General features: G+C 68.7%; 53 protein-coding genes and 7 pseudogenes (1 of these 60 only partly in view). 29 read left to right on the forward strand and 31 right to left on the reverse strand.

The window, feature by feature from the left end; all coding sequences use genetic code 11:
- Positions 1–177: 177 nt before the first annotated feature.
- Positions 178–823, forward strand: a pseudogene (locus ACZ45T_RS32380) (transposase); the annotation flags it as partial.
- A gap of 298 nt (positions 824–1,121) precedes the next feature.
- Here ACZ45T_RS32380 and ACZ45T_RS32385 read toward each other — a convergent pair.
- A complete protein-coding gene (locus ACZ45T_RS32385; RefSeq protein WP_468447649.1) occupies positions 1,122–1,979 on the reverse strand; it encodes a class I SAM-dependent methyltransferase in 858 nt (285 codons plus the stop codon).
- Between the two features lie 892 nt (positions 1,980–2,871).
- Between ACZ45T_RS32385 and ACZ45T_RS32390 the strand changes: the two genes are divergently transcribed.
- The 5 genes from ACZ45T_RS32390 to ACZ45T_RS32410 all read left to right on the forward strand — a co-directional run bounded on the left by ACZ45T_RS32390 (position 2,872) and on the right by ACZ45T_RS32410 (position 7,489).
- Positions 2,872–3,786, forward strand: a complete 915-nt coding sequence (locus ACZ45T_RS32390; protein ID WP_468447651.1) for an aromatic prenyltransferase — start codon at positions 2,872–2,874, stop codon at positions 3,784–3,786.
- Complete coding sequence (locus ACZ45T_RS32395; RefSeq protein ID WP_468447653.1) at positions 3,783–4,598, forward strand: class II aldolase/adducin family protein; 816 nt, start codon at positions 3,783–3,785, stop codon at positions 4,596–4,598. Before ACZ45T_RS32390 ends, ACZ45T_RS32395 begins: the two co-directional genes overlap by 4 nt.
- A 107-nt stretch (positions 4,599–4,705) precedes the next feature.
- The gene (locus ACZ45T_RS32400) at positions 4,706–5,899 is read left to right on the forward strand and encodes a cytochrome P450 (protein ID WP_468447655.1); all 1,194 of its coding nucleotides are present in this window, start codon (positions 4,706–4,708) and stop codon (positions 5,897–5,899) included.
- Between the two features lie 586 nt (positions 5,900–6,485).
- The gene (locus ACZ45T_RS32405; RefSeq protein ID WP_468447657.1) at positions 6,486–7,058 is read left to right on the forward strand and encodes an EF-hand domain-containing protein; all 573 of its coding nucleotides are present in this window, start codon (positions 6,486–6,488) and stop codon (positions 7,056–7,058) included.
- Positions 7,059–7,339: 281 nt separating this feature from the next.
- Positions 7,340–7,489 carry a hypothetical protein gene (locus ACZ45T_RS32410; RefSeq protein WP_468447659.1) on the forward strand — a complete coding sequence of 50 codons (150 nt, stop codon included), beginning with the start codon at positions 7,340–7,342 and terminating at the stop codon, positions 7,487–7,489.
- A 22-nt stretch (positions 7,490–7,511) separates the two neighbouring features.
- Here ACZ45T_RS32410 and ACZ45T_RS32415 read toward each other — a convergent pair whose 3' ends face one another.
- Positions 7,512–7,844: a hypothetical protein gene (locus ACZ45T_RS32415; RefSeq protein WP_468447661.1), complete on the reverse strand. Its 333-nt coding sequence runs from the start codon at positions 7,842–7,844 to the stop codon at positions 7,512–7,514.
- Between the two features lie 1,425 nt (positions 7,845–9,269).
- On the opposite strand from ACZ45T_RS32415, the gene ACZ45T_RS32420 reads away from it, so the two are divergent.
- Together ACZ45T_RS32420 and ACZ45T_RS32425 are read left to right on the forward strand one after the other, a co-directional pair.
- Positions 9,270–9,725, forward strand: coding sequence for a hypothetical protein (locus tag ACZ45T_RS32420; RefSeq protein WP_468447663.1), 456 nt, complete (start codon positions 9,270–9,272; stop codon positions 9,723–9,725).
- A gap of 432 nt (positions 9,726–10,157) precedes the next feature.
- Complete coding sequence (locus tag ACZ45T_RS32425; RefSeq protein ID WP_468447665.1) at positions 10,158–10,502, forward strand: hypothetical protein; 345 nt, start codon at positions 10,158–10,160, stop codon at positions 10,500–10,502.
- 100 nt (positions 10,503–10,602) lie between these two features.
- On the opposite strand, the gene ACZ45T_RS32430 is transcribed toward ACZ45T_RS32425, so the two are convergent.
- From ACZ45T_RS32430 to ACZ45T_RS32450, 5 genes are all read right to left on the reverse strand, one after another.
- Positions 10,603–10,848, reverse strand: a complete 246-nt coding sequence (locus tag ACZ45T_RS32430) for a nitroreductase family protein (RefSeq protein WP_468447667.1) — start codon at positions 10,846–10,848, stop codon at positions 10,603–10,605.
- Between the two features lie 15 nt (positions 10,849–10,863).
- Positions 10,864–11,226: a hypothetical protein gene (locus tag ACZ45T_RS32435; protein ID WP_468447669.1), complete on the reverse strand. Its 363-nt coding sequence runs from the start codon at positions 11,224–11,226 to the stop codon at positions 10,864–10,866.
- A gap of 317 nt (positions 11,227–11,543) precedes the next feature.
- On the reverse strand, positions 11,544–11,921 hold the full coding sequence (locus tag ACZ45T_RS32440) for a peptidase inhibitor family I36 protein (protein WP_468447671.1): 378 nt from the start codon (positions 11,919–11,921) through the stop codon (positions 11,544–11,546).
- The gene (locus ACZ45T_RS32445; protein ID WP_468447673.1) at positions 11,918–12,676 is read right to left on the reverse strand and encodes a hypothetical protein; all 759 of its coding nucleotides are present in this window, start codon (positions 12,674–12,676) and stop codon (positions 11,918–11,920) included. The genes ACZ45T_RS32440 and ACZ45T_RS32445 overlap by 4 nt, the downstream gene beginning before the upstream one ends.
- A 271-nt stretch (positions 12,677–12,947) precedes the next feature.
- Complete coding sequence (locus tag ACZ45T_RS32450; RefSeq protein WP_468447675.1) at positions 12,948–14,480, reverse strand: outer membrane protein assembly factor BamB family protein; 1,533 nt, start codon at positions 14,478–14,480, stop codon at positions 12,948–12,950.
- A gap of 141 nt (positions 14,481–14,621) precedes the next feature.
- Between ACZ45T_RS32450 and ACZ45T_RS32455 the strand changes: the two are divergent.
- Both ACZ45T_RS32455 and ACZ45T_RS32460 read left to right on the forward strand, forming a co-directional pair.
- Positions 14,622–15,184 (forward strand): annotated as a pseudogene (locus tag ACZ45T_RS32455) (transposase family protein); the annotation flags it as partial.
- A gap of 128 nt (positions 15,185–15,312) precedes the next feature.
- Positions 15,313–16,136 (forward strand): annotated as a pseudogene (locus ACZ45T_RS32460) (SDR family oxidoreductase).
- Between the two features lie 197 nt (positions 16,137–16,333).
- On the opposite strand, the gene ACZ45T_RS32465 reads toward ACZ45T_RS32460, so the two are convergent.
- Both ACZ45T_RS32465 and ACZ45T_RS32470 read right to left on the reverse strand, forming a co-directional pair.
- The gene (locus ACZ45T_RS32465; protein ID WP_468447677.1) at positions 16,334–16,978 is read right to left on the reverse strand and encodes a dihydrofolate reductase family protein; all 645 of its coding nucleotides are present in this window, start codon (positions 16,976–16,978) and stop codon (positions 16,334–16,336) included.
- A gap of 857 nt (positions 16,979–17,835) precedes the next feature.
- Positions 17,836–18,120, reverse strand: a complete 285-nt coding sequence (locus ACZ45T_RS32470) for an antibiotic biosynthesis monooxygenase (protein WP_468447679.1) — start codon at positions 18,118–18,120, stop codon at positions 17,836–17,838.
- Between the two features lie 756 nt (positions 18,121–18,876).
- Here ACZ45T_RS32470 and ACZ45T_RS32475 point away from each other — a divergent pair.
- From ACZ45T_RS32475 to ACZ45T_RS32490, 4 genes are all read left to right on the forward strand, one after another.
- The gene (locus ACZ45T_RS32475; protein WP_468447681.1) at positions 18,877–20,256 is read left to right on the forward strand and encodes a cytochrome P450; all 1,380 of its coding nucleotides are present in this window, start codon (positions 18,877–18,879) and stop codon (positions 20,254–20,256) included.
- Positions 20,257–20,426: 170 nt separating this feature from the next.
- Complete coding sequence (locus tag ACZ45T_RS32480; protein ID WP_468447683.1) at positions 20,427–21,470, forward strand: polyprenyl synthetase family protein; 1,044 nt, start codon at positions 20,427–20,429, stop codon at positions 21,468–21,470.
- Between the two features lie 25 nt (positions 21,471–21,495).
- Positions 21,496–22,566 (forward strand): terpene synthase family protein, encoded by a 1,071-nt coding sequence (locus tag ACZ45T_RS32485; protein WP_468447685.1) that lies wholly within the window; start codon positions 21,496–21,498, stop codon positions 22,564–22,566.
- Positions 22,567–22,856: 290 nt separating this feature from the next.
- A complete protein-coding gene (locus tag ACZ45T_RS32490; RefSeq protein ID WP_468447687.1) occupies positions 22,857–23,303 on the forward strand; it encodes an SRPBCC family protein in 447 nt (148 codons plus the stop codon).
- A gap of 115 nt (positions 23,304–23,418) precedes the next feature.
- On the opposite strand, the gene ACZ45T_RS32495 is transcribed toward ACZ45T_RS32490, so the two are convergent.
- The 3 genes from ACZ45T_RS32495 to ACZ45T_RS32505 all read right to left on the reverse strand — a co-directional run bounded on the left by ACZ45T_RS32495 (position 23,419) and on the right by ACZ45T_RS32505 (position 25,501).
- Complete coding sequence (locus tag ACZ45T_RS32495; protein ID WP_468447689.1) at positions 23,419–23,820, reverse strand: cofilin family protein; 402 nt, start codon at positions 23,818–23,820, stop codon at positions 23,419–23,421.
- A gap of 195 nt (positions 23,821–24,015) precedes the next feature.
- On the reverse strand, positions 24,016–24,291 hold the full coding sequence (locus ACZ45T_RS32500; protein ID WP_468447691.1) for an isoamylase early set domain-containing protein: 276 nt from the start codon (positions 24,289–24,291) through the stop codon (positions 24,016–24,018).
- A gap of 547 nt (positions 24,292–24,838) precedes the next feature.
- A complete protein-coding gene (locus tag ACZ45T_RS32505; protein ID WP_468447765.1) occupies positions 24,839–25,501 on the reverse strand; it encodes an HSP18 transcriptional regulator in 663 nt (220 codons plus the stop codon).
- Between the two features lie 129 nt (positions 25,502–25,630).
- Between ACZ45T_RS32505 and ACZ45T_RS32510 the strand changes: the two genes are divergently transcribed.
- The 6 genes and pseudogenes from ACZ45T_RS32510 to ACZ45T_RS32535 all read left to right on the forward strand — a co-directional run bounded on the left by ACZ45T_RS32510 (position 25,631) and on the right by ACZ45T_RS32535 (position 28,843).
- The gene (locus tag ACZ45T_RS32510; RefSeq protein ID WP_468447694.1) at positions 25,631–26,065 is read left to right on the forward strand and encodes an Hsp20/alpha crystallin family protein; all 435 of its coding nucleotides are present in this window, start codon (positions 25,631–25,633) and stop codon (positions 26,063–26,065) included.
- Between the two features lie 29 nt (positions 26,066–26,094).
- A pseudogene (locus tag ACZ45T_RS32515) lies at positions 26,095–26,363 on the forward strand (DUF2267 domain-containing protein); the annotation flags it as partial.
- 58 nt (positions 26,364–26,421) lie between these two features.
- A pseudogene (locus ACZ45T_RS32520) lies at positions 26,422–26,828 on the forward strand (DUF2267 domain-containing protein).
- A 468-nt stretch (positions 26,829–27,296) separates the two neighbouring features.
- Positions 27,297–27,923 (forward strand): cytochrome P450, encoded by a 627-nt coding sequence (locus ACZ45T_RS32525; protein ID WP_468447696.1) that lies wholly within the window; start codon positions 27,297–27,299, stop codon positions 27,921–27,923.
- A gap of 319 nt (positions 27,924–28,242) precedes the next feature.
- A pseudogene (locus ACZ45T_RS32530) lies at positions 28,243–28,452 on the forward strand (terpene synthase family protein); the annotation flags it as partial.
- A gap of 28 nt (positions 28,453–28,480) precedes the next feature.
- Positions 28,481–28,843 (forward strand): terpene synthase family protein, encoded by a 363-nt coding sequence (locus ACZ45T_RS32535; RefSeq protein ID WP_468447766.1) that lies wholly within the window; start codon positions 28,481–28,483, stop codon positions 28,841–28,843.
- A 539-nt stretch (positions 28,844–29,382) separates the two neighbouring features.
- Here ACZ45T_RS32535 and ACZ45T_RS32540 read toward each other — a convergent pair.
- The 3 genes from ACZ45T_RS32540 to ACZ45T_RS32550 are packed head-to-tail and all read right to left on the reverse strand — an operon-like array spanning position 29,383 to position 34,227.
- Positions 29,383–30,648, reverse strand: coding sequence for an MFS transporter (locus tag ACZ45T_RS32540; RefSeq protein ID WP_468447698.1), 1,266 nt, complete (start codon positions 30,646–30,648; stop codon positions 29,383–29,385).
- A gap of 43 nt (positions 30,649–30,691) precedes the next feature.
- Positions 30,692–32,692 (reverse strand): PEP/pyruvate-binding domain-containing protein, encoded by a 2,001-nt coding sequence (locus ACZ45T_RS32545; protein ID WP_468447700.1) that lies wholly within the window; start codon positions 32,690–32,692, stop codon positions 30,692–30,694.
- Entirely contained in the window at positions 32,689–34,227 is a 1,539-nt protein-coding gene (locus ACZ45T_RS32550; RefSeq protein WP_468447702.1) for an ATP-grasp domain-containing protein, read from the reverse strand. The genes ACZ45T_RS32545 and ACZ45T_RS32550 overlap by 4 nt, the downstream gene beginning before the upstream one ends.
- A gap of 696 nt (positions 34,228–34,923) precedes the next feature.
- On the opposite strand from ACZ45T_RS32550, the gene ACZ45T_RS32555 reads away from it, so the two are divergent.
- The gene (locus ACZ45T_RS32555; RefSeq protein WP_468447704.1) at positions 34,924–35,103 is read left to right on the forward strand and encodes a hypothetical protein; all 180 of its coding nucleotides are present in this window, start codon (positions 34,924–34,926) and stop codon (positions 35,101–35,103) included.
- A 281-nt stretch (positions 35,104–35,384) separates the two neighbouring features.
- Here ACZ45T_RS32555 and ACZ45T_RS32560 read toward each other — a convergent pair whose 3' ends face one another.
- From ACZ45T_RS32560 to ACZ45T_RS32570, 3 genes are all read right to left on the reverse strand, one after another.
- Positions 35,385–36,293, reverse strand: coding sequence for a hypothetical protein (locus ACZ45T_RS32560; protein ID WP_468447706.1), 909 nt, complete (start codon positions 36,291–36,293; stop codon positions 35,385–35,387).
- A gap of 781 nt (positions 36,294–37,074) precedes the next feature.
- On the reverse strand, positions 37,075–37,368 hold the full coding sequence (locus ACZ45T_RS32565; protein ID WP_468447708.1) for a DUF4190 domain-containing protein: 294 nt from the start codon (positions 37,366–37,368) through the stop codon (positions 37,075–37,077).
- A complete protein-coding gene (locus ACZ45T_RS32570) occupies positions 37,368–37,553 on the reverse strand; it encodes a hypothetical protein (protein ID WP_468447710.1) in 186 nt (61 codons plus the stop codon). The genes ACZ45T_RS32565 and ACZ45T_RS32570 overlap by 1 nt, the downstream gene beginning before the upstream one ends.
- 100 nt (positions 37,554–37,653) lie before the next feature.
- Here ACZ45T_RS32570 and ACZ45T_RS32575 point away from each other — a divergent pair, with 100 nt between their 5' ends.
- Positions 37,654–38,277 carry a TetR family transcriptional regulator gene (locus ACZ45T_RS32575; protein WP_468447712.1) on the forward strand — a complete coding sequence of 208 codons (624 nt, stop codon included), beginning with the start codon at positions 37,654–37,656 and terminating at the stop codon, positions 38,275–38,277.
- A gap of 273 nt (positions 38,278–38,550) precedes the next feature.
- Here ACZ45T_RS32575 and ACZ45T_RS32580 read toward each other — a convergent pair whose 3' ends face one another.
- Positions 38,551–39,195 carry a TetR/AcrR family transcriptional regulator gene (locus ACZ45T_RS32580; protein WP_468447714.1) on the reverse strand — a complete coding sequence of 215 codons (645 nt, stop codon included), beginning with the start codon at positions 39,193–39,195 and terminating at the stop codon, positions 38,551–38,553.
- Between the two features lie 124 nt (positions 39,196–39,319).
- On the opposite strand from ACZ45T_RS32580, the gene ACZ45T_RS32585 reads away from it, so the two are divergent.
- Both ACZ45T_RS32585 and ACZ45T_RS32590 read left to right on the forward strand, forming a co-directional pair.
- Complete coding sequence (locus tag ACZ45T_RS32585; RefSeq protein ID WP_468447716.1) at positions 39,320–41,011, forward strand: ABC-F family ATP-binding cassette domain-containing protein; 1,692 nt, start codon at positions 39,320–39,322, stop codon at positions 41,009–41,011.
- A 53-nt stretch (positions 41,012–41,064) separates the two neighbouring features.
- Positions 41,065–41,982, forward strand: a complete 918-nt coding sequence (locus tag ACZ45T_RS32590) for a Vgb family protein (protein ID WP_468447718.1) — start codon at positions 41,065–41,067, stop codon at positions 41,980–41,982.
- Positions 41,983–42,190: 208 nt separating this feature from the next.
- Here the strand turns inward: ACZ45T_RS32590 and ACZ45T_RS32595 are convergent, their stop codons facing one another.
- Both ACZ45T_RS32595 and ACZ45T_RS32600 read right to left on the reverse strand, forming a co-directional pair.
- The gene (locus ACZ45T_RS32595) at positions 42,191–42,784 is read right to left on the reverse strand and encodes a hypothetical protein (protein WP_468447720.1); all 594 of its coding nucleotides are present in this window, start codon (positions 42,782–42,784) and stop codon (positions 42,191–42,193) included.
- Entirely contained in the window at positions 42,781–43,065 is a 285-nt protein-coding gene (locus ACZ45T_RS32600; protein WP_468447721.1) for a hypothetical protein, read from the reverse strand. Before ACZ45T_RS32600 ends, ACZ45T_RS32595 begins: the two co-directional genes overlap by 4 nt.
- 401 nt (positions 43,066–43,466) lie before the next feature.
- On the opposite strand from ACZ45T_RS32600, the gene ACZ45T_RS32605 reads away from it, so the two are divergent.
- The 3 genes from ACZ45T_RS32605 (at position 43,467) to ACZ45T_RS32615 (ending at position 46,312) form a co-directional block, all read left to right on the forward strand.
- Positions 43,467–43,970, forward strand: a complete 504-nt coding sequence (locus ACZ45T_RS32605; protein ID WP_468447722.1) for a GNAT family N-acetyltransferase — start codon at positions 43,467–43,469, stop codon at positions 43,968–43,970.
- A 498-nt stretch (positions 43,971–44,468) separates the two neighbouring features.
- Positions 44,469–45,011: a hypothetical protein gene (locus ACZ45T_RS32610; RefSeq protein WP_468447724.1), complete on the forward strand. Its 543-nt coding sequence runs from the start codon at positions 44,469–44,471 to the stop codon at positions 45,009–45,011.
- A 509-nt stretch (positions 45,012–45,520) separates the two neighbouring features.
- Positions 45,521–46,312, forward strand: a complete 792-nt coding sequence (locus tag ACZ45T_RS32615; RefSeq protein ID WP_468447726.1) for an IS5 family transposase — start codon at positions 45,521–45,523, stop codon at positions 46,310–46,312.
- Here the strand turns inward: ACZ45T_RS32615 and ACZ45T_RS32620 are convergent.
- From ACZ45T_RS32620 to ACZ45T_RS32630, 3 genes and pseudogenes are all read right to left on the reverse strand, one after another.
- Positions 46,269–46,804, reverse strand: a pseudogene (locus tag ACZ45T_RS32620) (hypothetical protein). The gene ACZ45T_RS32615 and the pseudogene ACZ45T_RS32620 sit on opposite strands and share 44 nt — an antisense overlap.
- Positions 46,805–46,938: 134 nt before the next feature.
- Positions 46,939–47,607, reverse strand: coding sequence for a hypothetical protein (locus ACZ45T_RS32625; RefSeq protein WP_468447728.1), 669 nt, complete (start codon positions 47,605–47,607; stop codon positions 46,939–46,941).
- 435 nt (positions 47,608–48,042) lie between these two features.
- Positions 48,043–48,225, reverse strand: a complete 183-nt coding sequence (locus tag ACZ45T_RS32630; protein WP_468447730.1) for an MmyB family transcriptional regulator — start codon at positions 48,223–48,225, stop codon at positions 48,043–48,045.
- A gap of 186 nt (positions 48,226–48,411) precedes the next feature.
- On the opposite strand from ACZ45T_RS32630, the gene ACZ45T_RS32635 reads away from it, so the two are divergent.
- Positions 48,412–48,951 carry a 2'-5' RNA ligase family protein gene (locus ACZ45T_RS32635; protein WP_468447732.1) on the forward strand — a complete coding sequence of 180 codons (540 nt, stop codon included), beginning with the start codon at positions 48,412–48,414 and terminating at the stop codon, positions 48,949–48,951.
- Between the two features lie 63 nt (positions 48,952–49,014).
- Here ACZ45T_RS32635 and istB read toward each other — a convergent pair whose 3' ends face one another.
- The 7 genes from istB to istA all read right to left on the reverse strand — a co-directional run bounded on the left by istB (position 49,015) and on the right by istA (position 55,245).
- Entirely contained in the window at positions 49,015–49,806 is a 792-nt protein-coding gene (gene istB, locus ACZ45T_RS32640; RefSeq protein WP_468447734.1) for an IS21-like element helper ATPase IstB, read from the reverse strand.
- Positions 49,803–50,762: a Mu transposase domain-containing protein gene (locus ACZ45T_RS32645; RefSeq protein ID WP_468447736.1), complete on the reverse strand. Its 960-nt coding sequence runs from the start codon at positions 50,760–50,762 to the stop codon at positions 49,803–49,805. The genes istB and ACZ45T_RS32645 overlap by 4 nt, the downstream gene beginning before the upstream one ends.
- Before the next feature lie 98 nt (positions 50,763–50,860).
- Positions 50,861–51,346 (reverse strand): DUF4265 domain-containing protein, encoded by a 486-nt coding sequence (locus tag ACZ45T_RS32650; RefSeq protein ID WP_468447738.1) that lies wholly within the window; start codon positions 51,344–51,346, stop codon positions 50,861–50,863.
- Positions 51,347–51,431: 85 nt separating this feature from the next.
- Positions 51,432–52,601, reverse strand: coding sequence for a hypothetical protein (locus ACZ45T_RS32655; RefSeq protein ID WP_468447740.1), 1,170 nt, complete (start codon positions 52,599–52,601; stop codon positions 51,432–51,434).
- 374 nt (positions 52,602–52,975) lie between these two features.
- Positions 52,976–53,296, reverse strand: a complete 321-nt coding sequence (locus tag ACZ45T_RS32660) for a helix-turn-helix domain-containing protein (protein ID WP_468447742.1) — start codon at positions 53,294–53,296, stop codon at positions 52,976–52,978.
- Positions 53,293–54,366: a tyrosine-type recombinase/integrase gene (locus ACZ45T_RS32665; RefSeq protein WP_468447744.1), complete on the reverse strand. Its 1,074-nt coding sequence runs from the start codon at positions 54,364–54,366 to the stop codon at positions 53,293–53,295. Before ACZ45T_RS32665 ends, ACZ45T_RS32660 begins: the two co-directional genes overlap by 4 nt.
- Before the next feature lie 117 nt (positions 54,367–54,483).
- On the reverse strand, positions 54,484–55,245 hold the full coding sequence (istA, locus tag ACZ45T_RS32670; RefSeq protein WP_468447746.1) for an IS21 family transposase: 762 nt from the start codon (positions 55,243–55,245) through the stop codon (positions 54,484–54,486).
- A gap of 326 nt (positions 55,246–55,571) precedes the next feature.
- Here istA and ACZ45T_RS32675 point away from each other — a divergent pair, with 326 nt between their 5' ends.
- A protein-coding gene (locus ACZ45T_RS32675; protein ID WP_468447748.1) for a class I SAM-dependent methyltransferase crosses the window boundary here: on the forward strand, positions 55,572–56,043 show its 5' portion. 275 nt of this gene lie beyond the right edge of the window; only the first 472 of its 747 coding nucleotides appear in the window; it begins with the start codon at positions 55,572–55,574; its stop codon lies beyond the right edge, outside the window.

Below are 56,043 nucleotides of genomic sequence, written 5' to 3' on the forward strand. Positions count from 1 at the left end.
GAGTTGCCTGCGCGTCACGACCACAGTCCTACCGGGTTCCGCCCCGCGAAGAGGCCAGAACCCAGGAACTGATCACGACATCACACAGGCCCTAGAGCAGGCGAATCTGGCGGGTGCCACCCTGTGTTTTACCGCCAGCTGCGCCAACCTGGATGGAACGATCTTCCGCGGCGCCCCTTTGGGGTGTCCAAGTCGGCAGCGGACCGCATCATCGACCACCTCGGGCCGATGCTCGCCCTCCAGCCCCGCAAACAAACGGTTCGCCAAGGACGCCGTACTCATCGTGGACGGAACCCTTGTCCCGACCCGGGACCACACCGTGGCCGAGCAGTCCAAGAACTACCGGTACTCAACCAACCACCAGGTCGTCATCGACGCGGACACTCGCCTGGTGGTCGTTGCGGGTCGGCCTCTGCCCGGGAACCGCAACGACTGCAAGGCGTGGGAGGAGTCCGGCGCGAAAGCCGTGGCCGGCAAGAGCATGACGATCGCCGACGGCGGCTATCCCGGCACCGGACTCGTCATACCCCACCGCCAGCGCAAGGGCGAAGACCTGCCCGGTTGGAAGCAGGAGCACAACAAGTCCCACAAACAGGTCCGCGCCCGCGTCGAGCACGTCTTCGCCCGCATGAAGACCTGGAAGATCCTCCGTGATTGCCGCCTCAAGGGCGACGGAGTCCACCAAGCCATGCTCGGCATCGCCCGGATGCACAACCTCGCCTCTCCGGATAGGCGAGCGACCCCGACCGCGGCCCACCATGCCCGAGGCACCTCGGAGATCATTTACGGGACAGCCCTTAGCCGACCACACCTCAGTCCCTGACCTCACCCGACGGCGTCGGCGCTGATTCCTCATGGCCGCGTGGACATCCCGCTTCCGCTCGCGGTCCAGTACCTCACCCGCGAGCGGAAGAACGTCACTGCCTGCCTCGCTCCACGAAGCTGGACAGGCTGATCAGCTTGACGTCGTCCTTCCATACCTCGCCGCCGCCCACCACCAGCGGCTTGCTCATGCGCCAGGTCGACACGGCTTCGAGAACGGCCCGTTCGAGAATCAGCGCCTCCTGGTAGTCCGTCGTGTTGAAGGAGTCGATCCATGCCCCCGCCGACTGATGCTGGGGTCAGATTCCAGCCATCAGTAGGTCCTCGCCGCTTGATGGGCGGAGACCGTCGGTGCGGTCGGCGAAGTAGTGGCGGGCGATTGCGGATCCCCGTAGGTGTCGGGGGTTCTCGAGGCCGGCGGCTCGGGCCAGTGCGAGCATTTCGTGTGGGGTGTAGGAGCTGATGAACGGTGCTCCGATTGCGTGCGCGCGTTCTTTGCTCATGCGGAGGCCGGGGCGGTCTGCGTCGTCGAGGAGTTCGATCGGCAGCAGGAAGGTCATGGCGAGCGTAGAGCCGGGTGCGAGCTCGGCGATCTGCCGCAGGGTGGCCATGGTGGCGTCTTTTGTGAGGTACATGGTGACGCCGGTGGAGACGACGACGGCGGGGCGCCCGGGGTCGAAGCCGGTCGCTCTCAACCGCTCCAGCCAGTCTTCACTCGCCTCGAAGTCCACTGACACCAGGTGCAGCCAGTCGGGGATGCCGTAGCCCAGTTCGATCAGACGACGGCGCTTCCAGGCCTGCGGGCCGGGCCGGTCGACCTCGAAGACGTGTAGGCGGGAAGCGACCTCCGGTCTGCGCTGCGCGAAGGTGTCCAGGCCGGCTCCCAGGATGACGTATTGGGTGACGCCGCAGTCGGCTTGTTCGGTGATCAGGTCCTCGATGAAGCGGGCGCGGGCCACGATGGCCGCCCGCAGAGCCCTGGTGGTGCGAGGATCCATGTCCGGGCGGCGGCGCCAGTCGTCGGAGGGAGCCGCCAAGTGCAGGCCGATCTCGTCTGCGAGCACGTGCGGCGGTGGGTCGTCCTGGACGTGGATAGCCCGCCAGAGGGCGGTCAGCACCGCAGTGCTGTCGGGCATCGCGACCTGCTTGTCCGCCATGAGGCGCCCCTCTCGTCGTGGTCGGTTCTCGGCGGGAGTTTGGAGGATTCGACGGGGCTGTGCCCCATGTCGTTCGGCGGCTCCTGCCCTCAAGGTGTCCCTCGAAGGCGCAACCTACGTCGCTCGCGCCATGTTGCCTCCCATACCCGCCACGGCCGCGGCTTCCCGCTCCTTTGCGTCGTCGCCCCCGCTTCGTCCCGGCTCGATCAGGCCGGGCCCGGTGGGACGCCGGTTCGCCAGTTGCACCTCGTCCCGCAGCCCATCGGGGCCGTGGAGACGGAGACTCGACGGAATCACGTTCGAAAGAAACCCCCGGGCTCGCCCTCCGGGTCGATTTCGCTGCCTGGAACCTGGCTCGAACGCCTCGCCCCATGTCCGAAGCGTAGTCCGGACCCGAAAGGCTGGGGCGCGCCAACGGCACTGGACTGATGTGCGGATAACCGATGGCGAAGCCTCTGTGGTGACAGCCGGGCGCGCGACGATGCGGGAATGCAAATGAAAACCCCGCCCGCTCACTCGGTGGGGTGAATGCGGCCAACCTGGCTGGCACATATGCCATTTCAGGGTGCAGGCTCTACTTCCGTGCGCTCCCCGACGGGCATTGCGCTCGCGTCCGCACCCGGCCCACTCTGTGGTCGCCGCACGAAGATACCGCTTGAGGGCCATCGAAAGAATCGACTGAGGACCGGCCTCTCGACGTGCACAGGCCCGCAGAGCGCAACTACGCTGCACCGCCCTTGGGCCACGCCCGGAGTGAGGCCACCGACCCCATCCCGTAGCAGGTGACAGGCCCCTCACACCCCCGGTCCGAAACCGCACGGCTCGAACGGCCGGGGAACCGGACCCGTTTCGGCGCGGGCATCTCACCTTGAGAAAGAAAGAGCAGGATGCGATGAGCAGTCAGGCCTTCGACAAAAATCAGTTCTTCGCCGATATCTGCACCACCGCTGCGACCCTCGGTTCCCCCGTGGCGCCCGCCGCGACGAGGCGGGTCCTGGACGTGTTCGAGGAGAATTTCCGGCAGGGTGCCGTCCTGTGGAAGACGACCGAACGACCCGGTGATCACCTGAACTACAGGTTCTTTTCGCGTCTGGTCACCGACGTCGTTTCCCAAGCGATCGACGGTGATCTACTGCGGCCGGATCATCCACTAGTACCGTACGCCGCGACGTGGACGAAACGCTTCGACGGTTCCGTGCAGTCCGGCGACTTTTCTGCGGGATCCGGATTAGCGAAAACCTGGATCTTCCTCGGCGGTCCCCGAGCCACTGCCGACGTGCTCGCCGACACACCCTATGAGTCGCTGATCGACCGATTCGAAGCACTGAATTGTCGACACATCCGGTTCGCCGCCATCGACTGGAAACATCGAACCCTCAACTGGTACTTCCGCGTCCGCGGCCCGCTGACCCGCACGGAGCTGTCGAGGGCCGCGGATTTCGTCGGCAGTCAGGACGTACCTGCCGGGGTCGCCGACACCGTGATCGGCAATATTCCCACCGACTACTGCATGGCCGTAACCGTCGATCACGAGACTCTCGCGCCGGTGCGGACCTGCTTTTACGCCCTGAAGATTCCGCGTGACGCGATGCCGGACATCCCGAGCCGCATTGGACAATTCCTCGACGCCGCACCCAACCACGACCCCGAGGAATGCAACGTCCTGGGATGGTCGTTCGGGAAGGCCGGCTCGTACGTCAAGGCGGAACGGTCCTACACAGGGAGCATGGAAAGCATCGTGACCGAGTGGGGCTCGTTTCTGCACGGACAGCCAAGCCACGACCCGTCCTTGCTGAGCGCGCGATGAACCTCGACAACATGCCCGGAGAGGGCTACTTCCGCACACCCCCGACCTTCGCCGACCACGCCGGCCACCGGGCCCACCTGAAGTACCGCCAGACGATCGCCCTGCGGTACTTCGCTTCGCTCGGCTTCGACCGGGACGGCCTTGCCGGGCTGATCACCGTCGCCGATCCCGAACACGCCGGGACCTACTGGTGCAACCCCCTGGCACACCCGTTCTCCACCATCACACCAGACGATCTCATCCGGGTCGACGGCGACACCGCCAAGACCGTCGAAGGAAACCGCGACGTCAACATCGCCGCGTTCAAGATCCACGCACAGATCCACGCCGCACGCCCGGACATCCGGGCAGCCATTCACCTGCACACCGTCTACGGCCGCGCCTACTCCGCCTTTGCCCGCAAGCTTCCACCACTGACCCAGGACGCCTGTCCGTTCTTCGACGACCACGAGGTCTTCGACGACTTCACCGGCCTGGTCCTGAACGACGAGGACGGCCGCAAAATCGCCAAAGCCCTCGGACGAGGAAAAGCGGTGATCCTCAAGAATCACGGGCTCGTCACGGTCGGTGAGACCCTCGATTCAGCGGCCTGGTGGTTCACACTGCTCGACACCTGCTGCCACGTACAACTCCTCGCGGACGCGGCGGGAAGCCCGGCCGCCATCCCCAACGACGCGGCACGACTCACCGCCGCCCAGCTGGGCGGCGAACTCATGGGCTACAACTGCTATCAGCCTCTCCACGATGCCACCGAGGCCCGCAATCCCGACCTGCGGGAGACCCCGTCCCCGCCCGCTCCGTCAGCACCGTGAATTCCCGCCCCCCGAGCGCGACAGCCCCGTCACCTCCCCGTTCGGCCACGCCCGTGCATCCCACACCGCAAGAGCCGCACCCTGGCCACGAACACCGGAGACACTTCATGTCGACAGCATCGGCATACGCCTCCCTCCCGAGCATCGACGAGTTCCTCGACCGTTCCGACGTTCCCGCCTGGGATGCCTTTGCGGAACTGCCCCACGGCCTGCGCGCGGCACGACTGCGGGATTGCGTCGTACTGCTCCGTCACGCGGATGGCAAAGCCCTACTCTCGAACCGGAACATCCGGCAAGGCCTACTGGACGAGGTCCTGCAACCCGGAATCGATCCGCGCTACGTCGCACGACGGCGGCAATCCCTGCTCCAGCACGACGGAGAACAACACGTCCGGGAGCGCCACTACGGCGCGCTTGCCTCGTCCCACGCCGCGATCGAGAGCCTACGGCCCGTGATGCGCCGCACGATCAACCGTCTCCTCGACGACATCACGCCGGGTTCCGTGTGCGACGCGGTGGCACGAATCGCCAACCCCTACCCGGTACCCATCATCTGCGCAGCCCTCGGTGTTCCCGTGGCCGACCACGCGCTCCTCACCGACGCCATTGACGTGGCCAGCAGCGCCATGTTCAACCCGGCGATCTCCCATGACGGGACGCAAGGTCACGACCGACTCGACACTTACGTCGAACGGTTCGTGACCGACCGTTCCCACGAACGGGGCGACAACCTCCTCAGCCGCCTTCACGCCATGCAGACGGACCTGACCGATCACGAGATCACCATCCTGGTCTCAACCCTCATCGGGGCCGGCACGCACACCCCACGACTCCAAGCAGCCATCGTCCTGGAATTCCTCGCACGCAACCCCGAAACATGGGAAATGCTTCGAAACGATCCCGACACCATTGCCGGCGCCGTCGAGGAGATCATGCGACTTCGACCGGTGGTCAGCATGCTGCGCCGGAATGTGACTCAGGACATCGACCTCGGCGGCCTTACCCTCGTCGCTGGCACCCGTCTCCTCGTCGCCATCAGCACCATGAATCGCGATCCCGACGTTTACCCGGAACCCGATTCCTTCGATCCCGCCCGAGACAAGGCCACAGCGCATCTCGGTCTCGGCGCCGGCTTCCACTACTGTCTGGGGGCACAGCTCGGACGTGCCGAACTCCACGAAATGCTTAGCGTTCTCACCACCCGAATGAAGACCGTCACGGTTGCCGGGGACGTCGAATGGAGGGCACCGACCGGCTTTCAGGGCCCGACTCGGCTCCCACTTGCCTTCACCGCCGTATAGGGGACCGATGCCGCCGCTGCGCGACCACCCAGGGAGGTCGGTTTCCCGCAATCATCGAATGCGGCCCGACAGGCGACAATGGGCCCTTTCCAACCTCATGCTGACGCGTGGAGAAGGATGAGCACGGCCTGGATCATCGCAGTGACGCAGTTGGCAAAGGCTCCATGCATGGTGACGTGCCGCGGCCAGGTCGTGGGTGCTGCTGTGGGATCTCAGATCCCCTGTCATTTCGAAAGGCTGTGACCTGCGGCGCTACGGATCGCTGGCGGCCGCGGCGACCGTCCGCCAGGAGGGCCGTCGACCGACGTGTCGGCGTACGGCGCGGTGTGCGCATCCCTTCGAAATGCATGACCGCTACCGGACCGGACCGGACCGGACCGCTCACAGACCTCACATTTACTCGAAGGTCAACTGACGTCCGGCCGAAGCCCTGTCCAATGATCAGATGACTGCGTCGTCTTCCCAACATGGCTTGTTCTGCCCTCGGCCAGTCGAGTGAAGCGGTGCCGTCTGGGCGTGGCCGATCCTAAATCATGAACACGCAGGTGCAGGTGATCAGTACGGATTCGAGAGAGAGCAGGCGCGCATGTCCCAGAGCGTGAACGTGAGCGGCGATGTACTGGACCAGAAGTTCCGGCAGTTGTTCCGCACGTTGGACGCCGACGGCGACGGGATCATCGATCGCGACGACGTGCTGGCCACGGTGACCCGGATGATTGAACGATTCAGCGTGGAGGAGGGCTCGCCGCGTGAGGCGGCCGTCCGCATGGCGTTCTCCCGGTTCTGGGAGAAGGTCGAGCAGGCCATCGGCGGGGACACCAGCAGCGGGATCACGCCCGACCAGTACGTGGCCGGCCTGCGCTCGCTGTTCGCCGGCAGCCAGGACGTCTTCGAGTCCCTGGCCGCTCCGCTGGGCGACGCCCTGCTGGCGCTGGCCGACATCGACGGCAACGGGGAACTCTCCAAGAAGGAGTTCCACACGTTCCATTCCTCGCTGAACATGTCCGACGCCGAGATCGAGGCGGCGTTCAGGGCGCTGGACCGTGACGGTGACGGTGTCATCTCGCGCGAGGAAGTCATGGCGGCCCTCCGCGACTTCTACACCAGCGACGACCCGAACGCCGTCGGCAACGCGTTCTTCGGCGGCATGCTGTCGTGACAACGGCACCACCGACAGGCCCGGCAGCCGAGTTCCGGCTGCCGGGCCTGTCACTTCCCTTCCCGCCGCCCCGCACCGCACCGACGCCCCACTGCTGCGGGCGGAGGCTTGCCGGTGGGCGTTGCAACAGGGGCTGATCAGCGAGCGCGGTCACGACCGTTTGCCGGGTCCCTGCGCGCGAAGATCGCCGCCGCCCACACACACCATCACCTGGAACTGGAGCGGCAGGCCCGGCCCGCCCCCGGCCGGGTCACCTGGCAGGTCTCCATCACTGGTACCAGTTGACCGAGCACTACGCGGACGACCAGCGCGCCGACCTCTTCGAACTCCTCGTCACCCGGCACCTGCACGACCCCCACCCAGTCCACCACATCGCCCTCGGCGAGGACGACTTGCCGGAGCTGATCGCCCGGTTCACCGTCGGAGGATGAACCGACCAGTGCGCGGCGCGGTCTATGCGGCTGCAAGGGCTAGCAGTTCTCGAACCCCATTGGCCGAGTTGTAGGGCTGAAAGGCTGGGAGGAGCTCTCGGACGAGGTGTTCGCAGCGGGGTGCTCCGATGCGGCGGGAGAGGTGCAGGGCTTCGGTGGCGGCTTGGGCTGCGCGCTCGAGTGCCTTGAGCTGGAGGTGGCTGGCGGCCTGGTAGGTGAGGAAGACGCCGCGGGTCTTGTCCCGGGTAGTGGGCAGGAGGGCCTGCCCGTCGGAGATGAGCTGGTGGGCTTGCGGGGTTTCACCGAGGTCGAGGAGGGCCTGGCCGGAGCCAACGGCGAGGTCGGCTTGGGACATCCAGGAGCACCAGGCGGGCAGAGGGCGTCCCGTCGTGCTCCGAGGTGGTGTTCTGCCGCCTTCAGCGCGCGGAGGGCGGGCCGCTTCTCGCCTCGAGCGGCGAGGGTTCGGGCGAGGCGGAGGTGGAGGAGGGACCGCGCGGCGGGGTGTTCAGTGCGGGTGAGGGCGTGTTGGAGGAGGCCGGCTGCGGTGGTGCACGCCTCCCACCTGGTGGTTTATGACAGGAATGTGGAAGTGACCCGGCACGAGCGTCTGATCGCGAAAAAGAGGGCGGCTGCCGCCTGGATCTGGACCACTACCTGGAGGCCCTGATCCGCAAACCGGGTGCCTTCCCTGGCGCGACTGCGCTTGAACAGGCCCGTTTCGCAGGCAAGTTCACCCCAGTCCATGACGCCGGGTGGGCCGCCGCCGTCAAGGCCCACGGAGACACAGCCGGCACGAAGGCACTGATCGAGGTTCTGCTGCTGGGCCGCCACGTCTCTCACGCCCGGTAGTCCTGGATCGGACACCAGGAGGCATGTGACCCGCCAGCAGGTCTGACAGCTCCCCCTCGTGAAGACTGCACGAACGGCACTCGCACGACCTCTGGCCGTCTCGCTCGCTCTGGCCACCGCACAAGCCGACCCGAAGGTCATCGATTGCACGCAGGTTGCAGCGTCCCCCGGTGGCGTGACGAATCCGTCTACTGCAGTTTCGTCTCCGCCATCACGACCAGCTGCACCTCGAAGGGCCCGTCGGCGGCACGACCGTTACCCCGTCGGCTCCGGGCCTGTGGACCACACCGGGCTCACGGCAATCCACTCGCGTGGCGTTTCCCCGTCCGCGTACGGTCTGCGCACGACGAGGACCACGCCGGCCAGACCTGTGCCCGTGGAGGCCATGTTCGCGGAGCCGGCCGCCAACCGGGGCCGGGCGACCCGGCTGCACCCCGGGCGGGGGCGGCCCGGCATGCGCGACAGCCATGTCGGCGGGCCGATGTTCCGTGGGCCCGGCGCCGACCTGACCGCTCTTGGGCAACACCCCCCGAACCGGCACGCCCCCTCGGGTTCTTCGCCGACTCGCGACCTCCAGATGCGTCACCGTCCATCCCGCTCCGGCCGGGTCCGCCCATACCCGCTCGCGGTGCCGACGGACCCGGCCGGGCCACGGCCAGCACCGCCCCATACTCGCGGCCCGCGATGCATCCGGCGAGGCCCGCCATGCCCAGCCTCGCCCCGCCGGGCCACCACACCAAGGCTGCCCCCCTGACCGGCAGCCCTCGTGCCGCACCGAAGGCGTCGGCCTCCTGGGCCGAAAGTGTCATGGGGCGGCCGTGGGGAGTTCAGGTCTTGATCATCCCGCGTTCTAATGAAATGTGAAATATCACATGTCATTAGAACCGCCTAGGAGCCCCCTGGACGGTGATCCATGACAAGGAGAACCCCGATGAACCGCTTAGCGCTTCTCGCCGCCGGCGTCGCAGGCCTGGCCGTTTACGCGATCACCCCTGCCGGCGCCGCCGTCCTGCCCGCCGGCACCATCGAGACCGTCACCTCCTGCGGGAACTCGGGTCTCCAGGCGGGTCTGGCCACGCGGGTGTGCGCCGACATCACCGGTACCACCGTCGAGTTCTACGGGACGGTCGGACTCGCCGGACCGCCCTCCCCGGGCAGCCCGGCACCCGTCGCGAGGGAGCTGTTCACGACACTCTCCGCAGAGGTCCTCGGCGGCACCGCGCCCGACACGCAGGCCAAGCCGGTCATCTTCACCTCCTCGACCCTCCAGGTACGCGGTCTGGTCAGCACCGTCCCCTGCGGCTCGACCATCCGCGCCACCTTCGGCGTGGCCTCGTTCCCCTGGGCGGCCAACCCGGTGGCCCACCAGGTCACCGTCACCTGCTGAGAGTTCCCCCGCGCGCAGATGGTGACCTGACAGCAGAGCCGCGAGGGCAGCGCGTCACCCAGCAGGTGACGGCGCCCTCGGACGCCGATCAACCTGCTCACCGGAGGCGACCCCTGGGTTCATACCCCGGTGCCGGCCCGCGAGGGCCTCTGGCCACGCACCCGCGTGTGGCACCACCGGCCAAGGGCGGGGGTCCTCCGGCGCAGTGCCGCTCGCGGCGGATGCGGGCCTGGCGGCAATGACGGCGGCGTACCTGGCGCCGGTCCCGCCCTCGCCGCGGTAACCCTCGGAGGGCTACCGCGGCGGGGGTGACGCAGATCCCGAATTCTGGCCCCGCCCGGAATTCCGTGATGGACGGACATGGGGCAAGCCTTCCGGTTCACCCTCGACCGCCGCGGGGCACGAGGCACTGGCACTCCGGCCGCCCGTAGGATGAACGTTCACGCTGATCGAGCCCGCGCAGTTGAAGGTCCCCAGTCGCGCGCGGACGACGTCGACGGCAACGGTCGGTGCCGAGTTGGCCACTGCCACACCGAGGCCCTGCTCGCCGCCCGGAGGCGAACCCTGGACGGACCGCTGCCCCCGACGGCGTACGCATACCCGTGCGAGTACGCCGAGCGGGCCGAGGAGCGGCGCCAGCAGGACGAGGAGGCCCAGCTCTGGCTCGGCGAGCCCGAACTCGACTGGTACGAGCAGCAGCGGCGCGACGAGGAGGAAGAGGAAGCCGCGTACTGGCGCTGGGTCGTCGACGCCAAAAACGAGATCGAAGCCGAGTAGTAGGGCACTCGCCCCTGCTGGCCGCGCGGTCGAGCGCGTCGGCGAATTCGGCGAGCAGCGCGAGGTCCGCTTCGGCCACCTCAAGGGTGGTCGGGTGGACTCAGCTCTCTTCGGCTGCGTCCGTCGTTCGCAGCCAGACCTCCTCGGCTGGATCGAATTCGCTGGTGTTCATCTTGTGTGCGCGCCAGCCGAAGCCGCAGATCGCCAGCGGGCCTTCGGCCAGCGGGTCCAGGCCGAAGCGGTGCTCGATGTCGATCTCGTTGATCGCCGAGGTCACGAAGGCGCCGAGGCCGAGTTCGGTCGCACTCAGGTATAAGGTCTGGGACAGGTGCCCGCTGTCGAGCACCAGGGCACCGTAGGCCTAAGCAGGGGCACCAGCAACGGGAGCTGATCGGCCACGGCGGTCCGGGCGGCGCCCGGTGCCACGCTGTACTCGTCCTCGCTCTCGGCCATGCCCGCCGAGCAGCGCCAGGACGTCTGCCGTGCGGTGGCCGGCCGCCGCGATCCCGGCCAGGAACGGCACCGCCTCCGCGCTGGCGGTGTAGACGGTCCCCTGGTGCAGAACGCTCCCGTACAGCTCCGACAACGCCTCATCCGCCGCATTGGCGTCGGCGCCGGTCAGAGCCCGCAGCAGATCCGGAACGTCCTCCGCGCTGCCGTACGCGGGGGAGAGGGAAGACCAGGGCCGGGTATCCAGGCCGTCGAGCGGGTGTACGAGATCCATGCGGAGCATGGTGCCAGCCACTTCTGACATGACCCGGCCATCCAGCGTGCTCACCCGGGCCAACCAGAGCGCTCACGGTCCGACTACGGGGCTGACCGCTCTTCCGTGATGGCTGCGCCTGGACGAGACTCCTACTGGGACGAGGCGGACACTCGGCCCGCACATTTCGCCCTTCGCCACGGTGTGTCGCGGTCGGGCTGATGAGTCCACGCTTGGGTGCGGACTCGTGCGGCTCAATGGCCGGGACCGTCGCCCGGGGCGCACCCGCATGGGGCCCCGGACGACGCGTCAGATTGATTGCCGGGCACGGGCTCGATTCAGCAGCTCATCGTCCAGGTGTGGGAGTCCCCGTTGTCGTTCGCAGCTCCGTTGTAGCCGACCTCCTGGCCGGGGGTCAGGCAGATGGTCATGTGGCCGCCCTGGTGTGCCCGGGAGTACACCTTGACGTGGTCTTTGATACCCGGACCCGAAATTCCGTGATTGGCCCACGAGGAGTCCTCGTCTGCGATGTAGCTCTCCCACCAGCCGTCATCGCCGGACCAGTTGGCGCGCTGGCCACCGTAGTCGGCATCCGTCCAGGCGCAGAAGTGTCCGCTGGGGCAGTCGGCTGCACCGGCCGGAGTGGAGACCGTCAGGGCTCCGGTCATCGCCAGGAGCGCCGCGGCGGCGGACGTAATGATGCGCTGCATGGTCATGAGGGGTGGTGCCCTTTCGGTTCGGTCGGCCGCAGATCGGTGGTTGGTTCGGTTCTCCGACTGGGCCCCTGGGGAGCCTGTGCGTCGGCGGTCAGGTTGACGGCGCGCTGCAGGGCGATCGTGCGCAGTTGTCGGTAGGCGGTCAGTTGTTCGCGCCGCTCGGTACGTACCTTGGCCAGCAGGGTGGGCTCCAGACGGGATTCGACATCCGCCAGGCCGCTCTCACGGTTGCAGCGATCGGTGACGGCCGGGTCCGGCTGGTCCGGGCGCGTTCTGGACAGGTGTCCGGCGCAGCGTTCCCAGCGAGCCATCGCGGCGCGGTGATCGGGGTCGGTCGTCATCCGGGCCTGCGCTTCCGCGCGCAGGTTGTTGACGACCACCTCGGCCTCGAACCACCGCTTCTGATCGCCATAGAGGACGCGCTGCGCGTCGGCGAGGCAGCCATCCGTGTTGGCGGTGACGGTGTAACCGGTGGGAAGGGTGAGGGACAGCTCGCGGGGGTCAGTGCCGAAATAGGCGGCCTGGAATCGCTTGTCCTGGGCGGCAGCCGCCTTCGGGCGTTGCTGTGGGGACGGCACGGTCAGCCCCTGCCCGGAAAGACAGCGAGTGACGAGGGCAAGCTGCGCGGACTTGATGAGGTCATCCCGGGCATGTTCGCCAGCCGGGATCTCGGGGTGGGATGCGGCCGGACGATCGACGCAGCTCGTCAGCAGAAGCGCCACCGTCGCGCAACAGACGACGCGGATCAGACGCATGGTTCAACCGACCTGGCAGTCAACCGTTCCTCCAGCGACGCCGTCGAGATGCGCACGCTCCGCGCTACGACGGTGATGATCTTCCTCACTACCGGTGAACGATCACCGCGGCCGAAAGTCACACCCCAAGCGCGCCGTGGCCAACACACTTACGAAAGGCGTAGTCACAACGGAAGAGCGGTCAGAGCCCTTCAGTTGGCGGGCTTCGCCAACCGAAGCGTTCACAGGTCAGACGAGTGACTTCGGGTAGCGGCGGCGCGTGCAGAGGCCGTCATCTGGTGGCGGAGTAGAGGAGGATTCGGCCCTCGCGGGTGCCGATGAGCAGGCGACCCGAGAGGGCGACGGTGAGTGCCGTGGGTATCACTGTCACGTTTCCGAGGGTGAGGTGGTGTCGCCAGAGCACGGTGCCGTCGTCGATGCAGAGAGCGACGATCTCGCCGTCGTCGTAGGCGATGAAGACAGTGGTCGCGTCGGCGTCGAGCGCGGTGGCGGAGCGGTCGGTGCGAAAGACCCACCGCGGTGTCCCGTCCGAAGCCTCGCGACGTACGACGAACGAGTCACCGGGCTGCTGTCTCTGCCTGAAGACCCTGCCCGCGTGGATCAGGCTCCCGTCGGCGGCTTCCACGCCGGGGCCACCGAAGTGCTCTTCACCGGGGACCCAGGAGTAGGGGAACAGAAGCCGTACGTTCGTTGCCGCCGGCTCGGCCGGTCGACCGGACCCTCGTCCGGGCTTCAGTTCGGCGGCGGCTACCCACGGAACTCCAGGATTTGAACGCCGGGTGCCCTCCTGCTTCACGTAGGAGAGGAAACAGGCGTGGTTGGCGTGCCGGATATGAAAGAGGTACCTGCTGGCGACGGGCACACCCCGGATCCAGTACCCGGAGGGGGCGAGGGCCGGATCGCCGTTCGCCGCACTCGACAGCGATACGTAGCCGGACGGTGCGACCTGGTCCACTTGCGCACCGTCCGCCAGGGACAGCCGGACCACGGACTGCGGGCGCCGGTCGTGCCTTTCGGGGTGTACGAGGGAGACCCAGGCTGAGCTCTCGTCCCGGGCCACGGCGATCTCGCGGCCCCCTTCTTCGTCCGGGACGGCCCATTCCCGTTCCCCCGACGGAAGCCAGCACTCCAACTGCACCCCGCCGAGCGTGGCGAGGATCCGGCCGTCCGAGAGCTCCTCCACTGCCTGAACAGTGAGACGGGGCTCCCAGTCTGGGCTCAGCTCGGTCACCAGCTCATGCGCGGCTGCCCTGCCATCGGGACGGGGCGCGGATACTCGGGGTCCGGCCAAGTCGTAGGGCGTGATGGACCTGGGCGGCACCAGAGTCCAGTCGGGTCGCAGTACCACGGCGATGTGACCGTGCGTGTGCGCTTCCTTGTCCTGCCAGTCGTCGGGCGGGGCCATGAGTACGCGAAGTCGCTGCTCGTCGAGCCACTCCAGCGCCAGGACCTGACGCCCGTCCCCATGCTCGAAGGCCGAGACGGACGTTCCCGTCTCCAGGTTGAGCAGGAGCAGGTCACCGGAGAAGAAGTACCCGCCGTCGTAGGAACCGGTTCCGACGGCGAGCAGCGGCAGCGTGGGGTGGAAGGCCATCGCCTGCACGACGAGGCGAGAGCGGATCAGAGCGCGGCAGGACAGGGTGGCGGTGTCGTAGACGCCGACCGTCGGGTGATTGGAGAAGCCGTGCGTACCCGCCACAGCGAGCAGCCCCCGCCGTCCGTCGGCCACAGCAAGGGCGGGGTGGCCGATCTCGGCGAAGGAGCGGTCGCCCAGAATCTGGTCGACCGAGAACGAGAAGGTCATGGGTACGATCTTCGCAACGCCCTACAGAGGAGGAAAGCCAAAACCTTGGCCTACGGGCCGCACCCGATCTCAGCCCCGAGGACGCCCTCCGACAGTGCTGGAGGGTGTTGCAGAAGGCTCGGTGCGGGGCATTTTCCCTGTATGGGCGGGGTGTTGCGGGCTGAGTCGTTGTGGGTGGAGACGTTCACCGGGTTGCGGACGGACCGGTCCGAGCGGTTGTCGAGGGTGGTGCGGGAACGGCCCGGGTGGTGGCCGGCCGTGGTATTTGCCGCTGGCGGACCGGGTCCTGCTGGTGCCCGTCTACTACCGCACCAATCCGACGATGCGGCATCTCGCCCCGCTCTTCGGCATCTCCCCGGCCACGGTCTGCCGGGGCATCCAGCGGCTTCGGCCACTGCTTGCGCTGGAGCCGGCGCCGAAGCCGGTCTCCGGCGTGGAAGGGCTGTGGATCGTGGACGCACCCTGATCCCGGTCCACGACCGCACCGTCGGCGCGTCTGCCCGTAACTACCGGTTCTCGGCGAACGTGCAGGTCATCATCCATGCCGACACCCCCTGGTGATCGCGTCGGCCCGTCCGGCGCCCGGGAACACGGCCGACGCCCACGTCTGGCGGGAGTCGGACCTGCCCGCGAAAGCGGCCGGCACCACGGTGATCGCAGACGGCGCCTACCTGGGCACCGGGCTCATCGTGCCGCCGCAGAAGGGCCGGATTGGTCCGGGCCCTGCGTTCGCTCGTGCGGCCGGGCACGGATCGTTGCCGCGTGACACCCTGGCGGGGCCTGTCCAGCGATCTCGGCCCCGCCGCCGTGTGGCCCCAGTAGCGTGGGGCTCATGACGGTGCTGATCATCGGTGGCAGCGGGTTTCTGGGCACGGAGCTTGTCCGGCAAGGAAGTTCAGCAGGCCGGGCCACGGCCGCCACATTCCACTCCCGTCCGGGCGAGCAGGTCAGCGTGCCCTGGCATCGCCTGGACCTCCGTGACCCCGTCGGCCTGGAGTCGGTCCTCAATGCGGTGGCGCCGAGCGTGGTGATCAACGCAAGCAGCGGCAACGCGGACTGGGCGATCACGGCTGAAGGGAGCATGCACCTCGCCCTCGCCGTCCGAGAGCGGAGCATCCGGCTCGTCCACGTGTCCAGTGACGCGGTCTTCTCCGGCAGCCAGCAGCTCTATGACGAGACGCGCCTCCCGGACCCCGTCACGCCATATGGGGCAGCGAAGGCGGCGGCTGAGACCGCCGTACGGCTCCTCGTCGATGGCGGGGCCGTCGCCCGCACCTCACTGATCATCGGTGACGGCCAGTCATCGCTGAGCGCATGGTCCACGCACTGGCCGCGGGCAGGCAGGAGGGGGCCCTGTTCACCGACGACATCCGCTGCCCGGTTCACGTGCACGATCTGGCCGCGGGCCTGTGGGAACTCGCCCGGTCCGATGCGACAGGCATCTTTCACCTGGCCGGGCCGGACGCCGTCACCCGCCACGAACTCGGCGTGCTCATCGCCCAGCGGGATGGACTCGAAGCCTCCGCACTACCCTCAGGACGGCGCGCCGACACGAATCTGACGGGCGGGCTCAGGGTCGTTCTCGACAGCCGCGTCACCCAGCGACACCTCGGTATCCGGCTCCGCGGCGCCCGAGAGTTCCTTCAGGGCAACTGAGCCGTTCCCCGGCGAGTGGGCTTATGTCGCGGTGGCTGAGCGCGCTACCCGGCCCTGATGGACAACTTCGATGCTCAGATTCCGGTCGCCTCACCACGCTGCGGTCTCTCCGGTCCCGGGCAGGGTGGGCAGCTGGGGCGGCTGGTATCCCTGTGCCCGTTCCGCAGCGGCACGGCCCCCACCAGGCCCGGGGGGCCTCAGTCGTCGCTTCCGGCACCGCGATCGGGTGCGCTCATGTCCCCCGTCGCGGGAGTGCCGTCGGCGAGCCCGTAGCGCAGGTAGACGGTGCCCTTCGGGCTGGCTACCGGGGGTGCGAGGAGCGTGACGTTGGTGGGCACCGCGCCGTCGTCGAACACCTTCTTCCCGACGCCGAGCACGATCGGGTGCAGCCAGAGGTCGAGACGGTCGAAGAGCTTCTCGCGCAGGAGGGTCTGCACGAGGTTCAGGCTCCCGACGACCTTCACGTGCTCGTGCCGGTCACGGATCTCACGTACCGCGTCGGCGAGGTCCGTGCCGAGCTGCGTGGACCCGGCCCACGAGAGGTCGGGCCTGCCGCGAGAGGCCACGTACTTCGGGACGCTGTTGAAGAGCGTGGCGATCTCGTTGTCCTCGCCGCCCTCCTGGTGAGGCCAGTAGGCGGCGAAGATGTCGTACGTCCGCCGGCCGAGGAGGAGGGCGTCCGTGCCCTCGTACGCGGCCCCGACCTGCGCCCCGGCGACCTCATCCAGCAGGGGCGCCTGCCAGCCGCCGAACGGAAAACCCACCGGGTCCTCGTCAGGGCCGCCAGGCGCCTGCCCGACCAGGTCGAGGGTCGCGAACAGCTCGATGTGGATGAGGCCCATGACTTACTCCCGATGAGTCGGTTGTCTCCGTCAAGAGATAGACCTGCCGGTGCCCGCAGACTCATCGCCGCGACGCCGACTTCACCCAGTCGGCCCACCTTTCCCGATGATCTTCTACTGACCCAGATCTGCGTGATCCAGACCGGCTGCCCGCTACGAGAAGTCCACGCCCAGCTCCTCAAGGACGGCTACACCCGCGTACTCATCGCTCCGGCCTGTATCCGGCTTGAGGGAGACGAGCACCCCCTCCATCCACAGCCATACGGCGGGTACGCACCGCCACGGCGCCGAACTCCTCAGCGAGTTCGTCGGACCTGCTCCTGCCCCATCTGTCCAACTGGAAGATGCGATCCGCACCTTCTATACGACAATCGGCCTGCCCGTGCGACCTACGCATTCCATCCCACGCGCCAGGGCAGTAACACCAATGTCCCCTCGCGCCGAGGCCGCTTTGCATACCCTCGCGCACAACCAAACCTTGACCTCGCCCCGGGCTCGCGCAGTCGGGTGGAAAATCACCCCTGACGCCGTGCGCCTGCACGTCGGGTCGGCAGGCGACAACCTCTCACACTCGGAAGTCCTTGAACTCCACGCCTCGCTCACAGCGTGGCTCCGGCTATGCCCCCGGGGCTCAGCAGGCTGAGCCCTCGCGAGCGCCGGGCCTTCCCATCCTCTGAGCCTGCGGACATCAACCCAGGCGGAACCCGGCGAGCCCCTCAGCGGAAATGCCTGATCGACGAGCTCGAAGAGCTACTGTGCTTATCGGGACCCCGCCGAATCCCCCCCTCGGCGGGGTCCCCCTGCACGCCTGGACCGGCAACGCGCAGGGGAAAGCAGCCGCTGCCCTGCGGCTGTAGTCAGATCAGAGATGCGATTGTGAAGTGTCGCACCTGAAGTGGCGCCACGAGGTACTCGTCCTCGCCCGGCAGAACCACAGGCTGGTCACGCCAGTGCTCGCCGGCGAAGCCGACCAAGTCCTCCTCGCTGCGCCAGCGACTGACGTACAGCAGCGAGTCGGGCGGCGCGAGCAGTACCTCGTGGTCGACCAGCCCTGAATGGCGACCAGGAAAATCGCGCACCGCGGAGACGATCCAGTCGTGGAACGCTTCGAAGCGTTCAGGACGTACGCGTGCCTCACTCACCCTCACGATCATGGCCGCCAGCCTGGCACGCAGGCAGCCGCGGCTCCAGCCTCGTGCCGCTGCGGAACCGCCAGTTTGCTGGTGCTGCTCCGGACCGAGGCCGCTACCGGCAACGGACTTGACGTCCTCTCAGTAACGCCAGGCCGATCCGGTCTGGCGTTACTCGGCAACGGGGATGGGCGCGACGCCTTCCCTCATCTGGTCGTCGTACAGGTGTCCGTCGAGGTGGTCTGGTCGATTTCGTGGTGGATGAGCCGAGCCAGGCCCTGCCGGTAAGTAGTGGTCGCCGTGGCCCCGTCGAGGTCGGTGGTCTCGACGGTGATGTCAGGGGCCTCAGGACGAGGCCGCGGACGTCGAAGAAGGACAGGCAGCCTTCGATCTGCTCGTCCGTCTCAATGGACCTGGCGTCAGCGTGCCGAGGCTGCCGGTATCGACGGTCCGGCAGTCCCAGACCGAGCAGTTCACCGGGACCCAGGCGTGCCGGCGGGTGACCATGACTCGGCGGGCCCGATGCGGAGCGCCCCTGTGGTCACCTCCACCAGGGGCATCGGCTCCCGGTCTCGCTGCTCGGGGGTGGGGCAAGTCGTATGTGGTCGGCGAGATCTTTGGACGGTGGCGGCGGTGCCGGCCGGGCCGCTTGCCGGGGCCGCCTGTCGTGGCGATGCGATCATTTGCCTGACCGGCAGCGTCCCAGCGTCCTAAGGTTTGCCGCGTGGACGTCAACGAAGGGCTTCGGTGCCGACTGTGGCGGAGCGGATGTCAGGTCGGGTGGCGGACGCACCGGGGGCGTGGCCTCTCCTCGGGCACCTTCCGCAATTGCGGCGCGGGCCGTTGGAGTTCATGAAGTCGTTATCGGGCCACGGTGGCCTGGTCCGGATCCGACTGGGTCCGGTGCGGGCGTACGTGGTGTGCGAGCCGGGGTTGGTGCAGCAGATGCTCCGCGAGCCGGCGGTGTTCGACAAGGGCGGGATGCTCTTCGACAAAGCCCGCCAGATCGTGGCGAACGGGCTGGCGACCAGTGCGTGGACCGAACACCAGCGCCAGCGTCCGCTGGCGCAACCCGCCTTCACGCGCGCCCGACTGAAGGCGTATACACCGGTCATGGCTCACGAGGCCGACGCACTGATCGGGACGTGGCAAGCCGAACGGCCAGTCGACGTCGTGGAACAGATGGTGGCGTTGTTCGCGCGGATCACCGCACGCACCCTGTTCGGTTCCGACCTGGACCAAGCGTCCATCGCGACCGTCCAGCATGCCATCCCCGTCGTCACCGAGGGCGTCTACCGGCAGATGACCGCACCGCTACGGGTGTGGGAGAAGCTGCCCACCTCCGCCAACCGGAAGTACCATCGGGCGGCGGCGGACCTGCACGCAGTCATCGACCAGCTCATCGAGGAGCGTCGGGGCGACAAGGGTGACCGCCCCGGCGGTGAGGACATGCTGTCAGCGTTGTCGGAAGCCCGTGAGGGCGAAGACAGGCTGAGCAAGGCAGAGGTCCACGAGCAGATCTTCACGTTCATGATGGCCGGAGTCGAGACCACCGCAACCGCCATGTCCTGGACCCTGCACCTGCTCGCCCGGCACCCCGAAGTCCAGGAGCGCCTGCACGCCGAGATCACCAGCGTCCTCGCAGGGCAGGTGCCCGCCGTCAAGGACCTCTCCCGCCTGGAGTACACCCGCGGCGTACTGACCGAGGCGATGCGCCTGTACCCGCCGGTCTGGCTGCTCACCCGGGCCGCGACCGCCGATGCCAGGCTGGGCGGGTGGCGCGTCCCGGCGGGGAGCGCCGTGGTGTTCAGCCCCTACATGCTCCACCATGACGCGCGGCTGTTCCCCGATCCCGAGCGTTTCGACCCCGATCGCTGGTGCTCCCAGCGTGGCGACAACGCAGGTCAGCGCGGCCTGTTCCCGTTCGGTGGCGGCGCACGCAAGTGCATCGGTGACGTCTTCAGCCTCACCGAAGAGATGATCGCCCTCGTGGCGATCAGTACCCGATGGCGCCTGACTCCGGGGCCTGGGCCCGAGCCCCGGCCGGTCGCCAAGGCCGTGCTGACGCCCGACCGCGTCATCGTCGTCGCCCACCCGCGCCCTTCCCCGGCCCACGACGATCGCGGCCCGGGGCCTGACCGGCCGTAACAGGAACGCGCGCATACCTGTTCCGCATCCGCTCATCCGACAGCGTCGGTCGCGGCGCCCAACCGCGCAGCGATCCACGTCTGGACCCGCCCTGCCGTGCACCTCACCGGCCGGGTGGCCCGCACGCGCGCCCTCACAGCCCACCACGACCGCACAGACAAGGAGCCAGCATGGCATCGCAACCGATAGCAGTGCCCCGGGCCAGATCCGCAAGCCAGATCCTGGCCGGTGCCGCTCGCGCGGTCGACCCCGCCCTGCGCCAGGCCGCCCGCCACTTAGCGCCACCAATACGTCGCCTGACGGACTATCATCTCGGCTGGACCGACGCCGAGGGGCGCCCGGCCGCCGTGCCGGGCAAGGCCCTGCGCCCGGCGCTGGTCCTCCTGGCGTGCCGGGCCGTCAGCGGTCCAACGGCCCGGGCGCTGCCCGCTGCGGTCGCGGCCGAACTGGTCCACAACGCCTCCCTGCTGCACGACGACGTCATCGACAACGATCAGCTGCGGCGTCACCGACCCACCATCCAGGCCCTGTTCGGCACGCCGGCGGCCATTCTGGCCGGCGATGCGTCGTTCTTCCTCGCCGTGCAGACCATGGCACAGGCGCCCGCGCCACTGTGCGGCACCGGCCTGCAGTGGCTGACAGCAGCCGTACAGGAGCTCATCGACGGCGAGTACGCCGACACAACCCTCGAACAGCGCCCCGATCCGGTCAGCCCGAGTGAGGCCGCCGCGATGGCCGCGGCGAAGACCGGCTCGCTGATCGCCGTCTCCTGCGCCCTGGGGGCCCTGGCGGGCGGCGCCGACGCGCAGCGCACCGCCCATCTGCGTGATTTCGGCACGCACCTGGGCCAGTGCTTCCAGCTCGCGGACGACATCCTCGGCATCTGGGGCGATCCGGCGGTGACGGGCAAGCCACGCCTGGCCGACCTGCAGGCCCGCAAGAAGAGCCTGCCGGTTACGGCCGCGCTGTCCGCAGACAACGAACCCGCCCGCGAACTCGCGGCCCTGTACGCCACTTCCCGCCCGCTGGGCTCCGACGAACTCGAACGGGCCGCCCACCTCGTCGAGGCCGCCGGCGGACGCGACTGGGCCGTCGGCCAGAGCCGCCACCACCTCGGTCAGGCGCTGGAACACCTGCGCGCAGCCAACCCCGAGCCGGCGGCCGAAGCCGACCTCACCTGCCTTGCCCGCCTCGCCGCCGACCGGACCCACTGAAACCCGCACCCCAAGGAGCACGCCCGTGACCGCCCCCGCCGCCCCCGCCGCATTCGCACTGCCCACCTTCTGGGCCCCGATCACCCCCCTCGCCAACGCCGATACCCAGGCCATGGCCGAGGAGATCGGCCACTGGCTCCAGCAGACCGGGGTGTGCCCCGACGCCGAGCACGCCGCCCTGATGGGCACCGTCGGCGCCTACGGCACCGCCGCCACCATCCCCTCCGCCACCGGCCTCAGCGCCCGTACCATGGCCCGCTACATGGCCTGGGGCTTCGCCCTGGACGACGAAGGCGACCGCGCCGGCACCTCCGAAGACAGCCTCCACCAGCTCATCCGCCGCGCCGCCCGCCTGGTCCAGATCATGGAGACACCCGACGCCCTCACAGCTGATGACGACCTCTGGGTCCGCGCCTGGGCCGACATCGCCCAGGACCTGCACTCCATCGCCCACCCCTCAGCCCTGCGCCGGGCCATCGACGGATTCCGCGGCTACGCACTGGGCATGGTCCACGAAGCTTCCCTCCAACGGACCGCCACCCTGCCGTCCCTCGACGACTACCTCGCCTTCCGCTACGCCCACGGCGCAGGCGATGCCGTGGCCGCCATGGTCGAAATCTCCACCGGCGCCGACATCCCCGCCCACGAGATCGGCTCGCCCGCCGCACGCGCCGCCACCCAGACCGCCCTGACCATCGCCCTGCTCGACAACGAACTCCTCTCCCGCCACAAGGAGACGGAACGCGGCGAATACGACTGCAGCCTCATCCGCGTCCTGCAGAACGAGGACCCCCACCTCACCCTCCAGGAAGCCGTCGACACGGCCAACGCCCTGCGCAACCGCACCCTGGACACCTTCCTCAAACTCCGCGACACCCTCCACCCCAACGCCAGCCCCCAACTGCGTACCTACCTCGAAGCCCTCGGCCACCTCATCGCAGGCGTCACCATGTGGACCGCCACCTCCCCCCGCTACACCAGCGACACCTCCCCGACCGACGAACCCCGACTTTCCGACACCGACACCGACACCGACCAGTACCGCCCGCTGACCCTTCCGATGGACATCGCACGCTGGAACCGCCTCACCGAATGAAGCGGAACGGGACAGGGCAGCGCGCCCGGGCCACAGGCTCGGGGGTGCCGGCGATCCGTGCGGTCAAACGGGCACTCGGCCCAGTCGTCGGCCTGCTGCCTGGGGCCGGCTTCTGCTCCGCCGCGAGGCCGCTCGCCGGGACGCCGGAGCCGGGGACGGACTCGGCGGCCCTGGCTGCCGGGGCAGGCGCACGGTGAGCGGGCACGGATGCGGGTGCCCTGTGGGAGTCGGGGACAGGCCCGAGACCGCCTGGCTCCCGCTTCACCACCCAAGATCAAAGGAGACAGGTCATGTCACAGGTCAAGGAGTCCATCGAGGTCGACGTTCCGGTCCGTACGGCGTATGACCAGTGGACGCAGTTCGAGTCGTTTCCGCAGTTCATGGACGGGGTGGAGCGAATTGAGCAGCGCACGGACACGCTCACGCACTGGGTGACGAAGATCGCTGGCGTCGAGCGGGAGTTCGATGCGGAGATCACGGAGCAGATCTCGGATACCAAGGTGGCGTGGGTGACCGTCGGAGGCGAGAGCGAGCAGTCGGGCCTGGTGACCTTCCAGCCCATCGATCCCACCCATACGCAGGTCACGCTGATGGACTTCGACCCCGAGGGGATGGCGGAGAACCTCGGCGACAAGCTCGGCTTCGTCGACCGCCAGGTCAAGGGCGACCTGAAGCGCTTCAAGCACTTCATCGAAGACCGCGGATCAGCCACCGGACAGTGGCGAGGCCAGGTCTGACAGCGCTCGCCGAACCCGCCCGCAGGGCAGGTTCCGCCCGAGCCAAAAGCCAGGCGGCTGCCGCGCAGAACACGCGCGGCGGCCGCCGGTGCGCTCGGCTGAGGCTGCAGAGTCCTCAGCCGGCCAGGTCGACGAGCCTTCGGTACGCGAGCTGGTCGGCCCGCCGAGCGGTGAGGTGGACGTGAACGTCGGCCAGGTACTCCTTCAGGGCGCTGTACCCGGACGCGTACGCCTCCTCCTGCTCGCTGGCGTCCGGTGGCATCCAGAAGATCAGCAGCAGGGTGTTCCTTCGCATGCCCTCAGGGCTGGCGAAGGACAGCTCATGGACGACCAGCCGCGGCTCGTCCGCAGGCAGGGCCTGCACCAACTCGTCAGGGGTCAGGTTTTCCTCGACCTCCATCACCAGGACGCCCGGGACGTCCGCGTAGCGAAGTGTCACGGTGTTGATCTCCCGTTTCTCCCGCAGATGGTGCAGGGCAGCAAGGGAGCTTTCCGAAAGGGCGATCGGGCTGCTCACAGGCGTCTCACCTCGGTGCTGGTCAGGACCTGGGAATCAGGCGGCAAGGGGTTGTCACCGTGGTCCTGCCGAACGAGAGGACATGAATCTTCCGCACTGGCGCTGGTGGCTACGGGTTCGACGAGCGGGCGGCCAGGAAGGCAGCTGCACGGCCAGCCGGGGCGGGTCGGGGCAGGTCGGTCGGCAGGCCGGTGGTCAGGTGTGGATGCGGCTGTTGGTGCCGTCGTGGCTGTCGGCGTGTTCGTCGTCGAACCAGTAGTCGCCGGCCGCGAGGTAGCGGAAGGAGTGTGCGCTGTGGGCGGGGAGGGCGACGGTTGCGGCACGGGTGCCGTCGCCGCGGGGCTCCAGGGGGTGGGCGGCCGGGTTCCAGTGGTTGAAGTCTCCGACGACGCTGACGGGCCCGTCCGGAGTGTCCTCAGGGAGGATGAAGGTGACCTTCGTACGGCCTTTGAGCTGCTTGCGTTCGAGCACGGAATACTCCAGCCACGAAGAAGGGGGAACTGGCCCGCGCATCCTCGCGCCGGCGTGCGTGTAGTGCGGCGGTACAGGGCCGTGGACTGGGTGGAGGTCACCCGGGTGGCCGTGAGCCGGCTGTCGCCAGGCCTGGCGGTTCCGACCTCCACGATCGGCGCTCCATCCGCCGCGACTGGGCCGGCACCACCTGCTCGCAGCACCGGTCCGGGGTGTCCATCGGGCCCAGCGGTCGCCCCGAGCAGACCCGTGCGGATGCGGCGGTCAGCTGTCCGGGCGTGCGGTGAGTCGCAGAAGGTGACCTCGGTGAGATCGACGACGATCTCGTTGGGGCAGTCCGGCTGACTCGTAGGACGACGCTCTGCTCTCCGGTCTCCACCCGCACGAGCGGGGCGTGGTCTTCCTAGTCGTCTGCGCGCCCCGGCGGGTCCCGGCAGTGAAGGGGAGTCCGGGTCCGGGGTGTGGCCAAGCGTGTTTTCTCCGCGGTCACTCGCTCACCAGTCGTCCTGACGTGTCGCGCAGCGCCGTCGTCGCCCGGGACTAGGGGTCAGGTGTTGCGCTCCTCGTTGCTGTCGCGGCGGAGCTGGTCGGTGTGCCGGGTCAGGGCGTCGAGGCGGTCGGCGAGGTCTGCGTCTTCGGGCCGCAGGTGGGCACGCGTATCGGTCAGGGGCTGGACGAGGCGGGCTGCGTCGTTGTCGGCGAGGGCCAGGGTCAGCTCGCCCATCGCGCCCTCGGACGCGGCGGGCAGGTCGGTGAGGGAGGTGATCTGGCCGGCGAGACGGCGCAGGTCGGCCGCGTTCTCGCGGGCCCAGGCGGTCACGGTGCGGTCGGCGGCGCGTGCGTCGCGGGTGGCCTGGACACGCTGTTCGCCCGTGCTTCCGGCCGCGCCGGGGCGCAGCCGCAGGTAGCGGCGTTCGGCGGCCTGGCGGCTGGCGACCCCGAGAGGTCCTGCGAGATCGGCCCAGCTCGCGCCTTCGCCGCGGGCGGTTTCGATCAGACTGCTCTCCCAGCCTGCAAGCTGCTCACGGATCTCCCGCAGCATCAGCAGCGCCGCCAGGGCGGAGTGCGGGCCGGGCGCCTCCCCGGCACCCGCGTGCGGCGTATCCGCAGAGGCCTGCCGGGCGTCCGTCACGGCCTGGCGGATCGTTTCCAGCGCTGCCGCGGCAGCAAGGAAGGACACCCGCTCAGCGGATTCGGCAACCTCGTCCATGACACTCCCAGTCACCCTTGTCATCGTCTGGACGACGTCCTACTTGTCGTCGTTTCGATGACATGTTCAACGGAAGCACGTAGAAGCGCATTGGCAGTTCCTGCCTGAACCAACTGGAGGTGTTTCGCGATGTTGATGCGCACCGACCCGTTCCGCGAGATGGACCGGCTCGTCCAGCAGCTGTCGGGTACGTCCGGGACCTGGTCGAAGCCGTCTGTCATGCCGATGGACGCCTACCGTGAGGGCGACGAGTACGTCATCGCCTTCGACCTCCCCGGCGTCAGCACCGAGGCGATCGACATCGACGTCGAGCGGAACATGCTGACCGTCAAGGCCGAGCGCCGCCCGGTCGCGAAGTCCGACACCGTGCAGATGGAGCTCTCCGAGCGGCCCCTCGGCGTCTTCTCCCGGCAGATCGTGTTGGCCGACACCCTGGACACCGAGCTCATCCAGGCCGACTACGAGGCAGGTGTCCTGACCCTGCGCGTCCCGATCGCCGAGCGAGCCAAGCCGCGCAAGGTCACCATCGGCCGCGCCGACGACCGCAAGCAGATCTCCGGCTGAACCATCGGCAAAGGGGGCGGGGCGTCCCCGTCCGCGCCCGGCTCGCGGCCCGACTGCCTGAGACGTACGCCCTGATCCTCCTCAACCCGCTCCAGGCCACCGAACCGCTCTCCCGCAACGCTTCGTGCGCGCGACGGCGGCCTGAATCGAAGGAGCCACCGAGGCCACGGCCCTGTGGGACATCGGCGCCGTACTGTCTGCCGTGGCCACCGCCGCGGGCGACGCCCCCACCCACGACATCCTCTTCCAGCTCCCACCCGGCTACGAGCTCCTCTTCGGGCGCTCCCAGCCCACCTGACCCACGACCCCGAACCCCCGCAGAGAAAGGCCGGCGACCCGAACGGTCCCTCACTGCCATGACGTTCGGCCAGATTCTGGAGCGCGTCCGCTACGAGGGCGCCTACACCACTCGTGAACGCGCAGAGAACGCGGTCCGCGCCGTGTTCACCGCTCTCGGCCGCCAAGTGACGGGCGACGAACGCGTGGACCTCGCACGATGCCTGCCCGTGGAAGCGGCCCTCGCGCTCACCGCCTCGCCCCCCGACAACGAACGGCTCACTGGCTGGGGCTTCGTCAAGGACCTCGCCGCCCGCACCGGCCTCACCCCCGCCGTCGCCCGGTGGGACACCGGCGCCGTCCTCGCAGCCGTCGCCCCATCGCCGGCCCAGACCTGCTGGCCCGACTGCTACGGCAACTCCCCGACGGATACGCCCTCCTCTTCGGCCAAGTCGAGCTGCGACAACGACAGGCTCAACCTGCCTGAACTCGGTCGCGGTGGCACCGTGGCCGCCACAGGGGCTGCGCCGCGCGCAGACAGCACCACCCACTCGGCTCAGCCGCCCGTCCTACCTCGATGACCGATTCCCTTTGCAGATCCACCGTGCCTCCTGATGGTCCACCGTGTCTCCGGATGCGTCACCGCCCGCCTCGGCCCGACTCACCAGGACACCTTCCGCCCCAATGTCTGCCGACCACAAGCGCCCACCCGCGCCCCGGCCCGCCCGGCTCGGTTGATTGCGTCGCGCAGGCGGTCGGCGGGTGGCGTGAGGGTGAGCGGATCGGTGTGGAAGCAAGCATGTACCGGCTTGCGGCCCAGGTGGTGGCGCGGCGCTGATCGCGGCCCCGGCCGTCGCGCAGTACCGGGGCGGCGAGGCACCAGGGGATGACTTGCTGTCCCTGGTGATGGCCGCCGCCGACGACGACGGCCGCCCGCTGGACGATACGGAGGTACGTGATCAGGTTCTGTCGGTGCTGGCCGCGGGCGTGGAGACCCACCGTTTCCCTGCTCGCCTGGACCCTGCACGCCCTGGCCGACCACCCGGAAGTGGAGAGCCGGCTGTGGGCCGAGCTGGACCGCGAGCTCGCCGGAAACGCTCCCGTCTTCGCCGACATCGAGCGCCTGTCCTACACCCGTCAGGTCCTCATCGAGGTGCTGCGGCTGTGGCCGCCCACCTGGATGCTCAGCCGCGTCGCCTCGGAGGAGACCGTGCTCGCCGGTTTCACCGTTCCTGCGGGCGCGGATGTGATCGTCTCCCCCTACGCCCTGCACCGTGACCCGGCCGTCTTCCCGGACCCGGAGCGTCTCGACCCGGACCGGTGGCTGTCCGAACGCGTCACCCCGGCCCAACGCCAGGCATTCACGGCCTTCGGCGGCGGGCGCCGCAAGTGCCTGGGCGAGCACTACGGCATGACCGAAACCGTCCTCGCCCTCGCCCTCGCCACCATCAGCAGCCGCTGGCAACTACGCAAGGCCAGTGCCACACCACTGCGACCACTGCCCCGTTTCCTCATCACTCCCAAGGCCGGCCCTCTGGTTGCGACCCGCCGCACGGCATCAGCCGACGGGGAACATCGGTGATGAGAAACCCCGGCCACGCAGAAGACAGCGCCCCCGCAGGCGGCATAGCCAGGCCGCCCCAGGGACACCCCTGCTCCCTGTGGAACCTGCTCACGTATGCCGACGCCCGTGAGGACCGCATCGAAGTGATCTGCGCCTGGATCGACGTCCTGTTCAGCATCGACGACGTCTTCGCCCAGGCACCGCCGTCCCGGATCCGGCACCTGGGGATACACGAACTGCCCGCCGTCCTCGACGGCAGACCGCCCGCCGTGGACACCGCCTTCACTCGGGCCTTCGGGCAGCTGCGGGACCAGACCCTCCCCCCGCGCCTGAACGGGTGTGGCAGCGCTACGCGCGCACTCTGCACGAGTTCTTGGAGGCCTGCCAGGTCGAGCGTGACCTCGTCCAGGACCGCGCGGCACTGGACCTTCCCACCTACGAGAAGCACCGCAACAGCTCGATCGGAGAGTGCTGCTTCCCCCTTCTCGCATTCGGCCTCGGCATCGACCTGAGCGACCGCCTGAAGGAGCTGCCCGAACTACGGCGCCTCAACATGCTGGTGGCAGGGCCACTGGATCGGCGTCAACGACGTCTTCTCCTATCGCAAGGAGCTCTACAGCGGCGACGCCATGAACGAGATCCACCTCGCCCTCGTCGACAACGGCGGCGACCTGCAGGCAGCCGTCGACCGCATCGCCGCGACCGTCCACTACGTCGAAGCCGAGTTCGACCACCTCACCACCCAAGTGCGGGCCGGCGTTGCAAGCCAGGACAGCAGCCTCCGCGCCTACGTCGACGCGCTGGAAGCGATGATCGCCGGAAACCTCGAATGGTCCTACCTCACCCCTCGCTACAACGGTCGCGGCCACCACTGGAACGGCCCTGACCGATGCCACCGTCATCCTCCCCCCCGACCGCACCCTGTACCTGCCCCATGAGCACGCCCCGCGCTGGACATGGGGCGACGCGCTCGCCCCCGGCCAACCGTCGTAAGGGCAGACCCCGAAACGACGGGCGCAACCCGCGGGTGATCTCGTCATGGGCGGAACGGTGTGGCGCAGTCAGGACGGAACGACACCACCCTTCGCGGAGGTTGTAGCGCTCCTTGGCGTTGCTCACACCTGCCTCCCAGGAGCCCCGGCGCCGCCGGCTTGGTACACCGTCAGCCCGTCTCCCCCGCCCAACTCAACGGTCGGGCGGGGCCGGCGCTTCGTGTGCGCAGCCTGGTGGTAGGCCCCCGAACTCCGGACACCTGGCCTCACCGCGCACCTCAGACCGGCGCGGGCTGCGCTGGCCCCAGGGCCCTGTCTGATGGGTCAGGACACGAGTCGAAGCTAGGACCGCGTGCTGCTGGTCGTTGCGTACTGGCCGAACAACCTGACGATGCGGCAGCTCGCGCTCCTGCTCGTGTCTCGGAGTCAACGACCGAACCGCGCCGGGCGCTGGTGGCGCGGCGCGCGTGGCCAGTCGCGCCGTGTCAGGGGTGATCGGCGGCCGGACGTGCCCTGTCCCGGCGCAGTCGCCGCAGGGTGACGCCCACGACGAGCAGCAGCAGGCAGGTGCCCGCCGCTGCGTGCACGAGGAGCGCGTCGAGGCGGTCCGCCGCCAGGTAGGCACCGACGGCCAGCGCCACCAGCGCGCACACGCCGCGGTCGATGATGGACTCCACCGACAGCAGGGTCGCCCGGTAGGGGGTTGGCGGGATGGCCGTGTTGATCAGGTTGCGTTGCACCGGGTACGCGAGGCCTGCCGCGGCGGCGAACACGCACAGCCACAGGATCGTGCCCAGGCCCCCCGAGAGCGTGGTGGCCGCGAGCGTGAGGGCCATGACCACGCTGAGGACGGTTACCGCGGTGGTGTCGGACAGTCTGTTGCGCAGCCAGCCGGTTCTGGCCGAACCGACGGCCTCGGCGACCGTCATCGCCGACAGCACCGCACCGTGGTCGGTGACGGGGAGGTCTTTTTCGAGGAGCAGTGGTTGGAAGAGGTTGACCTGGCAGATGCGGGCGAGCGTGAACACGGCCACGCCCTGCACCATCAAAGGCCCCAGGGACCGTGACGTTGCGAGCACCTTCGCGGCTTGGCGGGCCGAGTTGAGGAGCCCGATGCGCTCTGTCGGCGGGTGACCGCCCGGGCGGGGTGCCTTGATTGCCGGGAGGGCCGCGGCGCAGGCCAGCGAGCCGAGCGTGGAGAGCGCGGTCAGCACGTAGGGGGCCTCGTGCCGGACGTGCATCAGGACGCCGACCAGCGGCCAGCAGGCGATCTTCGCCCAGAGGCCGAGTGCCCGGGCGGTGCCCTCGGCCTGTACGTAGTGCTCGTCCGCGCCGTGTTCGTGCAGGTACTCGTACAGGTAGGCGCTGGAGGCCCCGGACACCAGCGAGCGGGCGGCGGCGATGGCCAGGAAGTGCGCCATGAAGCCCGCGAAGGACGGGGAGGTGACCGGGAGGAGGTTCGCCGCGGTCATCGCGGCCGCCCCGAGCTGCATGCAGCGGCGCTGTCCGATGCGGTCGGCGATGAAGCCGGTGGGTATCTCCAGCAGGCAGAACGCCACGTAGTACACGCTCTGGATGCCGAAGATCTGGCTGTCCGACAGGCCCGCCTGCTTCTGGTACTGGTAGAAGACCGGCATCCACCACAGCAGGTTGAACAACAGCTGGAATGCGTTGTTCAGTCGGATCACGCCGAGCACCGCGGCGGGCGGACGGACGCGGCGTTTCACGCGGGTACGCAGGGAGATGGGCATGGGCGACCTTCGGGTGGGACGGTACGCGGGGAAGTACGGACGGTCAGGCGCTGTACGGGCGCAGCTGGAGGATGTGGAGCGCGCCTTCCGGCCCGAGCAGCCATTCGATGTCGAGCGGCCCCGCGAAGGTGTAGTCCGTGGCGAAGTGGGACTGGAGCAGGCGGCCTGCCAGCGCCAGCCGGCCCAGGTGGGCCCGCGTGCCCTGGGTCAGGTCCTCGTTGGCGGCGCCCAGTGAGATCGTGCGGCCGCCGCCCTCGACCGTGTTGTACAGGTATTGCAGGGGCATCGTCCGGCCGTCGACGACATCGGCTGTGGATCCGTGCGCGCAGTTGAGGTACACGTTGCGGAAGTCGGCCCGGTTGGTCGGATTGCAGGTGACCATGACGCCTCCGAGCGGGGACGGCTCGTAGCGCTGGACGATCACGCCCATGTAGGTGTCGTCCAGGGAGATGCCGGCCTGATGGCGCAGCCGCACGCTGCGCGGGGAGAGCAGCGAGGCCCATACCTGGCGGATGGCGTCCAGCAGCCCCGGCAGGTCGGTGACCTTGGTGTGGGACTCGTAGATCCCGGCCGCGGAGAAGCCTGGCAGGTCCTCGGCGTTCGAGGAGGACCGCACGGCGAAGCGGCCCGTGCCCGCCAGATGCTCGACCAGCTGGGTGTCCAGGGCGCGCACCAGGTCCTCGGGCACCGGGAGGGTGCGCACCAGGTGCTGCAATTGGAGGCAGACCGTGTCCACGGCGTCCATGGAGCTCAGCTCCAGGGCCATCTTCAGCTTGCCGATGCTCTGTTGCACGGCGGGCGAGGAGTCCAGGAAGCGCTGTTGGACGGAGAAGGGGACGGCGATGCCCGTCGGCGCCTGGACGTGCCGGGTCAGGAACTCGCTCGCGTGCTGGGCGAGATCGCCGTCTTGGGGCATCTCCAGCCGGGCGGCCAGGTGAGTGAGCAGGTCGGCCCGGGGTGGGCGGGGCACGGAGTAGTAGCCGGTCAGCCTGCCCGATCCGTGGCGCAGTACGTGGTGCAGTTCCCCGAGGTTGGCCGCTTTGGTGCCGTAGCGGTTGCGGTCGCCGGTGCGTAACGCGGACAGCGGCACGAGCGGTACGTCCGTCACGTGCGGGGTGTCGAGGCGGACCCGCTGCGTGTGCCAGGTCGGTTCGGCGAGGTCCGACGGCTCTTCGGCGGGTTCGATGACGAACCCGTCGGCGGTGACCTCGTAACGGATCCAGGCGCCGTCCAGCTTCTCGTCGGCAATCGTGTCGAGGACTCCGCGGACGATGGCGTTGGGGATGCCCCAGCCGGCCGCCAGCATGTTGGTGTGCGACAGCGGAGTGGTGGGATGGGCGTTGATCAGACCGGCGAGCCGCGGGATGTCGTCGGGGACCACCGGCATGGCGACGATGTCGTACCAGGTCAGGTCCGCGCGGGCGGCCAGGTATTCCTCGGCCGAGGTGAAGGCGCGGAGGCGGCCGGTGGCCGAGGCGAGCGTCAATGGCACGAAGGGCGCGGTCGCCAGGAGCGCGTGACCCCGTGCTCGGGGCACCACGGTCTCCGGGACCGCCGCGAGGGCGTTCTCCTGGCCGTGGTTGGCCGGCTTCACCAGCAGCTCCAGCGCGGGATCGAGGTGAGCCCGTACGAAGGCGTGGAACTCGATCAGCAGGTCGGCGCCCATGGTGTCGGCTTCGGTGGTCTCCAGGACCATGAACGGCTCGTCCCGCTCCGGGCCGCCCCGGGAGTGCAGCGACAGGACGCCGAGCAGGAAGCGCCGCGCGGGGTTCTGGTAGACGTCGTGGTTGAAGCGGTCGAGTTCGTCGTCGAGCTGTTCGAGGGTAAGCCCCTGGATCTCGGTGGCTATGTAGTTGACGTGGAAGGAGTGCACGGCGCTGTCGAGGACGTGCCAGAGGCCCTGGTCGCGATCCACGATGACCTTCACGTACGGGTGGCCGCCCAGCACCCCGGCCAGCTGCTCGAACAGAGGAAGGGTGAGCAGGGTGTCCACGGCGGCGCCCCGGGGGGACGGCGCGGCAGTGATGGTTCCGGGGTTCGTCATGCGGTGCTCCCGGGCGTCGAGCGGTCGGCGGACAGGGCGGACGGTTCGGTGGGGGCGGCGGTGGGGGTGGTGGTCCGGGCGAGGGACGGGGCGGTGAGGGCGTTCGGCAGGGCCGCGAGGATGCGGCCGCAGTCGGTTAGCAGCTCCGGTCCGGACTCGGCGGTTAGGAAACACAGCGCAGCCATGGAATTGGCGCCTCCCGCCTCCTCGTACGGCGGGATGGGGCTGCCCGGCGCGAGACTGTGCTCGCGCACCGGCTCCACGCGGGATCCCGGTGCGACTAGGGCGGGCCAGTCGACCGCATCGAAGTCCCAGGCTGGGAGTTCGGTCCAAGGCCGGCCCTCGGGGTCGACGGCGAGGACGACGAGGGATCCGGCGGCGCCCTCGCCCTCGGTCAGCATCCGGTGCGGGTAGGCGACCTCCCGGCCGAGCAACTGGCGTACCAGCATGCCGATCATGTCGAGCCCGAAGACGGTCTCCACCTGCCGGGTGGTCATCACCCCACCGAAGCGGGCTGCGGTCTCGATCAGCCACATGGCCCCGTCCGCGCCGAGTTTGATCTCGGTGTGGGTGGCGCACGTGTCGAGTCCGAGCGCGTCCACGGCGGCGCGCGACACCACCTCGATCCGACGCTGCAACGCGTCCGGGAGGGCGGCCGGAGCCAGGCTCGCCCGCTCGGTGAAGGGCGCGATGGTCGGCATCCGCCCGGTGATGCACAGCGGGTGGTAGTGGCCGTCGGCGACGATCCCCTCCACGCTGACGTAGTCGCCCCACCCGTCCCCGTCGAACCAGTCAGAGGCCTCTCCGGTCACGATCTCCTCCAGCAGGAAATCGCTGACGCCCTCATCCGCGGCGTGCAGTTCCGCGTAACCCTGCGCGGAGGAGGATTCCATGACGGAACGTCCGGTCTTCCAGGCCGCCTCGGCCTGCTGCTCGTTCCACACGGTGAGGTGGGCTGTGGAACCCGCGCTCCAGGCCGCCTTCAGGAGGAGCGGCGGCCTGAGGGTGTCGAAGGCGGCCGTGATGTCCTGCGCAGTGTGGACCTCCGCGAACCCCGGTACGGGTAACCCGGCATCACGCCAGATCCGGCGCATCAGACGCTTGTCCCGCGCCCCCGCGACCCGCTCGCCGGCACCGCGCAGACCCAGCCGCAGGCTCGCGTGGGCGACGGCCACCACGGCGTACTCCGACAGGGTCAGTACCGCCTCGGCGCCGACGCGGCGGGCATGGGAACAGATCAGATCGACCAGTTCCACCCCCTCACCCGGCGGGGCCGTGGTGACCGACGCGCACCGAGGCCGCCACACCGACTCGGTGATCCGGGGCAACGGCGCGAGCGCCAGGAGGTGCACCTCGGCGTGGGCGGCGATGCGCGGGAGCGCGTACTCCAGAGGAGGGCCGCCCTTGGCGAAGACGAAGAGGATCGGGGTCATGGTGCTCCTGAGGTCGAGGAGGACGCCGCGTGGCGCAACGGCGTCGTCGGCGGACGATCCGTAGGCGGTGTAACCGCGTACGGACCGGGGTAGCTGGACCACGACGGAAACGGCGGACGCACAGATGTACGCCTACTCAGTTAGCTGTTCGCCAAACAACCGTGCCCACCAAATGGGGCTGGTATGAGGGTGTTTCAGCCATCCGCCCAGGGCCCGTGAGGGTCACCCGTCCGCGGGGCGACGGCGAGCTGACCGGTGGAGTCCGGTTTCAGCGGCGTACTGCGGCCGACCGCGCGCAGACCCTGACCCTGCGATGAGGCGGCCGTTGAGGCGTTCGAGCGGCTGGGCGGGGACGCGTGGGCGCGCCGCCCGGTCGTCGGGACGGGCGGTTGCGACGTCTTCCGCATCACCACTACGGCGTAGCCGCTGGAGACCGCCCGCTTCTACCAGGAGGCGTGGCACAGCTGGCTGATCGCCCCGGACGCCGGCCATTTCACCCCCAACGGCGGAGCGCGCCCAGTACCGCGTGATCGTCCTTCAAGGCCACGTGATCCAGGCGTAGGAGCGTGTGCAGAGCGGGCCGAACGCGCCGTGCACCATTTCCCTGCCCTTCGGCGGAGTCGGCCTCCCCAACAGAATGGCAGTGGGTGGCCAAACCGCACCCCTAGCACTGGTGCCGCCCAGCCGCGCATCGCCGCTCGGCGCGACGCCAGAGAGTGGCGGGAGGGACGTGCGCCCTCGACGCGTGATCCTCTAGGCGAATACTTCCCTGTCCGAGGCTGGTGCCAGACTGGCACCATGAACGTGGGGGATGAGATCACGCAGCTGTCGTGGGCCGATGAGCTTGCGCAGGTCCTTCGGGACGGCTCGTACGGCATGGGCGACCAGGACCTGACGTGGGTGGAGGCGCTGCAGCAAGCGTACGTATCTGGACGAATACCACAAGGACGCATGGATCTGCGACCGTACGGCCGCTGACCTGGTGCATTTGGTGTGGCACGCGCGAGACGGCGTACGGTCGCTGGGCCCGGAAACAGCCGAGGTCGTCATCGCGCTCCATAACAGCCTTGTGCAGTACGAGCGGTGGGGTTTTCGCACCGACATCGTGCAGGCGATTGCTGCTCTTCCCGCCCTGGCCGCCGCCTATCCTGCGCACACCTTGCAGCGACGGCGCACCCAGGACATGCTCCACAAGGTGGCCGCCCCCGTCGGCAGGCGTACCTGGTACACGGAACTGGAGGGACGATGGTCGCGGGCTGTCAGGAGACTGACGTCGGTACGCAATGCTCTCGCGCACGGCGGCCCGGTGACACGACACCTCGATGAACCGACAGGACTTCTTCATACAACGCATCCGCACCCTTGAACTTCGTTCCGTGTACCTGCAGGGCGGCCGGTGCTTCTTTGGTACCCGCCAGATCCGGCGGTCGGTCGAGCAGGCGGACCGTGAGTTCGACATCATGGCGCGTCTGGTCGAGCGGGGCGCGATCCGTGGTGTGCCAGGCGCCATCGCCAGGAGCGGCGTCGTAGGAAGGGGCGGGCCGGCGCCACTGCCATTGCCATAGCCGTCGCCACAAGTGATGCCGGGCAGGGGCGGGGGAAGCGCTTTGGGGCGGCGGGGGCCTGGGGGGAGGAGCGCCGCTGCCGCCGGGGAGAGGGCCGGTAGGAGGGCTGGGAGGAACGGAGAGCCGGGACAGCCAGGCCACATCCGGGTCGGAGCAGACCTTGCTCTCGGGCACCTGAACGGGGGTCATCGTCGCCTTCAGGTCGATGATGCGGCGGGTGACGAGGTCCGGAAGGGCCCTCCGCAGAGGATAGGGACGAACCACGTCATAGACCTCGCCGTCGCTGGTTACACGCTCACGCAGGTCCGCGTACGCGCCGTCGAGGGCCTCCGCGAGGACTTCTGTGTACAGAGCCCGATAGCCACTACTCGCCTTTGCTGGGTCGGCGATCTCGTAGGCGGGCTCACCGAGCCGACAGGCGTAGAAGACGTCCACGGCACCGGTCTGGGCGATGGCGCCCACCGGAAGGTTGGGAAAGATGGCTGAGCCGGTCACATCGTCTGCCTGGATGTTCGCCGGCGCCGTTCGGCAGGCATCCGACACCAGAACGACGTGAGGAATGCCGCAGCGCTCGGCGAGCCGCATGCTGCGCGCGACGTTCACGGCCTCGTTCGGGTTGCCCGGGGCATCGGAGAGCAGCCAGTATTCGCTGCATTGTTGTTCACCCCATGGCCACTGAAATATATGACCAGCTGTTCGACCGTATGAAGTTCCACATACCTCTTCACGGCATCGAACACATCGGACTCGTGTACTGGGACGCCGTCCTCGTCAGAGAGGACTCGGCCGCGCTTCTCGGGGATGTGCTGGTCCTTTACCCAGTGACGCATCGCGTCCAGGCCTTTGGTGACGGCCTGCAACTCGGGCAAATCTCCCGATCTGCTCACGCCGATCAGCACTCACGCCGATCAGCACTACTGCACGTTCCATGGCCCCTCTGTCCACATCCGCTGGTAGCGCCCGCTCCGGCGGTTTCCAGCATCGGGTCAACGCGTGGCGGAGGAATCGCGCACGGGATACCCGCGAGTACATCCTGCGCGGAGCGAGTGTCCAGGTCGCGCGCGATGGTCAACTCCGCGGTGTGGCGACGGTCCTTTGAGTCCGCCAACCCTTACGCGCCACCGGTGCGATCGATCAGGTCGAGCTTCGGGTGTGAGCGGTCACCGGGCTGGCGCTCGCCAGCTCGCCGGGGTAGCGGCGCAGGGTTGGGTGGTCACCAACACTTCCGCTCACCTTTCAGTTCACACCCGGCAAGCGGTGATCGCATTCTCGCGTCCTCGACCTCGACCTCGACCTCGACCTAGACTTCGACCTCGACCTCGACCTCGACCGGGGTGATCGGGCTGGCGGGCGGGCGCCGTACACGGACCAGGTGACCGTCACCTCAGGTCAGGCTCCACGACCACGTGTCGTCGGCGGTGACGAGACAGGCGAGGACCACGAGGTCGGCTACGCCCAAGGCGATGCCCAGGCGGGCGCGGCCCGGCCTGGCGGTCTGCCGCCACAGGGCGAGGGAGCCGAGAACGACGGCGATCGGGCCGAGCACCAGGTTCATCACCAGGAGGCCGACCAGGCCGAGGACGAACGCGATGACCGCCATCGCGTCGGCGTCACGGTAGCGGCCACGGGTACGAGGACGGGCATCGGCCGGGACCTTGACGTCAGTACGCGGGTTCATCACAGACCTCCCTGGCGATGGTCGGGGCGCCCGGCACGGTGGCCCGACAGGCGCTCGCGTGCGGCGAAGAGGGCCAGCCAGAGCGCGATCGCGAGGCCGGCAGCCACGCTGACCGGCACCGGCAGATGGGCCACGGCGCCGAGGACGACGCCCAGGACGAGCAGTGCACCTACGAGGAAGAGCACGGGAGTACCTCCCACTTTCAGGTAACAGTTGTTCACCGACTACCCGGTCCAATCCGTCTCATGCTGGCGGCCGTTGACTGTGACGCGGTTGACTCCCTTCATGAGTCCGAACACCGGTGTCCGCGAGGCACAGCGCCGCCGCACCCGACGCGCGCTCCTCGACGCGGCCCTGGCCCAGTTGGAGGAGCGGAGCCTCGGAACCCTCGGTCTCAGGGAAGTCGCCAGGCACGCCGGGGTCACCCCCACCGCCTTCTACCGGCACTTCCGCGGCATGGACGAGCTGGGGACCGCACTCGTCGAGGAGGCCTTGGCCAGCCTGCACGCAACCGTACGGGGCGTCCTCGCGTCGAACGGCGACGCCGCTCGACGCTCCGACCGCGCGGTGCAGCTCGTCGCCGAACTCGTCCGCAGCCGCCCGGCACACGTCCGCTTCCTCGTCCGGGAGCGGCACGGCGGAGTCGCGGCGGTGCGCGAGGCCATCGCCGGACAACTCGACACCTTCGCAGCCGAGATCAGCGCCGTCCTCGTGGCCGACCCGCTCAGCGAAGGCTGGGGAACCGCCGACGTGACGATGCTGTCCCGGCTCCTGGTCGACCACATGTTCATGACGGCCTCCGCGTGCCTCACCGCCTCCCTACGCGGCGAGGACTGGTCCCCCGTCCTCGCGACAGCCCGCGACCAGCTCCACCTGATCCACCTCGGGCGCGAGCACTGGCATGGCTAGGCCGTGTCCGCAAAGTCCCGCCGGAGCCGTACTCGCTGCCCGCACCCTGCAACGGGGCGCCCCCAGCTCAGACTCCGACCAGCCAGACCAAGCACAGACAGGATCCACCCCCGACTGGATCAGCGAGGCTCTGATTGGGCTCAGACGATCCGGTGACACGGGCCTTCAGAGCACAAGGTCAGCGGCCCGTAGTACCGCTCGGCGTCCTCGCTCAGGCCTACCGCCTCCGGCACCGGGACGGCAGCCGGCCGCCGACCGCCGGTTCGTCCGGGGTCAGTGCGGCGTGCCGAAGGCGCCGGCGCGGGCCGCTGCGGCGGCGGCTCGAGCGGCGCGGTGCGGCAGCGTCGGGTCGGGGACGGCCCGGAGCAGCAGCAGTTCGTGGTAGAGCGGGGCGGTCGCGGCGACGAGCAGGGCTCGGCTGTCGGCGGGGCCGGGCAGTTCGCCCCGGTCGGCTGCCCGGGTAACGACCACCGCACATCGCGCGTAGCGGTCCTCCCAGAAGCGCGACAGCGCGGTCGCTGCCTGGGCCGATCGGAACCCGGCGGCGATCAGGGCCGTGGTGAGGTTCGGCCTGCCGCCTGCCAGCGCCTCGTACACCTCCTGGTTGAGGGCGGTCAGGTCGTCCTCCAGCGACCCGGCGTCCGGTGGGATCCACGTGTCGTCGGACGCGGCGTCGAGTACGTCGGCCAGCAGGCTGCCGACGTCGCGCCAGCGCCGGTAGACGGTCGTGCGGTGGACGCCGGCGCGTTCGGCGACCACGTCGACTGTCAGCCCGTCGTACCCGGCCTCCAGGAGCAGTGCGCCCACCGATTCCAGCACCTGGGTGCGGACGCGGGCGCTCCGGCCGCCCGTCCGGCGCCGCCTCGCGGCCGGTTCCTGTCGGCCGGAATCTTCGCTTGCCTGCGCGGGGGAATCCATGCCAGCATTTTAACGCAACATCCGTCGCTTTAAGGGAGAACTCCTGTGGTCATCCACCGCGTCACCACCCACCACACCGCCGTCGCGACGACGACCCCCGCCCCCGAACCCCTGGAGCCGCCCTGTGACCGCACAGCTCACCGCGTCTGACCTCACCAAGTCCTACGACGGCCGCCTGGTCCTCGACTCCGTCGACTGCTCTGTCCCCGTCGGCGAACGCCTCGGCATCGTCGGCGAGAACGGCTCCGGCAAGTCCACCCTGCTCCGGCTGCTGGCCGGGGCCGAGCGCCCCGACCGCGGCGAGGTCGTTCTGCGCGCCGAAGGCGGCGTCGGCTACCTCGCGCAAGAGGAGGACCTCCCCCCGCACCTGACCGTCCAGCAGGTGGTCGACCGCGCCCTCACCGAACTGCGTGCCCTGGAGCGGCGCCTGCGCCGGCTGGAGGCCCGCATGGCCGGCGGCGACGCCACTGCCGAGACCCTCACCGCGTACGCCGACACCCTCACCGCCTTCGAACTGCGCGGCGGGTACGACGCGGACGCCCGTGTGGAGCGTTCCCTGCACGGCCTCGGCCTGCCGGCCCTGCCCCGCGAGTGCACCGTCGGCGGCCTGTCCGGCGGCGAGGTCGTACGCCTGCGCCTCGCCGTACGGCTCACCGCCGCCCCGGAGGTGCTGCTCCTCGACGAGCCCACCAACCACCTTGACGGCGCCGCCCTGACCTGGCTGGAGGACCACCTGCGCGCCCGACGCGGCATCACGGTCGCCGTCTCCCACGACCGGGCTTTCCTGGAACGCGTCGCCACCTCCCTCCTGGAGGTCGACGGCGACCTGCACAGGGCCGTGCGGTACGGCAACGGCTACGCCGGCTACCTCGCGGAGCGCGCCGCCGAGCGGCGTCGCCGCGCCGAGGCCCACACCGCCTGGCGGGCCGAGGCGGCCCGGCTGCGCGAGGCCGCCGCCGTCACCGCCCGCCGGGTGGCGCCCGGCCGGGCCTTGAGGGACGGCAACAAGATGGCGTACGACCGCGCCGCCGGCCGGGTCCAGCAGTCCCTTGCGAGCCGGGTCCGCAACGCCGAGGAACGCCTCGCCCGGCTGCTGGCCCAGCCAGTGCCCGCGCCCGCGGACCCGCTGCGGTTCACTGCCGTACCGCGCACCGCCACCGCCACCGCCACGGCTGCCGCCGGACCTGGGACGCCCGCCGGGCCGGCCGGGTCCGGCGACACACGACGGGTGCTGCTGGCCGCAGCGGGCGTCGCGGTCGAGGGGCGGCTCGCACCGGTGGACGTGACCGTGCCGGCCGGCGGCCGACTGCTGGTCACGGGCCCGAACGGGGCGGGCAAGAGCACCCTGTTGCACGTTCTGGCCGGCGTCCTGGCCCCCGACCTGGGCCAGGTCGTCCGGCACGGCCGGACCGGGCTGCTGGCCCAGCACACCGACGTCGGCGCGATCCGCGGGACACTGCTCGCGGCCTACGCCGAGGGCCGCCCCGGGACTCCCGAGGAGCACGCCGAACGGCTCCTGGCCTTGGGCCTGTTCACCCGCGACAGGCTATCCGCTCCGGTCGGCTCCCTGTCCGTCGGGCAGCGGCAGCGGCTGGCCCTGGCCCGCCTGGTCACCGAACCGGCCGACGTCCTGCTGCTGGACGAACCCACGAACAACCTCTCCCCCGCGCTGGCGGAGGAGCTGGAGGAGGCGCTGGCCCGGTTCGCCGGCGCGGTGGTCGTCGTCAGCCACGACCGGCGACTGTGCGCCCGCTGGTCGGGCAACCGGCTCGCCCTGCGCGCCCCGGCGCCCGCCGCAGCCGGCGCCTGCCCGTGACTACTGGTCAGCCGCTCCGCCCCCGCCCCCTCCCCGTCGAAAGGACGTCTCCCTTGACCACCTCCGTGCGCCCGCTCGGCACCCTCGCCCTCCCCACCGTCGGCTCCGGCCCGTACGCGCTCGCCGCCGGGCCGGACGGCCACCTGTGGTGCACCCTCGTCCACGCCGGGCGCATCGCGCGCCTCGCCCCGTCGACCGGGCGCGTCGAGGAGTTCGTACTGGACTCCTCCGACTGCGGCCCCACCCTGATCGCCGCCGGACCGGACGGCGCACTGTGGTTCACCCGGTACCGTGACCACCGGATCGGCCGGATCACGGTGGACGGCGAGACCCGCTCGTACGCGCTTCCCGGCGACGCGGGCGGGCCCTACGGGATCGCGGCCGGGCCCGACGGCGCCATGTGGTTCACCCTGACGAACACCGACCGCATCGGCCGGATCGGCACGGACGGCGAGGTCCGCGAGTTCCCGCTGCCGTGCGAGGGGGGATTCCCGTCCTTCCTCACGGCGGGACACGACGGGGCCCTGTGGTTCACCCTCAACCAGGCGAACGCGATCGGCCGGATCACCGTCTCCGGCGAGGTCCGGATCCACCCTCTGCCCACGCCCGGCGCCGCCCCGGTCGGGCTCACGGCCGGCCCGGACGGAAGCCTGTGGTTCGCCGAGATCGGCACCGGGCGGATCGGGCATCTCACGACCGGCGAGGCAGGCGTGGAGATCGCCGAGTTCGCGCTGCCCGAGGCCGACTGCCGCCCCCACGCGGTCGCGGTCTCCCCGGACGGGACCTGCTGGTTCACCGAGTGGGGAACCGGCCGGATCGGCTCCGTCACCCCGGACGGGAAGATCACCGAACACCCGCTCGCCGCCCCCGACCGCGAACCCCACGGGCTGGCCTTCGGCCCGGACGGCACGCTGTACGTCGCCGAGGAACGCAGCGGCATCTCCCGGTGGGAAGTGCACCACGCCGCCTGAGGAGCCCCCGCGACATCGTGGGCATGAGGCCGACGCCCACACCTGGATGAAGAACTGGGAGATCCTCCGCGACTCCCCCCAGAAAGGAGACGGCCTTCCTCACGTCGTCCAAGCCGTCGCGACCATGCACAACCTCGCCATGGCACAGCGAACCAGCCTGTCAGCCAGCACGCCGGCCTGACCACACCCAGCCTTCTGCAACAACCCTTTAGCTGCCGGGTTCGACGGGCCGCTTGTAGTACCGCCACGGGAACCATCCCGCGCCGACCGGAATCCATCCTTCCGATTCCAGCCGTCGGTGCCGCGCGGCGGAGGGGAGCGTAACCCGGCAGTGCTCCCAGGGATGGCCGGACGCCTCCACCTCGTGGAAGAAGGGGCCGTAGCCGACCATGTGCCAGCCGTCACGGCCGGCCTCCTCCAGAGCGGCCATCTCGTTGAACGCGGTCAACCCGCTGAGGGTGCGGCGCTTCGGGGCGTTCGACCCCTCGGCGAGCGGTGCCGACGGACCCACCCCCGCGGCCTTGCTCGCGAAGCGCTGCTGGGCGGCCTGTCGGCTCACTCCCAGGACGCGGCCCACCGTGTCCCAGCTGTGGCCGGCGGCCCTGGCGCCCTGGACGGCCTCACGCAGCAGCCGACTTGCCTCCTCCGCGCCGACGCGCGAGGCGTCCACCAGGCGCAGGTACCCGTGGGCGTCGTGTTCGAGCGAGTCGGCCAGCCCGTCGGGGGCGCCGAGGATGGCTGCGGCGATCCCTTCCCGGATCCGGTCCATCTCCGCCGGGTGGAGCAGTGGTTCGTCGCTCATCGGCGCAGTCCGGCAAGGGGTTCGAGGGCGTCGAGGACTGCCTCGTCGCGGCGTGCTTGCTCGGCGGAGTTGCGGGCCGCCTCCCTGGCGGCCAGGGCGGCCGTACAGGCGATGAGTGCGAGGCCCCCGACGATCAGGGCGACGGTGGCGAAGGTGTCGAGCCGGCCGCCGGACATCACCGTCATGGCCGGCAGGCTCACGGCGAGCGGCAGTACGGCAGCCATGGATGTGGTGGCGGGAAAGAGGTCCCGGTGCCGGGCCTTCAAATTCAAGATCAACATACGTCAAGGAAACCTTGACGCGGGCGGCTTGTCAAGAATTCCTTGACATCCGTGTCCGCGCCCGGGCGACCAGCAGCAACGAGGGCGCCCGCCTTCGGCAACGTCCCCAAGGCCGCCTCCTCGCCCGATGCCCGTTGCTGGTGGGCCACAAGCGCCGCACGGCGCCTCGAGCACCTCCCCTACATGGCGCGCTCCGACGCCCAGGCCACAGACCGAGAAGAACAACGCGCACAAGCCCCTGGCGTTGAGAAGCCGTTGCCATACCGATCACGGAGTCTGTCGATCGAACGGGAGTCTCGATCGGGTGATCGCGGGGACTGCCCGGCATGAGAGCAGGGCCTGGCGGTGTACGGGGAAAATCCAGAGGAGCGGACGGCCGCGCGCTGCTACGGTCGGGCGCTATGCGCTGGCTCCCCGATAACTTCGTCCATCCCGTCCTGGTACCGCTGCCGGGCAGTGGTCATCACCTGCGGCCGATCCGGGAGACGGACACCCCGCTCGACTATCCGGCTGTAATGGGTTCGCGCGAGCGACTGTGGACCATCTACGGCCCAGCCTGGGGCTGGCCCGCGGCCACCATGACCTACGAGGCCGACCAAGCCGACCTGTTGCGGCACGAGAAGGAGATCGCCGCACACCAGTCTTTCAACTACGCGTTGTTCGACGCGGCGGAGACAGCTCTGCTCGGCTGCGTCTACATCGACCCCCCGGAGAGGGCCGGCGCGGACGGCGAGATCTCCTGGTGGGTGGTGGACGAGCTGGTGGGCAGCAAGGTCGAGCAGGCCCTCGACGAGCTGGTGCCGCAGTGGATCGCCGCCGACTGGCCGTTCGAGCAGCCGCGCTTCCTCGGCCGAGAGATCTCCTGGTCGGACTGGCTGGCCCTGCCGGAGCACCCGGACGCGTAAGTGGCTTTTATCGTAATGCTCTGGGGATTGGTGCTGTCGGCGTACACCCGAATGTGCTCAGGCAAGTACAGCTGAACCTGCACAGGTCCTTCAACGATGTCTGTCTGTTGGTCAGTACGTCTGGTCGACGGTTTCGGATGCCGCGGGGGCGCTCGCGGTGTCGACGATGTTTGGGGCTCCTGCGGTGTTCTTCCCGCGTCGGCGATTCCGGCTCCTCACGGTCGTTCGACCTCGCTCCACGTGGAGTTGCCCGCGTGGGCCAGCGACTTCCGTATTGCCCTGCTGCGGGAGGCCAGTCGCGGTCCTCCTCAACCAGCCTGCTGAGTGTCTCGGCCGGCCGGCGGGCTGTCGCGATCTCCCACGGGGTTGCCTCATCATGCTTGAGAGGTAGGCGGGCTCACCCGAGGGGGTGGCGCAAGACGAGACTCTGGCAGGACGCCTGGCGTGGGGTGCAGGGCGAAATCTTGAGGCAACGTACACGCCATTCGGGAGGTTGCCATGGTTACTGGGAACACGCTGTCCGCCAACGCCGACGTCGCTTCTAACGCGGTGCCGCGCTGGGTGAACCGGATGGCCCATGCCGTACCGGTGGCCGTCCTGCCGTCGGGGTTGTGGCGGATGGCCATGGCCGTGGGCATCCCGGTTGGCTTCAGCGGGCAGCTGGCCAAGGATTGGCAGCCCGGCCTGGAAACCTCCTCCTACATCACCCTGTTGACCCTCTTCACCGAAGGACTTGCACTCCTCACTATCGGTCTGGTCAGGCCGTGGGGCGAGACAGCCCCGCGCTGGATACCGTTCCTGGGCGGCAGGCGCATCCCGATATGGGCGGTGGTTGTTCCAGCGACGCTGGGGGCACTCGCGGTCACCGCGCTGTCCTTGCAGATGTTCTGGGGAGGCGCGCCCGCCGACGTGGGTGGGTCCGAGGCTCCCCACGGCGTGGCCGCGTGGATCATGAATGCGTGCTATGTGCCGATGCTGCTGTGGGGACCGCTACTCGCCGTCGTCACGGTTGCCTACTACGTCCGGCGCCGAAATGTCTGATCAACGCCCCCCTGCGGCCGCAGCTCAGCACTCGCCGAGACCGACTTCGACGCCTTCCAAAGGGAAGGCGTCGAAGCCAAACAGTAAGTCAGCTCCTCCTGCTGCAGAAGGTGCTGGTCCCACAGCTACCGACGATGGATCAGACAACCGCGGTCCGACCCGTCGCCGCTCGCGTGCATCGTCGCTGAGCCCATATCGAGAGTCGTTTCGCAGAGAGACGGGCTGAGCACGTTCACACGTACCACGCTGGGCACATTGACGAGTACGCCGACAGGTGCTCGAACGGCCGTCTCGATTGGGTGGTCGTCGGGTGCTCGGCGCATACGAGGAGGGCCTCCTGAACAGCTCGCTGGTGTCGAATCACCGAGCATCAGGAGGCCCTGGTGTCGCAGTCTTGCGTGCCGATGCCCGTGCAGTCCACCGCGGGCACTCGGGAGTGTGACTGTCTGGCTCACCGGTTCGGAAACGCTGCCGACAATCGCCTGCGAGAGCGTCGGTATCCGAGCGACATGACGGACGCGGAGTGGGTGGTGGTGCGGCCGCTGCTGCCGGTGCCGGGTTGGATGCAGGGCCAGGGCGGGCAGCCGGAAGCGTACTGCCACCGGGCGATGCTGGACGCGATCGGCTATCTCGTGGACAACGGCATCAAGTGGCGGGCGATGCCAGCCGACTTCCCGCCGTGGGACCGGGTCTATGCGTTCTTCCGGCGCTGGCGCGATCGCGGCCTGGTCCGGGAGTTCCATGACCGGGTGCGCGGGCAGGTCCGGGAGAGGGCAGGGCACGATGCCCTGCCGACGGCTGGGGTGATTGATTCGCAGTCGGTCAAGGCGGATGCCGTGGTCGGCGCCGGCACCCGTGGCTTCGACGGCGGCAAGCTGGTCAACGGACGCAAGCGGCACGTCGTGGTCGACACCCTCGGCCTGCTGCTGGGCGTGATGGTCACCGCTGCGGATGTGGGCGATCGCGCCGCTGCCCACATCCTGCTGGAACAGGTGGCTGCCGCTCACCATCGCCTGGCCCTGGTCTGGGCCGACGGCGGCTACACCGGCAGTCTGATCGAGCACTGCCTGGCCGCGTTCGCCCTGGTCCTGGCGATCGTCAAGCGCAGCGACAGCATGAAGGGATTCGTGGTGCTGCCCAAGCGGTGGATCGTCGAGCGTCTCTTCGCGCACCTGATGCGAAGCCGCCGCCTGGCCCGCGACTTCGAGCGTCGTATCGCCAGTGCCGAGGCGATGATCTACTGGTCGATGGCCGCCCTCATGACCCGCCGCCTGGCCCGGCCACACCGGGGCCGAGGGTGAACCGGCCGGGTGCGGGCTCGGCCAGCCAGCCTCGGGCGACCAGGCGTTTCGCCTTCGACCGCAATGCCTCCACCCGCGCCGGCACCACGTCCATGCCGAACACTGCGGCCATTTCCTGGCAGGTCAGCGGCCCCTGGCCGAGACGGACCCGGTCCGCGACGGCTTGAAGGATGCGCTGGTAGTCGACCGACAGCACCGAAGAGGCGACCTCCTCACGCCACACCGGCACCTCGATTTCGGGTTGGCCGCATCACGGGTCGCCGGCTGCCTGTCCGCCTCCCGAGGCCCGGCGGCGGCTCGGGGGCTGGCGTCAGCGGCGCTGTCCGGAGCCAGAACCGTATCGACCCGCCGCCGGGCGATCACCCACTCCTGCCATTCCTCCTCGGCCGCGGCCAACTCGGCCTGAATACGGTCGGCCTCCTCACGCAGGCCATCGACCCGACGCCGAGCAACGAGCTCATGCTGTTCCAGTAGTCCAACGACTGACGGCATTCGAGACCTCCCGGGGAACGACGACCTGACAGGCCACTACTCCCACGGGTCTACCGCACCTATCCGCAACCAGCGGAAACACGCCAATCACACCCGGAAAGACAACAGCTTCTGAGACGCCGGCGGCAGCCCTCTCAACGGGCCTGCGGATAACCGATTTCGGAGATGTCTTCGGCCAGGTCCGCCAGGGTGACCTCTACGTTCAACGACGACACGAGTTCCTGGTCCAGCGGCCGCAAGGCATACAGGTCACTCACCGCTCCCAGATCCACAGAGACCTCGTAGTAGTCCTCGGCGAAGCGCTGGAACGCTTCGGGTGAGCGGTCGACCAGCAGTTGGAACAGACCCGTCGCCCCATCAGGGTCGGCATGGTTCGAGGGGAAGTCGATCGTGCCGTGCCGCCACTGATCATCCGTCCCCTCCCGCCACAAGCAGGCCGACACAACGGGCACGCCGTCCTCGTCGGTGAACGCTGGCTCCTCAACGAAGGACTTGAAGACCTCGGGAACGTCGTCGATCACTCCCGGCCAGGGCTCGCCATCGTGGCCATATGGGCTGATCCGCGATTCGTGGCCGAAGCCACGGACATAGGCCCCAGCCGCCGAGAACACGATGGAGTACTCGTCTCCTGACCCGTTGCGCATCGAGGCCATCTCCTCGCCTGCAGCCCACGCGGCGTTGAAGGAGTAGTACCGGCTTTCCCAGTCCGGGCTCAGGATCGCGTCGAGCATCGCAAGCGAGCGGCACAGGTCCCGCAGGTCAGGGATGGTGGGAAGCTGGCGGGCCACGTCATAGACGGTCACGGGCTCATTCAACCGGATCCCTCTGACATCCACCTCGTCCCTGCCAGCCGAGGGCGTGGTCGCCACCGGTTGACGCCCACGCCGACCGCCGATTCGCCTGGACCGCATGGACGGTCGTGAGGCCCCCTGCCACGTGCACCTGGCTCAGCCTGAGACTCACTTCGACGGCTTCCCACCGTCTCTCGGCTGCCCCCGCGGGTCGCCACCGTACGCGGTCGGCGGAGAGGGACTGCGCGCCGGGCCCCTTTGAAGGCGCTTCGCGCCGCGGCCCGCCCTACGGGGTGGACCACGGACTCCTTCAAACCCTGTCCATAATTACTGTTCGGGGCATTGCCCCATGTGTGTCTGACACAGGTGCGGGGTCGCCCGCGGTGAGGCCCGCACTGCCCGGAAGGTCAGCGCGCGCGGTCGTCGGCTGGCATGGGGGAAGGGGCCTCAGTGGCCCAGGCCAGCAGCATCCGCAGGGCGTCGTGTCGATGGGCTGCCCGGCTCGGCGGCATACGTGATCGAGGCCTGATCGGGGTCGTCCGCTGCGCGCAGGGTCTCGTAGGCCAGTTCCAGATCGCCGACCACCGGATGGTGGAATCGCTTGGTTCCCGAGGTCTTGGCTTCGTTCACTTCAACCGACAGCGTTTGTTCGTGGGTTCCGGCGGCGTTCAGTGATCATCGGCACTCTGGATGTTCACGGGAAATAGCGGCAGCGTCTTGGCCGCCCCGCTCGTCGACCTGCTTCGCAGCACGACGTGATCGTTCAGCGAAAAAGGAGCCGTGCTGTCTGCGGCAGAGGTGACACCATGCGGTGTCATGACAGATGACAGCACCAGTGCGTTTCAGGCGGGCCAGACGGGGCTCATCGTCCGGATCCCGGAGGCGGAGCCGGCCGTCCGCGCGTGGCGTGAACGGCTCGACCCCTCAGCCCAGGCCGGGGTCCCAGCACACGTCACCGTGCTCTTCCCGTTCCTCGACGAGAGCCGAATAGATGCGCTCGTCCACTCCGCTCTCGCGGACGTGCTGGGCAGTCACCAGGCTTTTGACCTCCGGTTCGAGAGCTGTGGACGGCTCCCGGAAGTGCTGTATCTCGTTCCCGAGCCCGACACGCAGTTGCGGCAGCTCACAGAGGCGATCGCTGATCATTGGCCTGAGGCTCCGCCGTATGGTGGCCGGTTTGCCGAGATCGTGCCGCACCTGACCATCGCTCAAGGCCAGGAAGACGCCGTCCTGGAGGAGATCGAGGCCGACCTCGCCGACAAGCTCCCGTTCACGTCTCACGTCTCGTCGATTGAACTCATGGTCCACGACGGCACGAAGTGGCAAGAACGGGCGTCGTTCGCACTCGGAGAATGAAGCAAGTCATGAGGCTTGGCTGGTCCACTGTCCTTTGGAAAGCGGACCAGCAGGGGGCTCCGGTCAGCTGGCCGCGGCTTCAGCTCGGGCTCGTGTGCTGGCGAGGCGGTAGGAGTCGGTGCCGGTCTCGATGATGGTGCCGTTGAAGGTGAGACGGTCGACGATGGCCGCGCAGAGGCGAGGGTCGGTGAACGTCTTGGTCCAACCGCCGAACGACTCGTTCGAGGCGATGGCGACGCTGTTCTTCTCCTCGCGTTCGGTCAGGACCTGGAAGAGGAGTTCGGCGCCGCGCCGGTCGAGTTCCATGTAGCCGAGCTCGTCGATGCAGAGGAGGTCGACGCGGCCGTAGCGGGCGATCGTCTTGGTCAGCTGCTTCTCGTCGGCGGCCTCGACGAGTTCGTTGACGAGCTTCGTCGCCAGCACGTACTTGACCCGGTAGCCGGCCATCGCGGCCTCGGTTCCCAGAGCGATCAGCATGTGGGACTTGCCGGTTCCGGAGTCGCCGATCAGGCAGAGCGGCTGGCTCTTCTTGATCCAATCGCAGCTGGCTAGAGTGTGGATGGCGGCCGCGTCGATGTTCGGGTTCGCGTCGAAGTCGAAGGTCCGCAACGACTTGTCCCGGGGAAAGCCGGCCGCCTTGATCCGCCGCTCCGAACGGCGCCGGGACCGGTCGTCGCACTCGGCCATCAGGAGTTCGGCGAGGAAGCCGCGGTAGGTCATCTGGTCCTTCATCGCCCGATCAGCGATGTCGGCGAACTCGTTCCTGATCGACGGAAGCCGCAACAGGCGGCAGGCGGTGTCGATGGCCGTGTTGGCGGCCTGCTCGGTCAATCCTCGCTGGCGGGGCAGGGTCACTGTGCTTCTCCCTCGCGGTGTTCACCGCCGCTGGCGCGACGGCGTCGGAGCAGTTGGTCGTAGTGGGTCACCGAGGGCAGCGGCCTGGTGTCCGGGGGAAGATGCGCGAGCCGCCACTCGTGCAGAAACGTCACGGTGGCCGCGCCGGCGGGCCCGGCCGGCTCGTCCTCAGCCTGGGCGATCTTGCGGGCTTCCAGCGCGACCGCATCCGCGGTCAGGGCTCCGGCCCGCAGGGCCATCGCGAGTCCGGCGACGAGGTGCTCGTGAGAGACGTGGCGGGCCAGCAGCAGCACCTCGATCAGCGCCCTCGTCCCGGCCGTGTCTCCGTGGGCCTTGACCGCCGCGGCCCACCAGGCGTCATGGACCGGGGTGAACTTGCCCGCCGAGCGAGCCTGTTCGAGCGCGGTCGCGCCGGGGAAAGCACCCGGCTTACGGATCAAAGCCTCCAGGTAGTGGTCCAGATCCAGGCGGCAGCCGCTCTTCGCGATCAAGCGCTCATGCCTGGCCACTTCCACGTTCCGGTCGTAAACCACCAGGTGAGAAGCGTGAAGCACGACCCGGACCCGCTTGCCGATCAGCCGGACCGGCACCGAGTACCGGTTCGTGGGGACCGCGATCTGGCTGTAGCGGTCGACCCTCGGAGTAAACAGCCGGCCCGTCTCGAAAGACTCCTCCGGCAGCGGCATCAACAGCGGCCGTTCGGTCTCGAAGTACTCGTCGATGGTCCGCGGCCGCGAACCGATCCGGCGTCGCCCGTCGTGAAGATCCCACTGGTCGACGAGTTCGTTCAGCTCGGCCAGCGAATCGACCTCGGGCACCGGGGTGAAGTGGTTGCGGCGGAAGTAGCCGATCTGCCCCTCCACTCCGCCCTTCTCGTGGGCGCCCTCGATGCCAGGCCGGCAGTAGAAGCTCTCGATCCCGATCTTCCGTGAGTTCAGGAAATCCGAAGGCTCCAAAGCGCGAACTCAGGGGCCCGAAGGCGACTATGCCTCGTGAGAAAGGCCAGTTCAGACGGCGGAGAAACAGGTGCTGGGTGGCGGACCGGGGTTCCGGTTCAGGCGGAGAACGGACGGGCGTCAGCCCACTCCCAGAATGCGCCGGCCTCTGTGACCTCGCGTTCCATGACCTCGAACAGGTGCGAGGGGTTCGCCTGCGGTGGGACGTCGACTGCGACGTGGCGGTCGCCGTGCCACTCGCTCAGGAGACCGGCTTCCTTGATCGCGTTCTTGATGCGGGCGATTGCCTGGGGTAGCCGCGCCGGGTCCGGGCTGGGCATGAGAAGCATCCGCAGGACACGGTGCCGGGAGAGTCCCACGACCTCCGTGACCTGGTCATCAGCTGAGAGGGCTACGTAGTCTCCGAGTGCGAGACCGTAGGTGCAGAAGGGTATGCAGGCGATGGCGAACGTGCCGTCGTTGAGCGGCTTGAGCCAGAGCTGTTCCATCTGTCCGTCGAGTCCAAACGGCGCCAGGTCGGCGTGGGCGATGTAGTTGCTGGCGGCACGACCGACAGGATCGTCGTGGACGATGAACTCGGTCATGTGCTCCCCTTGCCCGCATGCGCTTCACCGCCATGATGTCCTGGCCTTCTGCCGCGGCCGTCAGCGGGGGTATGGACGTTCATCATCAGTGGGTGATCGGTGCCTGCTCTGCTTCCGATTCGGCCACTGCGCTGGTGTAGCGGAGGCTCGCCTTGGCGCTGAGAGAGAAGACATGTGCGAGGTGGAGGGGGTCCGCGCCGTTGGCGAGGGCCTCTTCGAGAATGCGGTCCTGCCGTAGTCGGTCGACGCCCACGGGCAGGTCCTTGACCAGCCTGTCCATCCAGAACGTGCCCACCGCCGTTGTCGTGGTGGCTGTGTTCCGGCTGACTAGCAGGTGTGGGTTGGTGCTGTTCGGCCAGCGGCGGTGGCGATAGGCGAGGTAGTCGCCGATCGCCTCGGCGGTGTAGTCGTCCAGCGGACGGTTCAGGCCTCCGGGATCAAGCCGGCGTCCGGGTAGGTCCACCTGCTCCAGCAGCATCGCGCGGATCTGGCGGGCGGGCAGTGCATGGATGCCGGACAAGGCCACGACGACCCGAAGGGCCGGATCCTGCGATGCAGCGCGAGCCACGGACTTCACCTCGTCCGCAGTAAGGGACGCGGGGATCTTGATCACCGGCTTGCCGCCCTTGATGCCTCGCATCGGGTTGGCGAAGACCAGCCGCTCAGCCTTGAGGGTGCCGAACAGCGACCGCAAGGCGCTGGCGTCGTAGGCACGATGGGGCCGGTCGGCCAGCCAGCTGGTGATGTCGTCCCGTGTGACCTGCCGCAGGGTTGTGTACGTACCGGCGTACTCGGTCAGGAACGGCAGGATGCCTCTCAGATTCGTGATGACCGTTGCTCGGGCACGTGGCCTGCGACGCGTGGTCCCGTGCCGCAGGATGGCGATCCAGACGTCCAGCTCAGCGCGGACATCTGAGGCAAGGAAGGACAGGTGTTCCTCGCACCAGACGTCGAGCGAGTCGGGCCGGTCGTCGAGGAAGACGTCGAGTTCCTCGAACACCTCCTGGACGTGGTTGGCCGGCACTGCCGTGTGGGTGAGCTGGCTGATGGTTGAGGCCCGGATCCGCTCACCTGGCCGGTGAACCGCGCAGAGAATCCGGATGCCGCGTCGCACTGAGCCGAGAGTGCGGGGCGGCCAGCCGCGCAGCTCCGCGATCCGGGCGGCCCGGGCACTCAAGGACGCGAACAGTTGAGGGTCGAGCGATGGGGACTTGCTGCTGACTCCGCGAAGTTCGCGCGGCATCTCGAACAGCAACCGCTCCGTCCAACGTGGCGGGACACAGTGCGGCCGCGGTGACCACGGTGCCGACGGAAGAGGCTGAGGCTGGGGCCCGCCGCGCGGTCGCAGGGTGCCGATGATGAAGAGCTGGTGTCCTGTGCGGGCGGCTACTGTCAGGTCGACGCGGGTCTTGTTGTCCGGGCCGGCGATCAGACTGGCCTGGCGGCGGCAGAGGCGGCAGATCCCGTCTATCGCGGCGACCTCGCGTGTGCAGACGTCGCAGTGGCGGCTGGTGGCTTTCGAGGTGAAGCCCCAGCACGCTTTGCAGCGAGGACGGTCGATCCAGCCCCACCCAAAGCAGTCCCGGCAGCTACGGGTGGACCAGGGTCGTGATCGCCGGACGGGCGTGCTCATAGCGGCGGCCCCGAGCGACCCGGTCGGTGCTGGTGGGTGATCGGGCTGCCGCCGACGACCTGCTTCTCCGCCTCCAGAGTCGTGGTCTCCTGCCGGACACTGGTCTTCTCCGGGACGAGGAGGTCGGCGGTCGTGCAGTCCAGCACCTCGCAGATGATGTCGAGGTCAGCCAAGCGGACGGTCAGAGGCCGTCCGGACCACAGGTGGGACATCTTGCCGGCGGAGATCACCAATCCGGCGTCCGCCAGCATCCGTTGGAGCTCGGAGGCCTTCCAGATGTCGCGCTGTGCGGCGACCATCCGCAGGTTCCACTTCATCGGCGTGGCCCTCCGAATCGCGTCGCGGCCCGTTGGCCCGCTCGGATCCAGGCATCTTCGACGTGGGACTTCTCAACGTGCACGTAGATCATGGTCGTGTTGAGCCATTCATGTCCGAGGATCTCTTGGATGGCAACGACGTCCATGCCGTTGCGGTAGAGGTCGGAAGCGGCGAAGTGCCGCAGCACATGCGGTGTGAGCTGGCCGACCTGGTGCGGCAGGTGTCGCGTGACCGCCTCGGCGAGCCCGGTCCGCAGAGCATCGTCGGTCACGGCCCTGCTGGAGCCATCGCCGTATCTGCGTTCCGAGGGAAACAGCGGGGCCCGAGGGTCGTTGACCTTGTCGTCGAACTCCCACCGCGGCCCAGTGACCCACCATTCCAGCAGGTCACGGGAGCCGTTGATGAGCGGGACAAGCCGTTCCTTCTTGCCGCGTCCCTGACTTCCTTTGCCCTTGAGGAGGACCTTGCCGAACCGCCCCAAGTCCCAGCGAACGTCGCCGATCCGCAGCAGGCACAGTTCCGAGATCCGCGGACCGATGAGGCTGGCCAGCCGCGAGGCGGTGTAGTTCCGGGCGGCCGGAGCGTACTTGCGTGCCTCTTCCATGTCGGACCGCCAGCCGCCGAAGAGCGCGGTGACTTCCGCTTCCGGCGGCGGGATCCGCAGCCTCGCGGAGGTGCCACCTCGAGGACGGTTCATCTCATCCAGCGGGGACTCGACGACGAAGCCGGTGGCCGCGTGGATGCCGGCCTTGTGTCGTAGTTCGAGGAACTCGAAGAACACGGCGAAGGCCGCGGCCTGGCGGACCTTGGTGCCAGAGGCTGAGTGGCGACGGTGCCGCCCGAAGTACCGATCGAGGTCGTGGGCCTCCATCTCCCACAGAGGCCGGCCGAACCACTCCCGCAGGCCAAGGACGGGTCCGACGTCACCGCGGATGGTGTCGTCGAGGACCCCGGCAGAGGCCCTCGCGAGGACGAACTCAGCCAGCAGATCCTGCTCGAAGGCCGCGACCTCCTCGGAAGTCTCCAGCCGGAGCTCCGGCCGCAGATCGCGCACGACGGCCAGTGCCATCCCGTTCCTCCCCTTCAGCTATCCAGCGACTCCGCCATGACAGCTGAGGAGACTTCAGGATTTCTGAGAAACGAGCAGCAATCACCCGATCGTGTCCACGAGACCGGAAGCCCCAGATCACGCAGTCATCGAGGTCGTGGACGCAGTCGGGAGGCTGCGGGAACCCACGGGAACATGGACAAAGTGCGACCTGAACGCGATCCACCGGTCGGCCTCCACCCTCGCCCGGCTCAGCCCCAGCACCTGGGCGACGGCCGCTTTCAGGTTGTCGTAGCGGACCTTGCTCCGCGGCACCCCGCCCAGCGTCCGCAGCGCGTGCACGTGCCCCTCGAAGAAGGCCTCTTGACCACAAGACGCGAAGACGCGATGGACCGCCTTGCCGGAGTAGGACAAGCGGAAGGAGAACAAATAGCAGGTCACAAGCTCGCCGGCGAGGCGGATGGTCACGTCGCCGAAGTCGACCTCGGCCTCCATGCCCGGCTGGTGGGTCTGCGGGATGAACGCCTCGACCGGGGCCTTCCCCGACTCGACGAGGATCTGAGGCTTCCGGTCCGAGACGTAGCGCCGGACCATTTGGTAGGAGACGTCTGCGGCATGTTCCTCGACCAGGCGGTGGAAGATCCATGTGATCGTGTGCCGCTGCTTGCGCGGTGCGTCCAGATCCGCGTGAAGCATCCCGTCGATCACCGGCTTGTAGGAGTCCAACGCGGTCGGCCTCGGCGGCAGCTGTTTCCTCGGCTCCGGCCAGACCGAGTCCACAGCCTTGCGGACCGTCCGCCACGACACGTTGTACTTGCGCTCGATTTCCCGGATCTTCATGCCGCCGCGGTGGTCACGCCGGATCGACGCGTACAGCTCGACCTTCGACATCTGCGGCATGACCAGGCCCTTTCACCAGGAGCATCCCGATGCTGCCCTGGCAAGCACCCTGGTGACTTCAAAACTCGGTTCTGGCACAGATCTTGGGGAGCCGTTACGGAGCGTCACTTTGATGTTCGAATATGAGGGCCTGGGTCGCGCGAGACCCCGTACGCCTCCGTCTGGCAGCCAGCAGCGATGCTCCGTCAGGTCCTGGCTCGGAGCTGTCGTGGTCGGCTGTGGACGGTGATGGTGCTGGTCATTTTGACCGACGCATGGCTACCTGTTGTGGGAGGAAAAGCATAAAAATACGGTGCCAAGTATCTAGAGCCGTCAACAATGTTCGTATGACCATCACTTCACAGGCCCGCTCGTTCGACGCGGCTGCCGCCAGCTACGCTGCGAACCGTCCTTCATACCCGTCCGAATTGCTCGACGCGGTCGAGGAACTCACCGGCTTCCCCTTGGCGGGCACCCGCATCGCCGACGTCGGGGCCGGCACCGGACTGGCGACGAAACTTCTCCAGGCCCGCGGTGCGGACGTCATCGCTGTCGAGCCCGGTCCCGGGATGGCCTCGGAGTTCCGTCTCAGCCTGCCCGAAGTCCCCCTTGTGATCGGGGACGGCAACAACCTGCCGCTGGCCTCCGCCTCCATCGACGTCCTCACATACGCACAAGCCTGGCACTGGACCGACCAGCGCAAATCCGTCCCAGAAGCGCTCCGAGTCCTGCGCACCGGTGGTGCACTCGCCCTCTGGTGGAACGACTCAGACAGCACCGTTCCCTGGATCGCCGACCAGGACGCACGCTTACGCCGCC

Source organism: Streptomyces sp. NPDC030995, from assembly GCF_055571215.1.

Coding starts and splice junctions, on each gene's coding strand:
- ACZ45T_RS32385 (WP_468447649.1), bottom strand. CDS start 1,979: ATGGCGGACAAGCAGGTCGCGATGCCCGACAGCACTGCGGTGCTGACC.
- ACZ45T_RS32390 (WP_468447651.1), top strand. CDS start 2,872: ATGAGCAGTCAGGCCTTCGACAAAAATCAGTTCTTCGCCGATATCTGC.
- ACZ45T_RS32395 (WP_468447653.1), top strand. CDS start 3,783: ATGAACCTCGACAACATGCCCGGAGAGGGCTACTTCCGCACACCCCCG.
- ACZ45T_RS32400 (WP_468447655.1), top strand. CDS start 4,706: ATGTCGACAGCATCGGCATACGCCTCCCTCCCGAGCATCGACGAGTTC.
- ACZ45T_RS32405 (WP_468447657.1), top strand. CDS start 6,486: ATGTCCCAGAGCGTGAACGTGAGCGGCGATGTACTGGACCAGAAGTTC.
- ACZ45T_RS32415 (WP_468447661.1), bottom strand. CDS start 7,844: ATGTCCCAAGCCGACCTCGCCGTTGGCTCCGGCCAGGCCCTCCTCGAC.
- ACZ45T_RS32420 (WP_468447663.1), top strand. CDS start 9,270: ATGAACCGCTTAGCGCTTCTCGCCGCCGGCGTCGCAGGCCTGGCCGTT.
- ACZ45T_RS32425 (WP_468447665.1), top strand. CDS start 10,158: ATGAACGTTCACGCTGATCGAGCCCGCGCAGTTGAAGGTCCCCAGTCG.
- ACZ45T_RS32435 (WP_468447669.1), bottom strand. CDS start 11,226: ATGGATCTCGTACACCCGCTCGACGGCCTGGATACCCGGCCCTGGTCT.
- ACZ45T_RS32440 (WP_468447671.1), bottom strand. CDS start 11,921: ATGACCATGCAGCGCATCATTACGTCCGCCGCCGCGGCGCTCCTGGCG.
- ACZ45T_RS32445 (WP_468447673.1), bottom strand. CDS start 12,676: ATGCGTCTGATCCGCGTCGTCTGTTGCGCGACGGTGGCGCTTCTGCTG.
- ACZ45T_RS32450 (WP_468447675.1), bottom strand. CDS start 14,480: ATGACCTTCTCGTTCTCGGTCGACCAGATTCTGGGCGACCGCTCCTTC.
- ACZ45T_RS32465 (WP_468447677.1), bottom strand. CDS start 16,978: ATGGGCCTCATCCACATCGAGCTGTTCGCGACCCTCGACCTGGTCGGG.
- ACZ45T_RS32475 (WP_468447681.1), top strand. CDS start 18,877: ATGTCAGGTCGGGTGGCGGACGCACCGGGGGCGTGGCCTCTCCTCGGG.
- ACZ45T_RS32480 (WP_468447683.1), top strand. CDS start 20,427: ATGGCATCGCAACCGATAGCAGTGCCCCGGGCCAGATCCGCAAGCCAG.
- ACZ45T_RS32490 (WP_468447687.1), top strand. CDS start 22,857: ATGTCACAGGTCAAGGAGTCCATCGAGGTCGACGTTCCGGTCCGTACG.
- ACZ45T_RS32505 (WP_468447765.1), bottom strand. CDS start 25,501: ATGGACGAGGTTGCCGAATCCGCTGAGCGGGTGTCCTTCCTTGCTGCC.
- ACZ45T_RS32510 (WP_468447694.1), top strand. CDS start 25,631: ATGTTGATGCGCACCGACCCGTTCCGCGAGATGGACCGGCTCGTCCAG.
- ACZ45T_RS32540 (WP_468447698.1), bottom strand. CDS start 30,648: ATGCCCATCTCCCTGCGTACCCGCGTGAAACGCCGCGTCCGTCCGCCC.
- ACZ45T_RS32545 (WP_468447700.1), bottom strand. CDS start 32,692: ATGACGAACCCCGGAACCATCACTGCCGCGCCGTCCCCCCGGGGCGCC.
- ACZ45T_RS32555 (WP_468447704.1), top strand. CDS start 34,924: ATGAACGTGGGGGATGAGATCACGCAGCTGTCGTGGGCCGATGAGCTT.
- ACZ45T_RS32565 (WP_468447708.1), bottom strand. CDS start 37,368: ATGAACCCGCGTACTGACGTCAAGGTCCCGGCCGATGCCCGTCCTCGT.
- ACZ45T_RS32575 (WP_468447712.1), top strand. CDS start 37,654: ATGAGTCCGAACACCGGTGTCCGCGAGGCACAGCGCCGCCGCACCCGA.
- ACZ45T_RS32580 (WP_468447714.1), bottom strand. CDS start 39,195: ATGGATTCCCCCGCGCAGGCAAGCGAAGATTCCGGCCGACAGGAACCG.
- ACZ45T_RS32595 (WP_468447720.1), bottom strand. CDS start 42,784: ATGAGCGACGAACCACTGCTCCACCCGGCGGAGATGGACCGGATCCGG.
- ACZ45T_RS32600 (WP_468447721.1), bottom strand. CDS start 43,065: ATGTTGATCTTGAATTTGAAGGCCCGGCACCGGGACCTCTTTCCCGCC.
- ACZ45T_RS32605 (WP_468447722.1), top strand. CDS start 43,467: ATGCGCTGGCTCCCCGATAACTTCGTCCATCCCGTCCTGGTACCGCTG.
- ACZ45T_RS32610 (WP_468447724.1), top strand. CDS start 44,469: ATGGTTACTGGGAACACGCTGTCCGCCAACGCCGACGTCGCTTCTAAC.
- ACZ45T_RS32615 (WP_468447726.1), top strand. CDS start 45,521: ATGACGGACGCGGAGTGGGTGGTGGTGCGGCCGCTGCTGCCGGTGCCG.
- ACZ45T_RS32635 (WP_468447732.1), top strand. CDS start 48,412: ATGACAGATGACAGCACCAGTGCGTTTCAGGCGGGCCAGACGGGGCTC.
- ACZ45T_RS32650 (WP_468447738.1), bottom strand. CDS start 51,346: ATGACCGAGTTCATCGTCCACGACGATCCTGTCGGTCGTGCCGCCAGC.
- ACZ45T_RS32660 (WP_468447742.1), bottom strand. CDS start 53,296: ATGAAGTGGAACCTGCGGATGGTCGCCGCACAGCGCGACATCTGGAAG.
- ACZ45T_RS32665 (WP_468447744.1), bottom strand. CDS start 54,366: ATGGCACTGGCCGTCGTGCGCGATCTGCGGCCGGAGCTCCGGCTGGAG.
- istA (WP_468447746.1), bottom strand. CDS start 55,245: ATGCCGCAGATGTCGAAGGTCGAGCTGTACGCGTCGATCCGGCGTGAC.